Annotated in this window: 42 protein-coding genes (1 of these 42 running past the window's edge); 10 read left to right on the forward strand and 32 right to left on the reverse strand. The window is 73.7% G+C overall.

The genetic code is table 11. The annotated features are described in order from the left end of the window. Positions 1 to 392: 392 nt before the first annotated feature. The 9 genes from SM793_RS22885 to eccD form a co-directional block, all read right to left on the reverse strand. On the reverse strand, positions 393 to 2,078 hold the full coding sequence (locus SM793_RS22885; RefSeq protein WP_320440138.1) for a ribonuclease J: 1,686 nt from the start codon (positions 2,076 to 2,078) through the stop codon (positions 393 to 395). Positions 2,079 to 2,248: 170 nt separating this feature from the next. Further along, positions 2,249 to 3,148, reverse strand: a complete 900-nt coding sequence (dapA, locus tag SM793_RS22890) for a 4-hydroxy-tetrahydrodipicolinate synthase (RefSeq protein WP_320440139.1) — start codon at positions 3,146 to 3,148, stop codon at positions 2,249 to 2,251. A 262-nt stretch (positions 3,149 to 3,410) separates the two neighbouring features. Continuing rightward, complete coding sequence (gene thyX, locus SM793_RS22895; protein WP_320440140.1) at positions 3,411 to 4,142, reverse strand: FAD-dependent thymidylate synthase; 732 nt, start codon at positions 4,140 to 4,142, stop codon at positions 3,411 to 3,413. Continuing rightward, positions 4,139 to 4,642 carry a hypothetical protein gene (locus SM793_RS22900; RefSeq protein WP_320440141.1) on the reverse strand — a complete coding sequence of 168 codons (504 nt, stop codon included), beginning with the start codon at positions 4,640 to 4,642 and terminating at the stop codon, positions 4,139 to 4,141. The genes thyX and SM793_RS22900 overlap by 4 nt, the downstream gene beginning before the upstream one ends. Before the next feature lie 7 nt (positions 4,643 to 4,649). Beyond that, positions 4,650 to 5,396 carry a 4-hydroxy-tetrahydrodipicolinate reductase gene (dapB, locus tag SM793_RS22905; RefSeq protein WP_320440142.1) on the reverse strand — a complete coding sequence of 249 codons (747 nt, stop codon included), beginning with the start codon at positions 5,394 to 5,396 and terminating at the stop codon, positions 4,650 to 4,652. Between the two features lie 14 nt (positions 5,397 to 5,410). Continuing rightward, a complete protein-coding gene (locus SM793_RS22910; RefSeq protein WP_320440143.1) occupies positions 5,411 to 6,763 on the reverse strand; it encodes a pitrilysin family protein in 1,353 nt (450 codons plus the stop codon). Between the two features lie 105 nt (positions 6,764 to 6,868). Next, positions 6,869 to 9,076 (reverse strand): polyribonucleotide nucleotidyltransferase, encoded by a 2,208-nt coding sequence (locus tag SM793_RS22915; RefSeq protein ID WP_030397712.1) that lies wholly within the window; start codon positions 9,074 to 9,076, stop codon positions 6,869 to 6,871. A 463-nt stretch (positions 9,077 to 9,539) separates the two neighbouring features. Then, positions 9,540 to 9,830, reverse strand: a complete 291-nt coding sequence (rpsO, locus tag SM793_RS22920; RefSeq protein WP_266274437.1) for a 30S ribosomal protein S15 — start codon at positions 9,828 to 9,830, stop codon at positions 9,540 to 9,542. Between the two features lie 206 nt (positions 9,831 to 10,036). Beyond that, the gene (gene eccD / locus SM793_RS22925) at positions 10,037 to 11,500 is read right to left on the reverse strand and encodes a type VII secretion integral membrane protein EccD (protein ID WP_320440144.1); all 1,464 of its coding nucleotides are present in this window, start codon (positions 11,498 to 11,500) and stop codon (positions 10,037 to 10,039) included. Between the two features lie 436 nt (positions 11,501 to 11,936). On the opposite strand from eccD, the gene eccCa reads away from it, so the two are divergent. Then, positions 11,937 to 15,884, forward strand: coding sequence for a type VII secretion protein EccCa (eccCa, locus tag SM793_RS22930; RefSeq protein ID WP_320440145.1), 3,948 nt, complete (start codon positions 11,937 to 11,939; stop codon positions 15,882 to 15,884). A 472-nt stretch (positions 15,885 to 16,356) separates the two neighbouring features. After that, positions 16,357 to 17,769, forward strand: a complete 1,413-nt coding sequence (locus tag SM793_RS22935) for an APC family permease (protein WP_320440146.1) — start codon at positions 16,357 to 16,359, stop codon at positions 17,767 to 17,769. Positions 17,770 to 17,967: 198 nt separating this feature from the next. Here SM793_RS22935 and mycP read toward each other — a convergent pair whose 3' ends face one another. The 4 genes from mycP to SM793_RS22955 form a co-directional block, all read right to left on the reverse strand. Further along, on the reverse strand, positions 17,968 to 19,203 hold the full coding sequence (mycP, locus tag SM793_RS22940) for a type VII secretion-associated serine protease mycosin (protein WP_320440147.1): 1,236 nt from the start codon (positions 19,201 to 19,203) through the stop codon (positions 17,968 to 17,970). A gap of 89 nt (positions 19,204 to 19,292) precedes the next feature. Further along, positions 19,293 to 19,586 (reverse strand): WXG100 family type VII secretion target, encoded by a 294-nt coding sequence (locus SM793_RS22945; RefSeq protein ID WP_320440148.1) that lies wholly within the window; start codon positions 19,584 to 19,586, stop codon positions 19,293 to 19,295. Between the two features lie 77 nt (positions 19,587 to 19,663). Continuing rightward, the gene (locus SM793_RS22950) at positions 19,664 to 19,966 is read right to left on the reverse strand and encodes a WXG100 family type VII secretion target (protein ID WP_320440149.1); all 303 of its coding nucleotides are present in this window, start codon (positions 19,964 to 19,966) and stop codon (positions 19,664 to 19,666) included. Positions 19,967 to 20,225: 259 nt separating this feature from the next. Beyond that, positions 20,226 to 21,914 (reverse strand): type VII secretion protein EccB, encoded by a 1,689-nt coding sequence (locus SM793_RS22955; RefSeq protein WP_320440150.1) that lies wholly within the window; start codon positions 21,912 to 21,914, stop codon positions 20,226 to 20,228. A 169-nt stretch (positions 21,915 to 22,083) separates the two neighbouring features. Between SM793_RS22955 and eccE the strand changes: the two genes are divergently transcribed. The 3 genes from eccE to SM793_RS22970 all read left to right on the forward strand — a co-directional run bounded on the left by eccE (position 22,084) and on the right by SM793_RS22970 (position 26,778). Next, positions 22,084 to 23,481 (forward strand): type VII secretion protein EccE, encoded by a 1,398-nt coding sequence (gene eccE / locus SM793_RS22960; RefSeq protein WP_320440151.1) that lies wholly within the window; start codon positions 22,084 to 22,086, stop codon positions 23,479 to 23,481. Continuing rightward, positions 23,481 to 24,278 (forward strand): hypothetical protein, encoded by a 798-nt coding sequence (locus tag SM793_RS22965; RefSeq protein ID WP_320440152.1) that lies wholly within the window; start codon positions 23,481 to 23,483, stop codon positions 24,276 to 24,278. The genes eccE and SM793_RS22965 overlap by 1 nt, the downstream gene beginning before the upstream one ends. 184 nt (positions 24,279 to 24,462) lie before the next feature. After that, positions 24,463 to 26,778: a MinD/ParA family protein gene (locus tag SM793_RS22970; RefSeq protein WP_320440153.1), complete on the forward strand. Its 2,316-nt coding sequence runs from the start codon at positions 24,463 to 24,465 to the stop codon at positions 26,776 to 26,778. 134 nt (positions 26,779 to 26,912) lie between these two features. On the opposite strand, the gene SM793_RS22975 is transcribed toward SM793_RS22970, so the two are convergent. The 10 genes from SM793_RS22975 to rimP all read right to left on the reverse strand — a co-directional run bounded on the left by SM793_RS22975 (position 26,913) and on the right by rimP (position 40,557). Continuing rightward, positions 26,913 to 27,857, reverse strand: a complete 945-nt coding sequence (locus tag SM793_RS22975; protein WP_320440154.1) for a bifunctional riboflavin kinase/FAD synthetase — start codon at positions 27,855 to 27,857, stop codon at positions 26,913 to 26,915. A 65-nt stretch (positions 27,858 to 27,922) separates the two neighbouring features. Then, positions 27,923 to 31,759 (reverse strand): S1C family serine protease, encoded by a 3,837-nt coding sequence (locus SM793_RS22980; protein WP_320440155.1) that lies wholly within the window; start codon positions 31,757 to 31,759, stop codon positions 27,923 to 27,925. Between the two features lie 234 nt (positions 31,760 to 31,993). Next, positions 31,994 to 32,923, reverse strand: a complete 930-nt coding sequence (gene truB, locus SM793_RS22985) for a tRNA pseudouridine(55) synthase TruB (protein WP_320440156.1) — start codon at positions 32,921 to 32,923, stop codon at positions 31,994 to 31,996. Positions 32,924 to 33,053: 130 nt separating this feature from the next. Then, entirely contained in the window at positions 33,054 to 34,166 is a 1,113-nt protein-coding gene (locus SM793_RS22990) for a bifunctional oligoribonuclease/PAP phosphatase NrnA (RefSeq protein WP_320440157.1), read from the reverse strand. 2 nt (positions 34,167 to 34,168) lie between these two features. Continuing rightward, complete coding sequence (rbfA, locus tag SM793_RS22995) at positions 34,169 to 34,612, reverse strand: 30S ribosome-binding factor RbfA (RefSeq protein ID WP_320440158.1); 444 nt, start codon at positions 34,610 to 34,612, stop codon at positions 34,169 to 34,171. 153 nt (positions 34,613 to 34,765) lie between these two features. Beyond that, positions 34,766 to 35,062: a DUF503 domain-containing protein gene (locus SM793_RS23000; RefSeq protein WP_320440159.1), complete on the reverse strand. Its 297-nt coding sequence runs from the start codon at positions 35,060 to 35,062 to the stop codon at positions 34,766 to 34,768. 136 nt (positions 35,063 to 35,198) lie between these two features. Continuing rightward, complete coding sequence (infB, locus tag SM793_RS23005) at positions 35,199 to 38,384, reverse strand: translation initiation factor IF-2 (protein ID WP_320440160.1); 3,186 nt, start codon at positions 38,382 to 38,384, stop codon at positions 35,199 to 35,201. 211 nt (positions 38,385 to 38,595) lie between these two features. Then, positions 38,596 to 38,841, reverse strand: a complete 246-nt coding sequence (locus SM793_RS23010; RefSeq protein ID WP_320440161.1) for a YlxR family protein — start codon at positions 38,839 to 38,841, stop codon at positions 38,596 to 38,598. 126 nt (positions 38,842 to 38,967) lie between these two features. Further along, positions 38,968 to 39,969, reverse strand: a complete 1,002-nt coding sequence (gene nusA / locus SM793_RS23015; RefSeq protein ID WP_320440162.1) for a transcription termination factor NusA — start codon at positions 39,967 to 39,969, stop codon at positions 38,968 to 38,970. Between the two features lie 57 nt (positions 39,970 to 40,026). After that, positions 40,027 to 40,557 (reverse strand): ribosome maturation factor RimP, encoded by a 531-nt coding sequence (gene rimP / locus SM793_RS23020; RefSeq protein WP_320440163.1) that lies wholly within the window; start codon positions 40,555 to 40,557, stop codon positions 40,027 to 40,029. A 297-nt stretch (positions 40,558 to 40,854) separates the two neighbouring features. Here rimP and SM793_RS23025 point away from each other — a divergent pair, with 297 nt between their 5' ends. Next, a complete protein-coding gene (locus SM793_RS23025; RefSeq protein ID WP_320440164.1) occupies positions 40,855 to 41,925 on the forward strand; it encodes a ferritin-like domain-containing protein in 1,071 nt (356 codons plus the stop codon). 98 nt (positions 41,926 to 42,023) lie between these two features. Then, positions 42,024 to 42,941: an aminoglycoside phosphotransferase family protein gene (locus SM793_RS23030; protein ID WP_320440165.1), complete on the forward strand. Its 918-nt coding sequence runs from the start codon at positions 42,024 to 42,026 to the stop codon at positions 42,939 to 42,941. Here SM793_RS23030 and SM793_RS23035 read toward each other — a convergent pair. The 5 genes from SM793_RS23035 to dxr form a co-directional block, all read right to left on the reverse strand. Then, positions 42,914 to 43,507: an N-acetyltransferase family protein gene (locus tag SM793_RS23035; RefSeq protein WP_413816019.1), complete on the reverse strand. Its 594-nt coding sequence runs from the start codon at positions 43,505 to 43,507 to the stop codon at positions 42,914 to 42,916. The two genes, SM793_RS23030 and SM793_RS23035, sit on opposite strands and share 28 nt — an antisense overlap. Before the next feature lie 104 nt (positions 43,508 to 43,611). Beyond that, the gene (locus SM793_RS23040) at positions 43,612 to 44,487 is read right to left on the reverse strand and encodes a GNAT family N-acetyltransferase (RefSeq protein ID WP_320440184.1); all 876 of its coding nucleotides are present in this window, start codon (positions 44,485 to 44,487) and stop codon (positions 43,612 to 43,614) included. Positions 44,488 to 44,642: 155 nt separating this feature from the next. Beyond that, entirely contained in the window at positions 44,643 to 45,803 is a 1,161-nt protein-coding gene (gene ispG / locus SM793_RS23045) for a flavodoxin-dependent (E)-4-hydroxy-3-methylbut-2-enyl-diphosphate synthase (RefSeq protein WP_320440166.1), read from the reverse strand. A gap of 140 nt (positions 45,804 to 45,943) precedes the next feature. Continuing rightward, positions 45,944 to 47,248 carry a site-2 protease family protein gene (locus tag SM793_RS23050; protein ID WP_320440167.1) on the reverse strand — a complete coding sequence of 435 codons (1,305 nt, stop codon included), beginning with the start codon at positions 47,246 to 47,248 and terminating at the stop codon, positions 45,944 to 45,946. A 111-nt stretch (positions 47,249 to 47,359) separates the two neighbouring features. Next, complete coding sequence (gene dxr, locus SM793_RS23055; RefSeq protein WP_320440168.1) at positions 47,360 to 48,589, reverse strand: 1-deoxy-D-xylulose-5-phosphate reductoisomerase; 1,230 nt, start codon at positions 48,587 to 48,589, stop codon at positions 47,360 to 47,362. Between the two features lie 129 nt (positions 48,590 to 48,718). On the opposite strand from dxr, the gene SM793_RS23060 reads away from it, so the two are divergent. Further along, positions 48,719 to 49,384 carry an NAD(P)H-binding protein gene (locus SM793_RS23060; RefSeq protein WP_320440169.1) on the forward strand — a complete coding sequence of 222 codons (666 nt, stop codon included), beginning with the start codon at positions 48,719 to 48,721 and terminating at the stop codon, positions 49,382 to 49,384. Between the two features lie 97 nt (positions 49,385 to 49,481). Here the strand turns inward: SM793_RS23060 and SM793_RS23065 are convergent, their stop codons facing one another. The 3 genes from SM793_RS23065 to SM793_RS23075 all read right to left on the reverse strand — a co-directional run bounded on the left by SM793_RS23065 (position 49,482) and on the right by SM793_RS23075 (position 54,788). Beyond that, positions 49,482 to 50,924 carry an aldehyde dehydrogenase family protein gene (locus SM793_RS23065; RefSeq protein WP_320440170.1) on the reverse strand — a complete coding sequence of 481 codons (1,443 nt, stop codon included), beginning with the start codon at positions 50,922 to 50,924 and terminating at the stop codon, positions 49,482 to 49,484. Positions 50,925 to 51,077: 153 nt separating this feature from the next. Beyond that, positions 51,078 to 52,643: a PucR family transcriptional regulator gene (locus SM793_RS23070; RefSeq protein WP_320440171.1), complete on the reverse strand. Its 1,566-nt coding sequence runs from the start codon at positions 52,641 to 52,643 to the stop codon at positions 51,078 to 51,080. A 150-nt stretch (positions 52,644 to 52,793) separates the two neighbouring features. Then, a complete protein-coding gene (locus SM793_RS23075) occupies positions 52,794 to 54,788 on the reverse strand; it encodes an ATP-binding protein (RefSeq protein ID WP_320440172.1) in 1,995 nt (664 codons plus the stop codon). 328 nt (positions 54,789 to 55,116) lie between these two features. Here SM793_RS23075 and gabT point away from each other — a divergent pair, with 328 nt between their 5' ends. Both gabT and SM793_RS23085 read left to right on the forward strand, forming a co-directional pair. Next, positions 55,117 to 56,472 carry a 4-aminobutyrate--2-oxoglutarate transaminase gene (gene gabT / locus SM793_RS23080; protein WP_320440173.1) on the forward strand — a complete coding sequence of 452 codons (1,356 nt, stop codon included), beginning with the start codon at positions 55,117 to 55,119 and terminating at the stop codon, positions 56,470 to 56,472. Between the two features lie 462 nt (positions 56,473 to 56,934). After that, the gene (locus tag SM793_RS23085; protein ID WP_320440185.1) at positions 56,935 to 57,564 is read left to right on the forward strand and encodes a phosphatase PAP2 family protein; all 630 of its coding nucleotides are present in this window, start codon (positions 56,935 to 56,937) and stop codon (positions 57,562 to 57,564) included. A gap of 70 nt (positions 57,565 to 57,634) precedes the next feature. On the opposite strand, the gene SM793_RS23090 is transcribed toward SM793_RS23085, so the two are convergent. After that, on the reverse strand, positions 57,635 to 57,671 hold the final stretch of the coding sequence (locus SM793_RS23090; protein WP_320440174.1) for a DUF2218 domain-containing protein. Its footprint extends 302 nt past the window's final position; only the last 37 of its 339 coding nucleotides appear in the window; its start codon lies off the right edge, out of view; the stop codon is at positions 57,635 to 57,637.

A 57,671-nucleotide genomic window follows, 5' to 3' on the forward strand; every position in this document is an offset into this window, starting at 1 on the left:
CCCGCGCACTGCGTCCTCGCTAGTGTTTTACTTCATAAAGGAATCTCCAACCCCGATCAGAGACCGAGGCCGGGGATGTCAACATATCTGGCGTTGACTTTTGGCACGCTGTTGAGTTCTCAAGGAACGGACACTTCCTTCAGGCGGCTTTCACACCGGCCCTCCGGGCGCTTCGTTCTTTCGTGTTTCAAGCTTATCAGACGTTTTCCGCTCCGTTTTCCGGAGTTTCATTCATCGGATTTGCTTGGGCCTTTCGGCGCTCCCGAACTCTACCAGAGTTTCTCGGGCCGTTTTCCCGCTCCGTTCTCGAATTTCATTTCGAGGACTTCGACTGGGGGCCGTCCCGTGGGGCAACCCGGAGAACATTACGCACCGGGTTGCCCCACGTCAAATCACACCTCGACGACGACCGGCAGGATCATCGGGCGGCGGCGGTAGTTGTCCGCCACCCACTTGCCGAGGATCCGGCGCACCAGCTGCTGGACCTGACGGACCTCCAGAACGCCGTCGCCCGCCGAGCGGTCGAGCGCCTCCTGGAGCTTGGCCGTCACCGGGACGAACGCGGCGTCGTCGATGCCGGAACCCCGGGCCTGGATGCTCGGGCCACCGACGATCTTGCCGTTGGTGGAGTCCACCACGACGAAGCAGGAGATGAAGCCCTCCTCGCCGAGGATCCTGCGGTCCTTGAGCGAGGCCTCGGTGATGTCGCCGACCGAGGAGCCGTCCACGTAGACGTAGCCGGCCTGCACCTTGCCGACGATGCGTGCGACGCCCTTCTCCAGGTCGACGCAGACGCCGTCCTCGGCGATGACGACGCGGTTGCGCGGGACGCCGGTGGCGATGCCGAGATCGGCCGCCGCCCGCAGGTGGCGCCACTCGCCGTGCACCGGCATGAGGTTGCGCGGCCTGCAGATGTTGAAGAAGTACAGCAGCTCGCCGGCCGAGGCGTGGCCCGAGACGTGCACCTTGGCGTTGCCCTTGTGGACGACCTTGGCGCCCCAGCGGGTCAGGCCGTTGATCACCCGGTAGACGGCGTTCTCGTTGCCGGGGATCAGCGAGGAGGCGAGGACGACGGTGTCGCCCTCGACGATGCGGATCTGGTGGTCACGGTTGGCCATCCGGGACAGCGCGGCCATCGGCTCGCCCTGCGAACCGGTACAGATCAGCACGACGTCCTTGTCCGGCAGGTCGTCGAGCTGCTTGACGTCGACGACCATGTTGCCGGGCACCTTGAGGTAGCCGAGGTCGCGCGCGATGCCCATGTTGCGGACCATCGAGCGGCCGACGAAGGCGACCTTGCGCTTGTACTCGTGCGCGGCGTCCAGCACCTGCTGGATGCGGTGCACGTGGCTGGCGAAGGAGGCCACGATGATGCGCTTGTCCGCGTTGGCGAAGACGTTGCGCAGCGCCGCGGAGATGTCCCGCTCGGGCGGGATGAAGCCGGGGACCTCGGCGTTGGTGGAGTCCACCAGCAGCAGGTCCATGCCCTCCTCCGCCAGCTTGGCGAAGGCCGGCAGGTCGGTCAGCCGGCCGTCGAGCGGCAGCTGGTCCATCTTGAAGTCACCGGTGGCAACGACCATGCCGGCGGGCGTGCGCACGGCGACGGCCAGCGCGTCCGGGATGGAGTGGTTGACCGCGATGAACTGGCAGTCGAAGGGGCCGATCCGCTCGCGGTCGCCCTCGGCGACCTCCAGCACGTACGGGCGGATGCGGTGCTCGGCGAGCTTGGCCTCGATGAGCGCCAGGGTGAGCTTCGACCCGATCAGCGGGATGTCCGGGTTCTCCCGGAGCAGGAACGGGACGGCGCCGATGTGGTCCTCGTGGCCGTGCGTGAGGACGATGCCGTCGATCTTGTCCAGACGGTCCCGGATGTAGGTGAAGTCCGGGAGGATCAGGTCGACGCCGGGCTGCTCGTCCTCGGGGAAGAGGACGCCGCAGTCGACGATGAGAATGCGGTCCCCGTATTCGAAGACCGTCATGTTGCGGCCGATCTCGCCGAGACCGCCGAGCGGGGTGATGCGCAGGGCGCCCGCCTTGAGGGCCGGCGGCGTGCCGAGTTCGGGATGCGGGTGGCTCAAAAGACTCTCCTCACGACGCACGCCATATGTCCGGGGTCCTCCCCGTGCGACATATGGCGTGCGTTCTCCGTGTCGGTTTTCCTACCAGGTCTGTGCTCTCGCGCCTTCGGTCCGGTCCAGCGGCGGGCCCGTGAGGGTCCGGCGAGCCGGGGCGCGCACGTACGTGTCTGTTACAGGTCTACCCCGCCGTCGGCGAGATCCTTCTTCAGTTGCGCGATCTCCTCCGGAGTCGCGCCGATCAGGGGCAGTCGCAGCGGGCCGGCCGGCAGACCCTGGAGGTCCAGCGCGGCCTTGGTGAGAATGACGCCCTGGGTGCGGAAGATACCGGTGAAGACCGGCAGCAGGCGCTGGTGGACGGCCGTGGCCTTGGCCACATCGCCGGCCAGGTGCGCCTCGACCATGGCCCTCAGCTCGCCGGCGACCACATGCCCGACCACGCTCACCACACCCACGGCCCCGACCGACAGCAGCGGCAGGTTGAGGATGTCGTCGCCGGAGTACCAGGCGAGGCCGGAACGGGTGATCGCCCAGGACGCGGCGCCGAGGTCGCCCTTGGCGTCCTTGTTGGCGACGATCCGCGGGTGCTCGCCCAGCCGGACCAGCGTCTCGTGGCTCAGCGCGACGCCGCTGCGGCCCGGGATGTCGTACAGCATGACAGGAAGTCCGGTGGCGTCGGCGATCCGCACCGTGTGCCGGTACAGGCCCTCCTGCGGGGGCTTGCTGTAGTACGGCGTGACCGACAGCAGGCCGTGCGCGCCGGCGGCCTCGGCCTGCCGGGCCAGCTCGACGCTGTGGTGCGTGTCGTTGGTGCCGACGCCGGCCACCACGTGGGCCCGGTCGCCGACCGCCTCCACCACGGCGCGGACGAGCTGGGCCTTCTCGGCGTCACTGGTGGTCGGGGACTCGCCGGTGGTGCCGTTCACGACGAGGCCGTCGTTGCCGGAGTCGACGAGGTGCGCGGCGAGGCGCTGGGCGCCGTCGAGGTCGAGGCCGCCGTCGGCGGTGAACGGTGTCACCATCGCGGTCAGGACCCGGCCGAAGGGCGTCTGGGGGGTGGAGGTCGGAGCCATGTGTCCAAAACTACTCGTAGGCGGTGGGGCGGTACCCAGGCCGGTCCGGGGTTCGGACGGCCGTGCGCCTCCGGAACGGTCCGGGATCGTCCCGGTACGGCCCCCGCAGAACCGGTTCCAGCAGCGGAAACATGGGATTCCGGTGCTGCGTGCTCGGGGGTTCAAGCAGCACCGGAATCCGTGTTCATGAGCGTAGGGAGAGGTCAGAAATGCCGCAATCCAGACATGCCCGGCACTGCGCCCGGATGCTCGTCGTCGCAGGTCAGGGCGCGACCCGGCCGTGTTTCTCGAAGGCCGCATGGGTGAGCGGCATGAGTTCCGCCCACTGCTCCTCCATCCGCTCGGCGACCATCTCGATCTCGCGCTGCGGGAACGACGGCACCGTCGCGTACTCCCGCTTGGTCCGCAGGGACAGGAAGTGCATCAGCGAGCGGGCGTTGCAGGTCGCGTACATCGAGGAGAACAGCCCGACCGGCAGCACCGCGCGGGCGACCTCGCGGGCCACTCCCGCCGCCAGCATCTCCCGGTAGCGCTCGTAGGCCTCGCGGTAGGCGGCCTCCATCGCGGAGCCGACGGTGCGGTGCTGCTCCGGGGTGCCGTCGACGAACTCGTAGCGGCCGGGGCGGCCCTGCTGGACCAGCTTGCGGTCCTCGGCGGGTACGTAGAAGACCGGCTGCAGCTCGCGGTAGCGGCCGGACTCCTCGTTGTACGACCATCCGCTGCGGTGGCGTTGGAATTCGCGGAAGACGAAGATCGGCGCGCTGATGAAGAAGGTCATCGAGTTGTGCTCGAACGGCGTGCCGTGCCGGTCGCGCATCAGGAAGTTGATGAGGCCGGCGGACTTGTCCGGGTCCTGCTGGAGAGCCTCCAGGGACTGCTCCCCCGCCGTGGAGACCCGTGCCGCCCAGATGACGTCCGAGTCGGCGGCGGCGCCGCGGACCAGGTCCGCGGTGATGTCGCCGCGGAACCGGGGGGCGGTCGTGTCCTCGCTCACGCGCTGCTCCTCGCGGGCTTGCCGACGGTGCCCGCGACGCCGCTCGTGGCGGCGTCGGCACCGGTGGTGCGGTGCAGCCGGATCGCGTGCTGCATGGTCCTGCGGGCGCGCGGCACGTCGCCGGCGTCGGCGTAGGCGACCGCGAGCCGGAAGAAGACCCGCCAGTCGCCCGGGGCGGCCTCCGCCTCGGCCTTGCGGCGGGCGAACACCGCGTCGGCCGAGGCCCGGTCGATCCGGCCGCCGCCGGTGCGCTCCAGCTCGTCGACCGGCAGCCCGCCCTCGGCCTCCAGCTCGCGGGCGAGCCGCTCGCTGTCCCGTCCGAAGCGGACCGTCTGGCGCAGGAACCAGAGGCCGACGACCGGGATGACGAAGGCGCACAGGCCCAGGCCGATGCCCAGCGGCTTGCCGGTGGCGATCAGTTGGACGCCCTCGCCGACGCAGATCAGCGCGACCAGGGCCAGGACTCCGGAGAGGAGGAAGAAGCCGGTACGGGAGGTCATGCCGGGCTCACAGGTCCAGGAAGTGTTCGAGGCCCAGGGTGAGCCCGGGCGTCTCCACGACCTTGCGCACACCGAGCAGGATGCCCGGCATGAAGCTGCTGTGGTGCAGCGAGTCGTGCCGGATGGTGAGGGTCTCGCCGTCGTCGCCGAACATCACCTGCTGGTGGGCGAGCAGACCGCGCAGCCGCACCGAGTGCACCGGAACCCCGTCGACGTCGGCGCCGCGGGCGCCGGGCAGGCCGTGGGTGGTCGGGTCCTGCTGCGGCGCGCGGCCGGCCTCCGCGCGGGCGGCGGCGATCAGCTGGGCGGTGCGGGCCGCGGTGCCGCTGGGGGCGTCCGCCTTGTGGTCGTGGTGCAGCTCGACGACCTCGACCGACTCGAAGTACCTGGCCGCGGCCTGGGCGAACTTCATGCCGAGCACGGCACCGACGGAGAAGTTCGGCGCGATCAGCACACCCAGCTCCGGCGCGGCGGCGAGCAGCCCCCGGACGGTGGCGAGCCGCTCCTCCGTCCAGCCGGTGGTACCGGTGACCACGTGGATGCCGTGCGACAGGCAGTAGTCGAGGTTGCCCATCACCGAGTCGGGGTGGGTCAGTTCGACCGCGGCCTGCACCCCGGCGGCGGTCAGCTCGGAGAGCTCCGAGCCCCGCCCGAGGGTGGCGACCAGCTCCAGGTCCGGGGCGGCACCGACGGCCTTGACGGCCTCCGAGCCGATCCGGCCCCGGGCGCCGATCACAGCGACTCGCAGCGTCATGGTGAGTAGTCCCTTCAGGCCAGCAGGTCGGCCAGCTTGGCGGCCCGCTTGTCGGTGATCGGGCCGATCAGCGCGAGCGAGGGCCGGTACGCCCCCAGCACATCACGGGCGACCTCGTGCACGTCGTCCAGGGTCACCGCGGCGATCCGCTCCAGCATGTCGTCCACCGACAGGTGGTGGCCGTAGCTCAGTTCGGCCTTGCCGATCCGGTTCATCAGCGAACCGGTGTCCTCCATGCCGAGCACGGTGGAGCCGGAGATCTGGCCGATCGCCCGCCGCAGCTCCTCCTCGGTGATGCCCTCGGCGACCACCTTGGCGAGCTCGTCGCTGCAGATCCGCAGCACCTCCTCGACCCGCTTGGGCTGGCAGCCGGCGTAGATGCCGAACACGCCGCTGTCCGCGTACGAGGAGGAGTACGAGTACACCGAGTACGCCAGGCCGCGCTTCTCCCGCACCTCCTGGAAGAGCCGCGAGCTCATCCCGCCGCCGAGGGCCGCGTTCAGCACGCCCATCGCCCAGCGGCGCTCGTCGTGCCGGGGCACCCCGGGCACGCCCAGCACCAGGTGGGCCTGCTCGGTAGAGCGGTTGAGCACCTCGACCCGGCCGGCGGTGCGCAGCGCCTTGGCGCCGCGGCGGGCCTCGGCGGGGACGGCCTCGGACTTGGCGAGCAGCGGTGCGAAGGCCCGCTCGACCTGCCGGACGACCTTGCGGTGGTCCAGGTTGCCGGCCGCGGCGACGACGAGGTGCTCGGGCCGGTAGCGGCGGTGGAAGAAGTTCGCGATCTGGTCGCGGGTGAGCGACCTGACGGTCTCCTGGGTGCCAAGGATCGGGCGGCCGAGCGGGCCGTTGCCGAAGATCACCTTGGCGAAGAGGTCGTGGACGACGTCGCCCGGGTCGTCCTCGGCCATCGCCATCTCCTCGAGGATGACGCCGCGTTCGGCCTCGACGTCCTCCGGGCGGATCAGCGAGCCGGTGAGCATGTCGCAGACCACGTCGATGGCCAGCGGCAGGTCGGTGTCGAGCACCCGCGCGTAGTAGCAGGTGTTCTCCTTGGCGGTGAAGGCGTTCATCTCGCCGCCGACCGCGTCCAGGGCGGCCGAGATGTCCAGCGCGCTGCGCCGCTCGGTGCCCTTGAAGAGCAGGTGCTCGAGATAGTGCGTGGCGCCGTTGAGCTGGGGCGTCTCGTCGCGAGAGCCGACCCCGACCCAGATGCCGAAGGTCGCGGAGCGCACCGTCGGCAGGGTCTCGGTGACGACGCGCAGGCCGCCGGGAAGGACGGTGCGGCGCACGATTCCGGCGCCGTCCGCGCCCTTCAGCAGGGTTCGGGTCGTGCCGGGGCGCTGCGTCGCCGCCGAGGCCAGAGCCACGGGGGTACCTCCGTAGAAAGCAATCCGTCGAAGTATGGGGGGACAACAGGGTGCGGCCCGCACGCCGCTGGGGGCGTGCGGGCCGCGGGTTCAGCTAGCGGCGCTTCACTCGGAAGCGGCCTCGCCGTTCTCCTCGCCCTCGACGACCGGGATCAGCGAGAGCTTGCCGCGCGGGTCGATCTCGGCGATCTCGACCTGCACCTTGGCGCCGACGCCGAGGATGTCCTCGACGTTCTCCACGCGCTTGCCGCCGGCCAGCTTGCGGATCTGCGAGATGTGCAGCAGACCGTCCTTGCCCGGCATGAGCGAGACGAAGGCACCGAAGGTCGTGGTCTTGACCACGGTGCCCAGGTAGCGCTCGCCGACCTCCGGCATGGTCGGGTTGGCGATCTGGTTGATCGTGGTGCGGGCGGCCTCGGCGGCCGGACCGTCGGCGGCACCGATGTAGATGGTGCCGTCGTCCTCGATCGTGATCTCGGCGCCGGTGTCCTCCTGGATCTGGTTGATCATCTTGCCCTTGGGGCCGATGACCTCACCGATCTTGTCCACCGGGATCTTGATGGTGATGATGCGCGGCGCGTTCGGGGACATCTCGTCCGGGGAGTCGATGGCCTCGTTCATCACGTCGAGGATGTGCAGACGGGCGTCGCGGGCCTGCTTCAGCGCGGCGGCGAGCACCGACGCCGGGATGCCGTTGAGCTTGGTGTCCAGCTGCAGCGCGGTGATGAAGTTGCGGGTACCGGCGACCTTGAAGTCCATGTCGCCGTACGCGTCCTCGGCACCGAGGATGTCGGTGAGGGTCACGTAGTGGGTCTCACCGTCGATCTCCTGCGAGATCAGGCCCATGGCGATACCGGCGACGGCGGCCTTGAGCGGCACACCGGCGTTCAGCAGCGACATGGTGGAGGCGCAGACCGAGCCCATCGAGGTGGAGCCGTTGGAGCTCAGCGCCTCGGAGACCTGGCGGATGGCGTACGGGAAGTCCTCGCGGGACGGCAGCACCGGCAGGATGGCCCGCTCGGCGAGCGCGCCGTGGCCGATCTCGCGGCGCTTCGGCGAACCGACGCGGCCGGTCTCGCCGACCGAGTACGGCGGGAAGTTGTAGTTGTGCATGTAGCGGCGACGGGTCTCCGGGGAGAGCGTGTCCAGCTGCTGCTCCATGCGGAGCATGTTCAGCGTGGTGACACCCAGGATCTGGGTCTCGCCGCGCTCGAAGAGGGCCGAGCCGTGCACCCGCGGGATGGCCTCGACCTCGGCGGCCAGGGTGCGGATGTCGGTGACACCGCGGCCGTCGATGCGGACCTTGTCCTTGATGACGCGCTCGCGGACGGTCTTCTTGGTCAGCGCGTTGTAGGCGGCGCTGATCTCCTTCTCGCGGCCCTCGAACTCGGGCAGCAGCTTCTCGGCGGCCAGCGCCTTGACGCGGTCCAGCTCGTTGTTGCGCTCCTGCTTGCCCGCGATGGTGAGGGCCTGGGCCAGCTCGTCCTTGACGGCGGCGGTCAGCGCGGCGAGCACGTCGTCCTGGTAGTCCAGGAAGACCGGGAACTCGCCGGTCGGCTTCGCGGCCTGGGCGGCCAGCTGGGCCTGGGCGGCGCAGAGGACCTTGATGAACGGCTTGGCGGCGTCCAGACCGGCGGCGACGATCTCCTCGGTCGGCGCCTCGGCGCCGCCCTCGACCAGCTTGATGGTCTTGTCGGTGGCCTCGGCCTCGACCATCATGATCGCGACGTCGCCGTCCGGCAGGGTGCGGCCGGCCACGACCATGTCGAAGACGGCCGACTCCAGCTCGCTGTGGGTCGGGAAGGCCACCCACTGGCCGTTGATCAGCGCGACGCGGACGCCGCCGATCGGGCCGGAGAACGGCAGGCCCGCCAGCTGGGTGGAGGCGGAGGCGGCGTTGATGGCCACCACGTCGTACAGGTGGTCCGGGTTGAGCGCCATCACGGTGACGACGACCTGGATCTCGTTGCGCAGGCCCTTGACGAAGGACGGGCGCAGCGGGCGGTCGATCAGGCGGCAGGTGAGGATCGCGTCCTCGGAGGGCCGGCCCTCGCGACGGAAGAACGAGCCGGGGATACGGCCCGCGGCGTACATCCGCTCCTCGACGTCCACGGTCAGCGGGAAGAAGTCGAAGTGCTCCTTCGGCTGCTTGGACGCGCTGGTGGCCGACAGCACCATGGTGTCGTCGTCGAGGTAGGCCACGGCGGAGCCGGCGGCCTGACGGGCCAGACGGCCGGTCTCGAAGCGGATGGTACGGGTGCCGAAGGAACCGTTGTCGATCACGGCTTCGGCGTAGAACACGTTCTCTTCCACCTGGAAGATCTCCTCTTTCGTACGTCTCCGGGAGAGCGTCCCCGCGTAATCGCCTGCGTGCTGACCCTGGACGGTCCGGGCCGGTCTTCGATCGAAGCCTCCGGAGGTCCCCGCTTCGGTCTGCGGGGGCTCCGACGGCCACTACCGAGGACCGGCGCCTCTCGGCCGGCCGGGTCCGGACGGGCGGTCCGCGTCTGGACGCTCTCTCGGATGCGGGCGGCTTCCGTTTGAAGCCTTCGTCCCGCGGGGGTTCGGGTCCTGCTGCCCGGTGGCGCGCTTTCGGCGCCATCACCCGGCATGCCCACAACCCTACGGTGCAATCCTCGGCCACCTGGGGAGGTGCGCGCGAGTTGTTATCCCCGGCCGGTGGGCGCGGGCGCCGTGGTGGGCGCCCCGGTCACCGGTCGCGGCATACGCGCGAGGGGCGGCTCCCCGGTGTGGGGAGCCGCCCCGAGCGGCGTTCTCAGCGGGCGCCGCCGGCGGCACCGCGACGGATGCCCAGGCGGTCGACGAGCGTACGGAAGCGCTCGATGTCCTTCTTGGCCAGGTACTGCAGCAGGCGGCGACGCTGGCCGACCAGGATCAGCAGGCCACGACGCGAGTGGTGGTCGTGCTTGTGGGTCTTGAGGTGCTCGGTCAGGTCCGAGATACGGCGGGAGAGCATGGCGACCTGGACCTCGGGGGAGCCGGTGTCGCCCTCCTTCTGGCCGAACTCGGCGAAAATCTGCTTCTTGATGTCAGAGGCGAGAGCCACTGCAACTCCTTCGAGGTGATACTGAGCGTTCCTGGTCTACGGCACAGGACTCTGCGAGAACTCGGTGTCGTGTTACGGGCGCGGCCGACGGGCATCGTCCCACCCGGGGACGGACACACGGCTGCGCTCGGAGGCCAAGCGTACCAGTGCCGCCGATGCCGACGGTCGGCGGCCCCGGCGCGCGGATCGGCCGGTGGCGCCCCGGATCAGCCGGTGGCGCCGCGGACCAGCCGGTAGACGTCGAGGACGGCCAGCACCAGCGGGACCAGCGACATCAGGGTGAGGCTGTCGACCAGGTCCAGGATGCGCCCCCAGAAGGGGGAGACGCCGAGCCGCGGCACCACCAGGGCGATCGCGGTGAGCACGGCGGCGCCGAAGGCGATCGAGGCGGTCAGCCAGACGGTGCGCAGATCGGCGTCGGTGGAGCCGAGGCCGACCCGCAGCACGAACTGCGGGGTGTGCAGGGAGAGTCCGACGATCAGCAGCGACAGGCCGAGCAGGCCGGCGACGGTGAGCGCGAGGACCTGGGCGCTGTAGCGGAACAGCCGGGCCCTGAGCATGGCGGCCAGCCCGAGGACGAGGGCCAGCAGTTCGGGGAAGGCCCGGTCGGTGAAGCCGAGCACCGCGCAGGCGCCGACGACCACTGCGGCGCAGCCGCCGACCAGGCCGACCAGCACCTCGTGGCCGCGGCGGGCCTGCTGGGCGATCCGTTCGTACTGGACCAGCTCGGCGCGGGCGGCCTCCTCGTCGTGGTCGCGGCCCCGGGCGCGGGTCTGGCCGGGGGCGCTGTAGCCGACCGGCAGCCGGGCGAAGCGGGCGGACAGGCCGGGCAGGAAGCCGATCACGGCGACGGCGGCGACGCCGGTGACGGCCGCGATGTGGTGGACCGGGGTGCCGGGCAGCAGGACGGCGGCGAAGGTGGCGAGCGCGCCGGCCGCGGCCAGGAAGGCGGCGGCCACGAAGAGGGAGTCCATCGTGGGCAGCAGGCCGACCAGCAGGACGGCGACCACCAGGACGGCGACGCAGCCGGTCAGGAACTGGAGCCGGCCGGGGCCGTCCAGCGGGCCGCCGGTCGGGGCGAGGATGCCGCTGCCGGCGATCAGGGCGTGCGGCAGGGCGCCGAGGCCGAGCGCGAGGCCGGCCCAGGCGTCCCGGTAGACCCGGGCGCGGACGCCGGCGAGGGCGGTGAGCACCACCGCGACGACGCCGGAGAGCACGCCGGGCAGGCCGTGCATGTCGTGGCGCAGGTCGGCGAACCAGAGCGCGAAGCCGAGCAGGGTGAGCAGTACGCCGGCGCCGACCAGGCCGAAGGCGCGCATCAGCTCGGGGCTCCAGAACCGGCGGTCGGTCTCGCCGGCGGTGGCGATCGCGTCGGCGACGTCGTCGTAGACCGCGGGCGGCAGCGACTCGGCGAACGGGCGCAGGTTGAGCAGGTCGCCGTCGCGCACCTGCTGGGCGGCGAGCGAGCGGCCGCCGTCGAGCACGGTGCCGTCGCGGCGGACCAGGTGGAAGCCGGTGGGGACGCCTTCGGGCTGGGTCTGGCCGGACAGCCGCAGCACCTCGGGGTACACGTCCGCGAGCGGGACGTCCTCGGGCAGGGCGACGTCGATCCGGCTGTCCGGCGCGACGACGGTGACCCGGCAGAAGCCGGTGGTCGCGGGCGTCGTCATGCCCGCACCTCGTTCGCTCGACGCACTGGGCGCTCCCCCTTGATGACGGTGTTCGGTGACGGGTGCTCGGCGCCGGCGCGCGGTGCCGCCGCCCGGACGGTGCCGGCGCGGCACCGGCGGCCGGCCGGTCCGGCCCCCGCGTGGGCGCCGGCCGGGCGGAACCGGCCGGGCGCGGCCACGAGTTGGCGCGGCGTTACCCTACCCGCTCGGTTCGTGCCCGGCCCCGCGGAGGGCGGCCGGGGCGGCGGGCGCGGGCCCCAGTAGGATCGGCCCCTGCGCAGGGCGGCGGGGGCGGTGCGTTCCTCCCCGGACGCCTGCGGTCGGCGGAGCGGGGGCGGCGTCACACGGGGCGTCCTCACCCGTACGGATCCTGTTGCGTGAGGGCTGATGCCGTAGTGATCTTGCGAAGCGTTCGTGGTCGGGGGGTGGGACGCGTATGGGCGTGATCATGGTCAAGCGGCCACCCCGGGCCTACCCGCCCGCGGTGCCGGACGAGCCGGTGGAGCTGGTGACCCCGCCCGAACTGCCCCGCTCGGGCGGCGAGGACTGGGTGATGAGCATCCTGCCGATGCTCGGCATGGGCGGTTCGGCGGTGTTCTTCTTCGCCCCCGGCGCCCAGGCCCCGATGAAGATCATGGGCGGTCTGATGATCGTCTCGACGGTCGGCATGGCGCTCGCCCAGGTCGTCCGGGCTCGCAAGGGCGGCTCCACCGCCACCGCGGACGAGCGGCGCGACTACCTCAAGTACCTGCAGCAGATGCGCCGCCAGGTGCGCCGGACCGCCGAGCGCCAGCGCGGCGCGCAGCTGTTCCTGAACCCCGAGCCGGACCAGCTCTGGTCGATCGTGGCCGACGGCCGGCGGCTGTGGGAGCGGCGGGCCGGCGACGCCGACTTCGCGCAGATCAGGGTCGGGCGCGGACCGGTCCAGCTGTCCACCCCGCTGGTCGCGCCGCAGACCGCGCCGATGGACGAGCTGGAGCCGCTCTCGGCGGCCGCGATGCAGACCTTCCTGAACGCCCACGGCACCTTGCAGGACCTGCCGTTGGCGATCTCGCTGCGCGCCTTCTACCACATCACGGTCTGCGGCGACCCGGACACCGTGTACGGCAACGTCCGGGCGATGATCGCCCAGCTCACCACCCTGCACTCGCCGGACGACCTGCTGATCACGGTCGCGGCGGCGCCCGGCGCGGTGGACGAGTGGGAGTGGACCAAGTGGCTCCCGCACAACCAGCACCGCAAGGAGAACGACGGCGCCGGCTCCCGCCGGCTGATCGCCACCGGGCTCGGCGACCTGGAGCTGCTGCTCCAGGACGAGCTGGCCGGCCGGCAGCGGTTCGTCCGGGACGCCGCGCCGACCGCCGACCAGCCGCACATCGTGGTCGTCATGGACGGCGCCTCGGTGCCGCACGACTCGCTGCTGGCCGGTGCCGAGGGCGTGCACGGGGTGACCATCGTCGAGGTGGTCCCGGGCGACCTGGACGAGCCGAGCGGGCACCTGATCGTCACCGTCTCGCCGGACGCCCTGGTGCTGCGCTCCGCCTCGGGCGCCACCTACACCGGCAAGCCGGACACCCTCGGCGCCTGGCAGTCCGAGGCGCTGGCCCGGCAGCTGGCGCCGTACCGGGCCTCGGCCGGCGGCGACGACGAGCCGCTGCTGTCCAACCTGGACTTCACCGACCTGATGAACTCCGGCGACCCGGGCTCGTTCGACGTGACCCGCAGCTGGCGGCAGCGGGCGCAGCACGAGCGGCTGCGGGTGCCGATCGGCGTCGGGGCCGGCGGCGAGCACGTGTACCTGGACCTCAAGGAGGCCGCGCTGGAGGGCATGGGCCCGCACGGCCTGTGCGTCGGCGCGACCGGCTCCGGCAAGTCCGAGCTGCTGCGCACCCTGGTGCTGGCGCTGGCGATGACGCACTCCTCGGAGACGCTGAACTTCGTGCTCGCCGACTTCAAGGGCGGCGCGACCTTCGCGGGTATGGCGGACATGCCGCACACCTCGGCCGTGATCACCAACCTGGAGGGCCAGCTCACCCTGGTCGACCGGATGCGGGACGCCATCGAGGGCGAACTCAACCGGCGCCAGGAGCTGCTGCACCGGGCGGGCAACTACGCGAACATCCACGAGTACGAGCGGGCCCGGGCGGCCGGCGCGGCACTGGACCCGCTGCCCTCCCTGGTGCTGATCATCGACGAGTTCTCCGAGCTCCTCACCGCCAAGCCCGACTTCATCGACATGTTCATCCAGATCGGCCGGATCGGCCGGTCCCTCGGGGTGCATCTGCTGCTGGCCTCGCAGCGCCTGGAGGAGGGCAAGCTGCGCGGCCTGGACACCTACCTCTCCTACCGGATCGGTCTGCGCACCTTCTCGGCGGCCGAGTCGCGGGCGGCGATCGGTGTTCCGGACGCCTACCACCTGCCGCCGGTGCCGGGTGTCGGCTACCTGAAGTTCGGCACCGATGTGATGGAACGCTTCAAGGCCGCCTACGTCTCCGGGGCCTACCGGGCGCCGGGGCAGCAGCGGTCGACCGGCGGCCGGCTGGTGTCCGCACGTCCGGTGCGGTTCACCGCGGCCGAGGTGCCGGTGACCGAGCCGCTGGTGCAGGAGGTCGAGCCGCTGGTCGAGGAGCAGGACGACGCCCTGGCGGACACCGTGCTGGACGTGTTCGTGCAGCGGATGGCGGGCCAGGGCCCGGCCGCGCACCAGGTGTGGCTGCCGCCGCTGGACGCGCCGCCGAGCGTGGACCAGCTGCTGCCGCCACTGCAGGCGACCGCCGAGCGCGGACTGACCGCGCCGCAGTCCGGTGCGCTGGGCCGGCTGCGGGTGCCGGTCGGCATCGTCGACAAGCCGCGCGACCAGAAGCGCGACATCCTCGAGCAGGACTACGCGGGCGCGGCCGGCCACGGACTGGTGGTCGGCGGCCCGCGCTCCGGCAAGTCGACCATGATCCGCACCACGGTGGCCTCGTTCGCGCTCACCCACACGCCGCTGGAGACGCAGTTCTACCTGCTGGACTTCGGCGGCGGCGGCTTCCAGTCGCTCCAGGACCTGCCGCACGTCGGCGGGGTGGCCGGGCGGCTGGACGCGGAGAAGGTGCGCCGGATGGTCTCCGAGGTGCACGGGGTGCTCAACCGGCGCGAGGAGCTCTTCCGCAGCACCGGGATCGACTCCATCGGCACCTACCGGGCCCGCCGGGCCGCCGGCACGCTGCCGGACGAGCGGTTCGGCGACGTCTTCCTGGTGGTCGACGGCTGGAACACCTTCAAGCAGGAGTTCGAGGCGCTGGAACCGGTCATCGGCGACATCGCCCAGCGCGGCCTCGGCTACGGCGTCCACCTGATCGTCACCGCGACCCGGTACGCCGAGGTCCGCCCGGCGCTCAAGGACCTGCTGCAGAACCGGACCGAGCTGAAGCTCGGCGACGCGATGGAGTCCGAGGTGGACCGCCGGGTGGCGCAGGCCGTGCCGGCCGTACCGGGCCGGGGCGTCACCGTGGACCGGCTGCACTTCCTCACCGGCCTGCCCCGGCTGGACGGCTCCGACTCGGTCGAGGACCTGCGCAACGGTGTGGCCGGGCTGGTCCAGGCGGTCACCGGGGCCTGGACCGGTCCGCGCGCGCCGCAGGTGCGGATGCTGCCGACGGTGCTGGACGGACAGTCGCTGCCGAAGGGCTTCGAGCACCCGGAGCGGGGTGTCGCCTTCGGCGTGGACGAGGCGGAGCTGGCACCGGCCTTCGTCAACTTCGAGACCGACCCGCTGTTCATCGTGTTCGGCGACACCGAGTCCGGGAAGTCCGCGCTGCTGCGGATGCTGGTCAAGCAGATCACCGAGCGGTACACCCCGGACCAGGCGGGGATCGTGGTCGGCGACTACCGGCGCGCGCTGCTCGGCGTGGTCCCGCCGGAGTACCTGGTCGAGTACGCCGCCGCGCAGCCGGCCATGAACTCCGTGGTCGAGATGCTGCGCGGGGCCTGCTCGCGCCGGCTGCCCGGTCCTGACGTGACCGCGGAGCAGCTGCGCAACCGCAGCTGGTACAGCGGCAAGGACATGTTCGTGGTGGTGGACGACTACGAGCTGGTGGCGACCTCCTCGGGCAACCCGCTGGCCGCGCTGGCGGAGTTCCTGCCGTTCGCGCGCGACATCGGGCTGCGGGTGATCGTCGCGCGCAGCGCCGGCGGCGCCGGGCGCTCGCTGTACGAGCCGTTCATGCAGCGGATGCGGGAGCTGGGCGGGCAGGGCGTGCTCCTGTCCGGCAACCGGGACGAGGGCCCGCTGCTGGGCAACGTCAAGCCGCAGGCGCTGCCGCCGGGCCGGGGCGTTTTCGTCTCGCGCCGGGTGACCAGCGGGCAGATGGTGCAGACGGGCTGGCTGCCGGCGCCGTAGCGGCGGAGGGCCGTTCGTCACGGAGCGTGCCGGAAGGGGTCGGATCCTCGGGGTCCGACCCCTTCGGCGTCCCGAGTGCCGAAACGTTACCTAGATCTTTCCGCCGGAGGGCTGCGGTTCCCGTACCCGGCCGGGGGCGGGCCCCACGACCCGGGGGCTTCCGGACGACCTGCCTCCGCTTTCGGCTGCGGCCTTGGATTGATTCGCGCAATGCTGCGTTCACCTTGGATTCAAGCGCGATGTGGCGAAAGTAACAAGTCGGACATGCATAGTGATGACGATAAGTGATCATCAGATCGCATGTCTGTACGCACAGCGACAACGGATTCCGAAGCAATTCGGCCATTGACGCGATCGATACGGCCAAGGTTCCATGGCGGCCCGGGAGCGACAGGACCAGAACCGAGCAGACAGCCAGCGGAGGCGATACCGCTCCCTCTCCAGGACCGCACAGAGCCGATCGGATGCCCCAATGACCGACACGCTTCGCCCACCGACCGCCGTGGCCCCCACCCCGGCCGTCGCGGGCGCCGCCGCCACCCCGCAGACGCTCAAGCGTTCGATCGGCGTCGTGGGCGGCACGCTGCTCACGCTGTCCTGCGTCACCCCGGCCTCCACGCTCTTCGTGATCGTCCCGGAGCTGTTCTCCAGCATCGGCAGCGCCACCGCGCTGGCCATCGCGATCGGCTCGGTGCTCTGTATCGCGGTCGCCTTCTGCTACTCCGAGCTCGGCACCCTGATCCCCAGCGCCGGCGGCGAGTACGCCATGGTCGGCACCCTGGCCGGACGGCTGGCCGGCTGGCTGGTGTTCGTGCTCTCGCTGATCGTGGTGATGATCGTCCCCTCGGTCATCGCCCTCGGCACCGCCGACTACCTGGCCCCCGTCCTGCACGTGGACAAGCCGCTGGCCGGCGCCGCGGTGATGCTCGCCGCCACCCTGGCCGGCCTGCTGGACCTGCGCGCCAACGCCTGGATCACCGGCGTCTTCCTGGTGCTGGAGGTCGTCGCGGCCGGCGTCGTGTCGGTGCTCGGCTTCGCCCACGCCAACAGCGGCGCGCCCAGCATGCTGCACGGGGTGGTCACCGGCGAGGACGGCGTCACCACCACGGTGAGCATCGGCGCGGTCATCGGCGCCCTCGGCATCGCGCTCTTCATCACCCAGGGCTTCTCCACCGCCGTCTACCTCTCCGAGGAACTGGAGAACCCGCGCCGCAACGTGTCCCGCACCGTGCTGTGGACGCTGGCGATCTCCGCCGCCGTCATCCTGGTCCCGGTCGTCGCCATCACCATGGGCGCCCCCGACCTCGCCACCCTGAGCTCCGGCGACATCTCCGGCCTGGTCACCGCCTGGAGCAACTCGGCCGTCGGCACCTTCATCAGCCTCTGCGTCGCGCTGGCCATCATCAACGCCGGCATCGTCATGGTCATCCAGAACTCCCGGGTGCTGTTCGCCTCGGCCCGCGACAAGGCGTGGCCCGGCCCGGTCAACAAGGCCTTCGGCACCCTGGGCCGGTTCGGCTCCCCGTGGGTCGCCACCCTGGCCGTCGGCCTCCCCGGTGCCGCGCTCTGCTTCGTCAAGGGCGAGCTGCTGAGCGAGATCACCGGCGTCGCCGTCACCGGGATGTACCTGCTGGTCGCGATCGCCGCGCTGCTCTCCCGCCGCAACCACCACAAGCACGCCGCCGCCTGGCGGATGCCGCTGTGGCCGGCCGTCCCGGTGGTGCTGATCGCGGTGCTGGTCTACGTGATCACCCAGCTGGACACCGTGCCGCTGCTGTGGACCGGCGGCATCACCGCCGTCGCCACCCTCTACTGGCTGTTCTACCTGCGCCCCCGGCAGGACACCCGCTGGGTGATCACCCTCCCCGAGGACCAGCAGGCCTGACCCGCCTGTCCCCCTCACCCCCAGACCCCCACCCCTCCCCCACACGGCAGTGCCCCGGGCTCCCCCTGGCCCGGGGCACTGCCGCGTCCGCGCGCCGCTTCCCGGGCTTCCGGTACGGGGCGAGCGCGACCGTCCGCGACCGCTCGGTCGTGGGCGCCGGGGCGCCGGCGTGTCCGCAACCTCACCGCGGCGGCGGGCTCAGGGGCGGCGGCGGTGGTCGCGGAGGACGATGCCGCCGCCGATCAGCAGGGCGACCAGCAGCGCCCCCACACCCAGGACGTAGGTCGCGGTCCGGCCGTCGCGGTCGGCCTGGGTCTCGCCGAGGCCGAGCGGGCGGGGCACGATCGGGGCGGAGGCCAGCTGCACCGGCGGGTCCTCGGCCGGCTTGTCCGGCGGCGACGCGGGCGCGGTGGTGACGGCCTTCACCGGGTCGACCACGCCCCAGCCGATGTACTCGTTCGCCTTGTGGTCGGTGCGCTGCGCGGTCTGCTCGATCCAGGCCCGCACCTGGCTCGGCTTCCAGTCCTTGTGCGCGCCCACCAGCAGCGCCGCCAGCCCGGCCACGTACGGCGCGGCGAAGCTGGTGCCGTTGTCCACGCACTGCCCGCCGCGCGGAACGGTGGAGAGCATGTCGACGCCGGGAGCCGCGACGTCCACGAAATCGCCGTACTGGGAGAAGTAGGTGCGCTCGTTGTTGCGGTCGGAGGCACCGACGGCGAGCACGGTGCGGAAGGCCGCCGGGAAGGTGTCACCCTTCTTGCCGTCGTTGCCGGAGGAGGCGACCACCACCACGCCCCGGCTCTCCGCGTTGTCGACCGCGGCCTTCAGCTCCTCGTAGCCGACGAAGCGGGTGTCGGCCGCGCCGCGCACGTCCTGCGAGATGTTGATGACCTTGGCGCCCTGGGCGACGGCCGAGTTGACGGCCTCCACCAGCGAGTGCACATCACCGTTGCCCTCGGCGTCGTTCTGCCGGATCGACAGCACGACGGCGCCGGGGGCGATGCCGACGAAGCCGGTCCGCTCGCTGCGGGAGGCCGCGATGATGCCGGCCACCTTGGTGCCGTGGCCGACCAGGTCGTCCTTGCCGCCGCCCTCGACCCGCTTGCCCTCCTTGTCCTTGAGCAGCGAACCGCCGTCGAGGACCTTGTCGGCCAGCTGCGGGTTCTGGTCGTCCACCCCGGTGTCGATGACCGCGACCAGGACGCCGGCGCCGATGGTCGCGCCGCCCTGCCAGAGCTCGTCCAGCACCATCCGCTGGAGCGACCACGGCACGGCCTGCACGTTCTGCGCGTTCTTGCCGCACTCCCCGGACGCCGAGACGCCCGGCCCCTCCGCCGCCGCCGGCACCGTCAGCGGGCCGCCGAGCACCGTGAGCGCGGCCACCGCCGCGGCCGCCGTCCGGTACCTGACCACCGGCACCCTGCCACCCCTCATGTCGTCCACCTGGTCGCGCGGTCGCGCCAAAGGCGGGTGCCCGCGCGGGACACCCGCCCTTCGGCGCGTGGTACTGGGGCCGTGAACCGTCAGCCCGTCCAGAGGGTGGCGTTGCGGTTCTCGGTGTTCTGGTAGCTCTGGGCCGCGCTGTCCAGGGACTTGGCGATCTTCTCCAGGACCTCCTGGAGGTGCTGGGCGCGCTGGTCCCACTTGGCCTGGTGGGCCTGGTAGCCCTGCTGGGCGGCGCCCTCCCAGCTACCGGAGATCTTGGTGACGCCGGCCTTCAGCTCCTCGAGCTGGGCCTTGATCGTCCCCGCGGTCCGGCGGACCTCCGAGCTGGCGTTCTTGATGGTCTCGAAGTTGACCAGAATGTGTTCGGCCACGATGTCTCCTAGTCGAGGCTGCGAGGCACCCCATCACCCGAGGGGTGCGTCGCCGGGTGAACGGACAGAGCTGAGGATCAGGACGCGGCGGCGGAACCGAAGGCCGCCTGCTGGTCGGCGTCCGCCTGCGAGTACTTCTGGGTCGTGAGCTCGATCGCGTCCTTGATGGCGCGCAGCGACTTGTTCAGCTCCTGGGCGTCGGTGTTGAACTGGCCCTGGAGGTTCGTGTACGCCTGCGCGGCCTGACCCTGCCAACCACTGGTGATCGAACCCACCAGATTGTTGAGACCGTTGATCTCGGTGTTGATCTGGTTGATGACCTCGTCCATGTGCTTGGCGAAAGCCAGCATCTCCTGAGCGGTCGTCTTGAACTGACCCATGCTCTACCGTCCCCCATGAGACAGACCTTGAGTCCGGAGGGATCGTTTCCGGCCCCCCGGGCACCACCGGTGTGATGTCCTGCAGCACTGTAGTCGGCACACGCAGCTCACCCAACACCGGGCGACGGTCGGTTACCAAGCCATGACATCATGACCAATTCCTTTGCGAGCAGCGGGCGGAGGCCCTCCGCCACGGCTACCGGACGTTCCACCGCCAGGCGTTCCACCGCTGGGCGTTCCGGCGCTGAACGTCCTGCCGCTAGACGTTCTGCTGCTGGGCCGCGCTCCTGGCGTTGAGCGCCGGCCCGACCGGCACCAGGTTCGACCACTGCTGCGGCACCGGCGCCGGCTGCAGCCCCTGGTAGCCCAGCCGGGCCTGGTTGCCTCCCAGCTCCTCGGGCTGCGGCGGGCCGGACGGGGTCGCCGGCTGCCCGGCCGGCCCCTTCGACGCGCCGGGCTGGGCGGGCGCCGGTCCGGACGGCTGACCGGGCTGGGCGGGCGGCGCGCTCTGGCCGCCCTTGCCGCCCGAGCTGCTGGCCGGCACCGCGTACCGCAGACCGGTCTCGGTGATGAGGAAGTCCGTGCCGGAGCCGTCCGCCGCGTTGTCCAGCGCGCGGTAGAAGAGGCCGTGACCCGGCGTCACGTGCGCGGTCGACGTGCCGTTGCCGTACCGGACCGGGTAGTCGGTCCCGGCCCAGACGCTGCGCCGCGGCGTCCGGCCGTCCTCCGCGACCCCGTCGAAGGTGCTGCAGACCACCGCACGGGCGTCCTTCGGCGCCTGCCAGGAGTTGGCCGGCGCGCCCGTCCTGGTGGGCCAGTCCGCGGCGCCCTCGGCCATCAGCGGCACACTGCTGTTGACGGTGGCGTGCTCGGCCGGGGTCAGGTCGTCGATCCGCGGGCTCTTGTTGGCGTCCTGGTTGTACAGCGGCTGCAGCAGCGGGTTCTGCCGGACGAGTTCCGCCTGGAACTGGCTGACCAGCAGCAGCTGGCTCTTCCCCACCACGTAGTGCTTCTCGCCGAACCGCACCAGCCGGCCGACCTTGCGGTCCTCCGGGTTCTGCAACGGCACCGAGGAGTTGGCCGTCCTGGTGTCCGGGACCAGCCCGTCGATCCGCGGGAAGACGATGTCACTGCCCGGCGCCAGGGTGTCCAGCCAGTCCTTCTTCACCTTCTGCGGGACGGCCGTCGACCCGAAGACCGCCCACATCAGCTGCGAGCGGGTGGTGTCGGAGTCCTCCGGGCCCCCGATCGCGTGCCGGCGGCCCTTGCTGTCCACCAGGAACAACCGCTGCTTCCCCTGGCTCGCGGCCGGACCTGAGGCGGTCACCTGCGGGTCGTCCGCCTGCTGCACCAGCAGCGCCTGGCCGACGTCCAGCATCCGGTCCGCCGCCCCGAGCACCTCCGCGTCGGCGCCGCCCGCCACGAACACCGCCTGGTCGACCGTGCTCCCCTGCTCGTCGCCCGGCCGGTCGCAGACCGACCACTTCATCGGCCGGCTCGCGTTCTCCTTGCTGGGCAGCTTGTCCGGCGCGTACGGGATGCCGATCGTCGGGCCGTGGTTGGGATAGCGGTCGAGCACGCCGTCGTCGACCACCACCACCTTGCTGTCCACCGGCAGCACCAGCCGCGCCGAGGCCATGTTCAGCACCTGGTGCAGCCGCTTGGTCTTCCCGTCCGGGTCGACCAGCACCACGTAGCGGGTGGTGCTCTGCTTGCCCTGGACGATGTACTTGCCCTCGTCCCAGCCCACCGGCGCGCTCGGCTTGAACACCCCCCACAGGCCGAAGCCGCCGATCACCAGCGCCCCCACCACCACGCTCGGCAGGATCGCCTTCACCGGGCGCGGCGCGTCCTCGTCGCTCCCCCCGCCGCCGGGCAGCAGGAAGGCTCCGACCGTGCGCTTGCGGGCGAAGGTGTAGGCGTTCAGCTCGTCCCGGCGCGATGCCATGCTCGTCGTCTCCCCTGTCGGACCCTGCTCCCCGTGGCCTGCCACCCCCCGGGCGAGAACGGGCTCGAACCCTCTACGATGCGGCAGCAGACGGTGAGTACGGTACGGGTACGGTTCACGCACCGGCCAGCCGGGCCGCGACAACCGACCAGAGAGGGGCACTCGGGGGATGCCGAACCAGACCGCTCCAGGGCGCCGGAGCACGTCACGGGGCAGTGGTCCGCGCCGCTCCGCGCGGCGCGACGGGACCGACACCGCGGGCTCCCCCGCCCCGGGCCGCGGCGACGGGCCCCGGGGGCCCGTCACGGTCCGCGTCCACCCCCGGCCCGGGCTGCTCGGCAGCCGGCTGAGGCTCCAGCAACTCGTGCTGGTCGAGGTCGCGGTGGCCCTGGTCGCGGTCGGCTGGACCATCAGCAAACCGGTCGCCGCCGGCTTCGGCGCCGTCTCCCTCGCCCTGGTCGCGCTGGCGCTGGTGCCGCTGCGCGGCCGCACCCTCCCCGAGGCCCTGCGGGTGCGCGCCGCGCTCAGGGCCCGCCGCAAGCGGGCCCGCGCCCACCTCCCGCCGCCCGGCACCGACCCGGCGCTCGCGCCCGCCCTGGAACTCGAACCCGCGCTGCGCACCTGCACCCACGCGACCGAGGCCGACCTCGGCGGCCGCCCGGTGCGCCGGGAGACCGGCATGGTCGGCGACGGCACCTTCCTCAGCGCCGTCCTGCTCGTCCAGGCCAAGGACCTCCCGCTGCGGCCGGACCGTACCGCCCGGCCGCTGCCGCTGGACGTGGTCTGCTCGGCGCTGCGGGTCGACGACATCACCCTGGAGTCGGTCCAGCTCGTCCAGCACACCCAGCCGGCGCCCGCGCCGCACCTGCCCGAGCAGTCGCTGGCCGCCCGCGCCTACCGGGAGCTCCCCGACGGCACCGCCACCCCCGCGCTGCGGCTCACCTGGGTCGCGCTCAAACTCGACCCGGAGCAGGCCGCCACCGCGGTGCGTGCCCGGGGCGGCGGCGAGGCGGGCGCCCGCAAGGCGCTCCAGCGGGTCACCGACCAGCTGGCCGGACGGCTGAACGGCGCCGGGTTCGACGTCACAGTGCTCGACGAGCGCGAGCTGATCGCCGCCCTCGCCATCTCCACCTGCGTCAACCCGCTGGCCACGACGGTCCGGCAGGGCACCGGCAGCGGCGGCGGCAGCGGACGGCGCACCCAGGAGACCAACCGGTTCTGGCGGGTCGACGACCGCTGGCACAGCACCTACTGGATCTCCCGCTGGCCGCAGCTGGGCCGCCCCGGCGGCGCCCCCGGGCGGATCGCCGTCCCCGACCTGGTGAACCTCGTCACCGGCGCGCCCGCGCTGGCCAGCACCTTCAGCCTGACCGCCGGTCACGGCACCGGCGGTTCGGTCACCCTCAGCGGCCATGTCCGGGTCACCGGGCGCAGCGAGAGCGAGGCCGTCGAACTCGGCCGGCAGCTGGAGGCCCGGGCCCAGAGCGCCGGGCTCGGCCTGGTCCGGCTCGATCTGGAGCAGGCGCCCGGCGTACTCGCCACCCTGCCGCTGGGAGGTGCCTCCTGATGGCGCAGCAGTCGTACCCCGCTCCCTCCCCGCAGTCCTACCCCGCCCCCTCGCCGCGGGCCGGCGCGGAGCCGCCGCCCCGGACCGGGCGGCGGCTGCTGCCCGGCTTCGGGCTGCGCGGCCCGCGCCGGGAGAAGCACGTGCTCGGCCTCGCCGAACTCGACGCGCTGTCCTTCCCGGTCGGCGACGACGGCGTGCTGATCGGCGAGGACGTGCACCGCTCCCGGCCCGCCGTGCTCGGCCTGTTCCGGCCCGGCTCCTACGACCTGGTGCTGGTCGGCGGCCTCTGGACGGCCCAGGTCATCGCGCTGCGGGCGGCCGCCACCGGCGCGCGGATCGCCGTCGAGACGGCCCGCGGCCACCTCTGGGGGCCGATGGCGCAGGCCGCGGGTGGCGGACAGCCGTGCGTGACGGTGCACCAGCCCGGCCGGCTCGGCCCGCAGGGCGCCTCGGTCACCTCGCCGGTGCTCGTGGTGCGCGACCTCGGCGCCCGCCCGCCGCGCAGCCGGCTCTCCGCCACGCCCTGGCAGACGATCCTGACGGTGGTGCCGCACCTGGGGCCGAACGCCTCCCGGGTGCTCAACGCGGCCGACCTGGTCGGGGTGCAGCGGGTGATGCCGGAGGAGGCCGAGCTGATCGGCCGGGTGCTCTCGCTCGGACCGGCGGAGACCGCGGCCCTGCCCTCGCTCCCGGACGACCTGACGCTGTGGGCGACCAGGATGAACCGTCAGTACGTCCGGGTGGTCACCGGACAGGCGGAGCGGCAGGTCCTGGGCGGTCCGCGCCGCCTCGACTGACCCGCGGGGGCCGGGCCGAGGCCCGGTCGCGGCCTGTGCGTGGCCCGTGCGCGGGCCATGTGCGGCCCGTGTGCGGGCCGGTCGGAGTTGAGACACCGCCTTCAACCGGGGGTGACTCACGGCCTAGGCTGTGGGACGGCAACGGCACCGCGAACTTGCGGCGGCGAACACGAGGGAGCCCTAGGTGAGCAGCGATCGGGACGGCGTCTACGTCGGCGACAACGCGGCGGAGGACGACGACGACTGGTCCGACGCGCCCGATTACACTCCCCCGTCCTGGTACGTGCAGACGGACGCGGCGGGTGCTCCGGCGTCCGCGCCGGGCGTCGGGGTGACGCCGGCTCCGGGCGGTGCCGCCGCACCGGCGGCCGTGCCCGCACCTGCGCCTGCTCCCGCACCCGTCCTCCCGCCCGCACCCGCGCCGGACGCCGTGGCGCCGCCGGTCGCGGCCCAGCCGCCCGCGCAGCCCCTCGCGCCGTCGCAGGCCCAGCCGCCGGTGCAGGCCCAGCCGCCGGTACAGGCTCCGGTGCAGCCCGCGATGTACCCGCAGCCGCAGCCGGGCGAGGCCGCCGTCCCGCTGGCGGCTCCGGTACCGGCACCGGTTGCCCCCGCCGAGCCCTTCGCGGTGCCGCCGGCCGCCCCCTCGGCGCCCGCACCGGCGCCGACGCCCGCTCCGGCGCCCGTGCCCGGTTGGCCGCGGGCCGACCCGTCCGCCGGCGCGCAGCCCGGTCCCGCCCAGCCGCCGGCCGCCGCCCCGGCGCCCCAGCCGTACCAGGCCGCACCGCAGCAGCCCTTCGCCGCCGCGCCCGGCCAGCCCCTGCCGTTCGCGCCGGAGCCGCAGCCCTTCGCGCAGGACCCGCAGGCCGCCGCCTGGGCAGCCGCACAGCAGGCCCAGGCCCAGCCCGGCCAGCCGCAGCAGGCCGTACCGCAGCAGCCCGGACCGGAGCAGGCCGGACCGCAGCAGGTCCAGCCCCACCCCGGCCAGCAGCAGCCGCAGTCCGGACCGGCCGCGCCGCCCGCCGCCGCCGACCCGCGCGCCGGCGGCTGGCCGCAGCCCGCCGCCTACCAGCAGCCCCCGCAGGCCCAGCAGGCCCAGCAGGCCCAGCCGAACGCCCCGCAGTGGGGCCAGCCGCCGGCCGCGCCCGCCGCGTTCCAGCAGGCCGCTGCCCCGCAGCAGACCGCGCACGGCGCGCCGCTCGGCTACACCGCCGCCGTCGAGCTGTCCTCGGACCGGCTGCTGCGCAGCCAGCCGAAGCAGCAGCGGCAGCAGCCGCGGTTCCAGTTCGGTGGCAAGGCCGCGGCCGCCGAGCGGGCCCGCCGGCTGGAGATCATCCGCACCCCGGTGCTCAGCTGCTACCGGATCGCGGTGATCAGCCTCAAGGGCGGCGTCGGCAAGACCACGACCACCACCGCCCTGGGCGCCACCCTGGCCAGCGAGCGCCAGGACAAGGTGATCGCCATCGACGCCAACCCGGACGCCGGCACGCTCGGCCGCCGGGTCAAGCGGCAGACCGGCGCGACCATCCGCGACCTGGTGACGGCCATCCCGCACCTGCGCAGCTACATGGACATCCGTCAGTTCACCTCCCAGGACCTCCACTCCGGTCTGGAGATCCTGGCGAACGACGTCGACCCGGCCGTGTCGACCACCTTCAACGACTCGGACTACCGGCAGGTCATCGACGTGCTGGGCCGCCAGTACCCGATCATCCTGACCGACTCCGGGACCGGCCTGCTGTACAGCGCGATGCGCGGGGTACTGGACCTCGCCGATCAGCTGATCATCGTCTCCACGCCCAGCGTGGACGGCGCCTCGTCCGCCTCCACCACCCTGGACTGGCTCTCCGCGCACGGTTACGCCGACCTGGTGCAGCGCTCGATCACGGTGGTCTCGGGGGTCCGCGAGACCGCAAAGATGATCAAGGTCGAGGACATCGTCGCGCACTTCCAGACCCGCTGCCGCGGCGTGGTCGTGGTGCCGTTCGACGAGAGCCTCGCGGCCGGCGCCGAGGTCAACCTCGACATGATGCGGCCCAAGGTCCGCGAGTCCTACTTCGAGCTGGCCACCCTGGTCGGCGAGGACATCGTCCGGGCCCAGCAGGCCGCCCAGCAGACCGGCTGGCAGCAGCAGGTCCAGCCGCAGCCCGCCCAGCCGCAGCCCCCGGCACCGGGCTACCCGCAGCCCCAGCCCGGACCGCAGGGCCAGCCCCCGTACGGCCAGCCGTACCCGTACGCCCAGCCGCCGCAGCCCGGACAGCACGCCCCCCAGCCCGCGCCCGGCACGCCGTGGGCGCCGCAGCCCGGGCAGGTCCCGCCGCCCCCGCCCGGCTACGGCTACCCGCCGCAGCAGAGCGCCCCTCCGCAGCAGCCGGCGCCCGAGTGGCAGCAGCAGCCCGCCCCGCCGGCCGGCGGCGGCTACGGCCACCCCCGGCCCGAGGAGGGCCACCAGCCGCCCCCCGGCTACGGCTACCCGCCGCCGCCCGCGCCGCCGCAGCAGTAACGACGGACGCCGAGGGCCCGCCGACCTCCATGGTCGGCGGGCCCTCGCGCGTGGTCCGGCACAGCGGTCGGCGCGGCGGTCGGCCGGCCGCCGTCGGCCGAGTCGGTCAGTCGGCGTCGACCAACCGGCGTCGATCAGCCGGCGTCGATCAGCTCCCGGGCCCGCTTCACGTCGTCGGCCATCCGGTCCAGCAGCGCCTCGATGGAGTCGAACTTCTCCATCCCGCGCAGGTACACCAGGAACTCCACCGCCACGTGCAGCCCGTAGAGGTCCAGGCCGACCCGGTCGATGGCGTACGCCTCGACGGTGCGCGCGGTGCCGTCGAAGGTCGGGTTGGTGCCCACCGAGATCGCGGCCGGCATCCTCTCGCCGTCCGCCGTCAACCAGCCCGCGTACACCCCGTCGGCCGGGACGGCGCTGTGCGGCACGGTGTCCACGTTGGCGGTCGGGTAGCCCAGCTCGCGACCGCGCTGCGCGCCCCGCACCACCTCGCCCTCCACCCGGTGGGGGCGGCCCAGCACCTCCGCCGCCCCGGCCACGTCACCGGACGCCACCAGTCGGCGGGTCAGGGTCGACGAGAACGGCTCGCCGTCCCCGACGGTGCCGCGCACCTGGAGGTCGACCACCTCCACGCCGCAGTCCGCCGCCCGGCCCAGCTCGGCCAGCAGGGCGACGTCCCCGGCCGCGCGGTGGCCGAAGCGGAAGTTCGGCCCCTCGACCACCAGGCAGGCGTGCAGCGCGTCCACCAGCACCTGCCGGAAGAACTCCTCCGGCGACTCCTTGGAGAACTCGGTGGTGAACGGCAGCACCAGCACGGCGTCGACGCCCAGCTCCTCGATCAGCTCCGCCCGGCGCGGCTGCGGGGCGAGCAGCGGCGGGTGGGTCCCCGGACGGACCACCTCGCTGGGGTGCGGGTCGAAGGTGACCACCACCGAGCGCACCCCCCGCTCGCGGGCGCGCTCGACCACCCGGTTGATGATCAGCTGGTGTCCGCGGTGCACCCCGTCGAACGAGCCGATGGTGACGACGCTGCGTCCCCAGTCGGCGGGGATCTCCTCCAGGCCACGCCAGCGCTGCACCTGACCGCTCCTTGTTCCCTACGGCGCGTACCTTCTGTACGCTCAAACGCTCAAAACCCGAACCCCTATAGCGTGCCATGCGCGTGTCCGGAGTTCGGCACCGGAAGGCAGGTTGGCCGAACCGCCGGGTTCCGGGCTCCCCCGCCCGGCGGCCGGGCGGCCCCGGCGCCACCGGCCCGCTCGGCCTCCGCCGCCGCGTCCCGCGGGTCCCGGCCAGCCGCGACCAGGGCGCGCAGCCGGTCCAGCCGCGGCCCCACCGGACGCGCCGGCAGCCCGTCCTCCGGCCAGCGCGCCAGCAGCGCGGCGAACGCCGCCGAGCGGTCGGCGCAGCGCACCAACAGCCCGTCCGCGCCCGGCAGCGCCGCCGCCACCCTGACCACCACCGCCCGGACCCGGGCCGGCCGCTCGGCCGCGCAGTGCTCGGCCAGCCCCGCGAGGGCGGCGGCCAGCACCTCCGGGTCCCGCTCGGTGGCCAGCAGGGTGTCCAGCAGCTCGCAGCGCAGCGCGTCCGCCACCGGGTCGGGCACCGGGCGGGACAGCACCTCGGCGAACGGCCGACGGACCGCCGCCGCCCGGGCCGCCAGGGCACCGCTCAGCAGCACCCGCAGCTCCAGCCGGGCGACGGCGCCCTCGACCCCGCCGCGCGCCAGCCGGCGGCCCAGGTAGTCGACGGCGACCGGACCGGCGAGTTCCGGCCGCTCGCGCAGCAGCCGGGCGGCGAACTCGGCGCCCCGCCGGGCGGCCAGCGGCGCCCGGGCGTCCGCCAGCACCCGCAGCGTCCCGGCCACCGGCGCTCCCGGCCGCGCCGCCGCCCCGGCCCCGCCCAGGCGGTCGGCCAGCGCGGCCAGCACCGGCTCCGGGTCGCTCTCCAGCGCCGGGGCCAGCGCCCGCGCGGTCAGGAAGCGGTCCTCGCCGCCCCGGTACACCGCCAGCGCCGCCGGCAGATGGACGGCCCGGCTCCCCGGCTCCCGAAGCAGCAGGGCGAGCGCGGCGCCGTGCAGGGCCGGCTCGTCCTCCCTGGCCAGCAGGGCCAGCGCGGTGAACCGCAGCAGCTCCGGTCCGGCGCCGCGGGCGTACGGGGCGGCGTGCAGCGCGTGCACCGCGGCGGCCACATGGCGTTCGGGCCGGGGGTCGTGGCTCCAGCGGTCGACCGCCCGGCAGAGCGCCGAGGGCTCCTCGACCGCCAGTACGGCGAGCAGCGCGTCCGCCCCCGGGTGCGCGGCTCCGACCAGCACCTCGGTCAACTCGTCCAGGAACAAGGACCGGTGGGCGAACAGCAGGTCGTGCGCGAGGTCGGCGACGGTACTCCCGGGGCGGGCCGGCAGGCCGCGCGGATCGTCGAACCACCCGCACAGCGGCGGCAGCACCCCCGGCGGATCGGCGCGCAGCCGGGCGGCCACCGCGGCGAGGAACGGCCGCTCCGGCCCGTCGGCGGCCACCAGCCGCCGGAACAGAGCGAGTTCGGCCTCCGGCGGCAGCCCGAGACCGCCCCAGAAGGACGGTCCGAACCGGCCCAGGCCCTCCGCCGGAAGCCGCTCGAACCCGCCTGCGACGGCGGCCCGTTCCACGATCCGCTCGGCCAACTGCTCCAGCAGCGCCCGGTGTTCGGCGAGCTCGGGGCCGGCGGCCAGACCGGCTACCAGCAACCGCCCGGCCCACCAGGCGGGTTCGCTGCCCGCCGGGCGCAGATCCACGGCCCGCCAGATCCGGTGCAGCCACGGATCCAGCGCCGGGGCACCCCAGGCGGTGCCGACCCGTCGCAGCGCCGCGACCACCGGGCCGATCCGGTGCCGCGGCACGGTCCGGATCGCCCCGGCCGGACCCGCGCCGGGGGCGGGGGGAGTGTCCTCGGCCTCGCCGAGCAGCAGCCGCAGCGCCGAGTCCAGGTCCAGGTGCAGGCCCTGCAACCAGTCGGCGAACTCCCCGTGCGCGAAGCGGTAGCCCGAGCCGGCCGGTACGAACAGCCCCTCCGCCAGCACCGCCGTCGCCCAGCCGCCCGCCACCGGGAACAGCTCCTCGAACGCGGCCCGCGCCAGAGCGCCCTGCTCGGCGCCCAGCATCCGCCGCGCGGCCTCGTGCACCCATCCGGCCACCGCCGCCGCCGTCCGGCGCACCCGCCCGGCGGACGCCCTGGCGGGCCGGACGGCGCCCCGGCGGTGGGCTCCCGGCCGCCGGGGGCGGCCGTCCTCGGCGAGCCGCTGGGCCACCCGCAGGCAGCGCAGGTCGAGGTGGGCGGCGAACAGCCCCGTGCGGCCCACCGGCTCCCCGCGCAGCCCCTCCGCCCACAGCTCCCCGGCCAGCCGGAGCGCCAGCGGGTGCCGGGCGTCCTGCGCCGCAGGCCAGCCGGGCGGCACCCCGTACCGCCGCCGCACCCGCTCCGCCGTCTCGACGGGCAGCGGCCCCAGGCGCCGCACCACCACCCGGACGGCGCCCGCACCGTGGGCCGGCCCGCCGGCCGGCGTTCCGGCCGCTGCTCCCACCACTGCTCCCACCGCCGTCGACCGGACCGGCGCTCCGAACGGCGCTCCGACCGGCGCTCCGACCGGCACCAGGAACTCGCCCTCGGCCCCGCCCGGCGCCAGCCGCTCCCAGACCTCCTCCCCGCAGGCGGTCAGCAGCCTGGCCCCGGCCGCCGCCAGCCAGTACGCCGAGGCCCGCAGCCAGTCGGCGTCCAGCGGCACCGGCGACTCCTCCGGACCGTCCAGCACCACCAGCAGCGGCCGCCCGGCCGCCGCACAGAGCGCGGCCGCCGCCCCGGGGCCGGCCGGCGCCGGCACCCCCAGCTCCGCCGAGGCCGACCGCAGGGCCCGCTCCACCGCGTCGGCGAGCGAGGCGTCCCCCGGCCCGAGGTCCGCGCCGCGCAGCCACACCGTGGGCCGGGGGCTCTCGCCGCCCCCGCGCCGTACGGCGACGGCCGCCGCCTCGGTGCTGCGGCCCGTACCGGCCGCCCCCACCAGTGCCACCACCCCGACCTCCGCCGCTCGCCCCTGCTCGGGCCGGCCGTCACCGGACCGGCTGCCGCCGGACCAGCCGTTGTCGAAGGGATCGCCGTCCACCAGCAGGTCGGCCCACTCCGCGAGCCCGTCCGGCCGGTCCACCCGGTCGGCCGCCAGGGCGGCGACCCGGTCCGGTCCGGCTCCGGCCGCGGCCAGCTGGGCGGCGGCCAGCCGCAGCACCCCCGCCAGGTTGAGCGCGCTCCCGTACGCGGGCACCCCGGCCGCGTTGCGTGCCAGCGCCTCGGCGAGTTCCGGCACGTCCGCCCCGACGGCGGTCACCGGGACCGCGGTGGGCCGCCCCGGCCGGCCGGGGATCCGCAGGCCGGGCGCGACCACGGCCACCACCGTGCCACTCGCGGCGTCCAGCACCGGTGCCCCGGCCGGAACCACCGCCGCGTCGGCCGCCGAGGGCACGTCGAGCAGCAGCACACCGTCGATCAGGTGGAAGCGGCCGGCCTGCGGGTACACCGCGCCGGTGGTCGCCGCGAGGCCGCAGCGCAGCAGCACCGTCCGTCCGTCCGCCCGGCCCTCGCCCCGGACCGGGACGGGCACCAGCAGCACACCGCCGTCCCCGGCCGCCGGCGGCGGGGCGACGGGCAGCGGCGGCACCGGCAGTCCGCCGACGGCGTCGGTGCGCAGCAGGGCCAGCCCGTGCCCGGGCAGCAGCCGGACGTGGTCCGGGCCCAGGACCCTGGTCCGGCCCCCGAAGAGGTGCAGGACGATCCCGTCGAGACCGGCGACCGTCTCGTGCGCGGTGAGGACGGTACCCAGCGGATCGAGCACGAAGCCCAGCCCCCGCGGCCGTCCGTCCCGGTCGTGGATCCGCAGCAGCCGACGGCCGGGGTCGCCCGCCGCAATGCCGTCGTCCTCCCCCGGCAAGCCCCCGAAGCCCAGCAGTCCCGGCATGCCCGCAGCCCTCCCCGCAGGGCCGGCCGGCCCTGGAGTGGACGCGTCGCGGCGACCTGCGCGCCGCGGGGGAGCCTGCCCGGTGTGGGCGCGGACCGACCGCGCCCACGCCGTTCACGACCGCTGTTCACCTCGTGCGCTCCCCCGCACGGGTGAACACGCCCCCACTGCCGCCCCACTGCCGACCCGGTACTGCCTCGGTATTGCCCGGTACCGCGCCGGTAGTGCGCCGTCTCAGCCGACGAAGACGGCGACCGGCCGGGCCTGGCCGGCCTTCTCCTCCACCAGCGCCAGGAAGGTGCCGTCCGGACCGAACACCGCGATCGGCCCGTCCACGCCCATCCCCGGGGCCTTCAACCGGGCGCCGTGGGACAACTGCTTCGCCTGGTCGGCGTCGAGGTCCCAGCGCGGGAAGGCGGCCGCCGCCGCGGCGGCGATCGGCAGCACCTCCAGCCCGGTGGCCTCGTCGCCGGTCACCGAGGCCTCCAACTGCTCCAGGGTGTGCGCCGACTCCACCCCGTACGGCCCGACCCTGGTGCGCCGCAGCGCGGTGAGGTGCCCGCCGACGCCGAGCCCGGCGCCGAGGTCCCGGGCCAGCGCCCGGATGTAGGTGCCGGAGGAGCACTCCACGGTGACGTCCAGGTCGACCACCGGGGTGCCGTCCTCCGCGACCGCGGCGCGCCGCTCGTGCACGGTGAAGGAGTGGACGGTGGTCGGCCGGGCGGCCAGCTCGAAGTCCTCGCCCTCGCGCACCCGGGCGTAGGAGCGCTTGCCGTCGATCTTGATCGCACTGACCTTGGACGGCACCTGCATGATCTGGCCGGTGAGCGCGGCCACGCCGGCGTCGATGGCCTCCCCGGTCACCCCGTCGGCCGGGGTCGAGGCGGTGACCTCGCCCTCCCGGTCGTCGGTGACGGTGGTCTGGCCGAGCCGGACGGTCGCCTCGTAGGTCTTGGCGGTGAGCATCAGATGGCCGAGCAGCCTGGTGGCCCGCTCGATCCCGATCACCAGTACGCCGGTGGCCATCGGGTCGAGGGTGCCGGCATGGCCGACCTTCCGCGTCCCGGCCAGCCACCGCAGCTTCGCGACCACCCCGTGCGAGGTGATGCCCTCCGGCTTGTCGACGATGACCAGGCCGTCCGGACCGGTGCCTTTGCGCTTCATCAAGTTCTTTCTGTCAAAGCCCTGCACAAAACGATCAACCACAGGCTGCCAACCTACCGACCGCACGGCCCCGCCCACCACACAGCACGACCGGCAGCCGGCGGCGGCGGTCGCCGGGGGCGCGGGCGGATCAGTCCCGGCGGGCCCGCAGCGCGGCGCGGAACCGCCGCACCACCACGTCGACGTCCTCCCGGGCGGAGAACCCGGCCGCGTAGACGTGGCCGCCGCCGCCGAGCTGCGCGCAGGCGGCCGCGACGTCCACCGCGCCCTTGGAACGGGAGGAGCCGCGCAGGGTGCCGTCCGGATCCTGCTTGAGCACCAGCGCCACCTCGGCCTCGGCCGGGCGGCGCAGGATGTCGATCAGGCCCTCGATCTCCTCGACGGTCACGCTGAACAGCACGAGTTCCTGGTACGGCACCCAGGTCCACACCAGGCCGAGGCCCTCCGCCGCGTCCGGCTCGTAGACGGCCCGGTCGAGCGCGCCGGCCAGCACCTTGAGGTAGCCGAAGGAGGAGGTGTCCCACAGCTGTCGCGAGATGAGGTCGTGCCGGATGCCGGTGGCCAGCAGCCGCCCGGCCAGCTCGTGGGTGGCGGGCGTGGTCGCCCGGTACCGGAACGAGCCGGTGTCGGTCGCGACGCCGGTGTACAGGCAGGTGGCCAGCGACTGGTCCAGTTCGACGCCCAGCCGGCGCAGCAGCTCGTCCACCAGTACGGCGGTCGCCGGGGCGTCCGGGTCGATCAACTGGTGGGTGCCGAAGCCGGGGTTGGAGGCATGGTGGTCGAGGACGACCAGCACCGGGGCCGCGAAGGCCTTGTCGTGCAGCAGGCCCAGCCGGCTCTCCGCGGCGACGTCGAAGCAGAGCACCAGCTCGGGGCTCTCGGGCACCGCCGAGGCCGGCACGATCAGCTCCTGGCCGGGCAGGAAGGCCAGCGACTCGGGGACGATCTGCGGGTCGTCGCCGAACGAGACCCGGACCTCCTTGCCGAGACCCCTCAGGGCCAGCCCGGCCGCCAGCGCGGAGCCGAGCGCGTCGCCGTCCGGGCAGATGTGGCAGATCAGGTCGATCGAGCGGGCCCGGCCGATCTCGGCCACCACCTGCTGCCACAGCAGCTCGAATCCGCTCTCCTCGGCGCGCGGCCCCGGAAGCACCGCGAGGGCACCCTCCACCATGTCGGTGGAGGACGCCCCCGTGGTCGAACCGGTACCGGCTGCCGAACCGGCCGCCGCCGGCTCACCCGCCATGACTACTCGTCCTCGTCGTCACGCTCGGACGCCGGAACCTTGTACGGGTCCGCGTCACCGGCGTAGACCGCGCCCGCGGCGCTGGTGCGCACCGCGGCGTCGATGGCCCTGGCCCGGTCGAGCAGGTCGTCGATGTTCTTCGCGTTCTCCGGGAGGGCGTCCGCGACGAAGGCCAGCGTCGGGGTGAAGCGCACCCCGGTCTGCTTGCCGACCTCGGAGCGGAGCACGCCCTTGGCGCTCTCCAGCGCGGCGGCCGTGGCCTCACGCTCGGTGTCGTCGCCGAAGACCGTGTAGAAGACGGTGGCCTCGCGCAGGTCCCCGGTCACCCGGGCGTCCGTGATGGTCACGAACCCGAGTCGCGGGTCCTTGATCCGGCGCTCCAGGGTCTGGGCGACGATCACCTGGATACGGTCGGCGAGCTTGCGCGCCCTTGCGGTGTCGGTCACGTTGCCTCCTCGTGCAGTGGGCCGGGTACTCGGGCATGCTGCGCACCCATCGGGGCCCATGCCCCAAAGTACCGGCCCGCGCCCAGCCTTGTGGGCGCTCTCGGTCCTGATCTGTGTGAGAACGGCGACTCGCGCCGTCCGCGTCCACAGTTCTCATTCGTCGTCGTCGTTGTGGTAGCGCCTCCTGGCGGAGAGCAGCTGAACCTCGGGGCGGCCGACGACCAACCGCTCACAGCTGTCCAGGATCTCGGTGACGTACCCGGCTTCGCCGGACACCACCGCGAGGCCGATCTCGGCCCGGCGGTGCAGATCCTGGTTCCCGGTCTCGGCAGCGCACACGCTGTACTTGCGCTGCAGTTCGGCCACGATGGGCCGCACGATCGACCGCTTCTCCTTGAGCGAGTGGACGTCGCCCAGCAGCAGGTCGAAGGTGAGTGTTCCCACGAACATGTGTGACAGGTCAGAGCCGACCTGGAAGGCCTCGGGGAGCGGTTCCCGAACGGGACCGCTCCCCGGACCATACACAGCAGGACCGGGGCCAGTCGACGGTAATACCACCCGTCGACCGGCCCCGGCAGCCACTCGCTTACGCGCGCGGCTTCTCGCGCATCTCGTAGGTCTCGATGATGTCGTCGACCTTGATGTCGTTGAACGAACCCAGGGTCACACCGGCCTCGAAGCCCTCGCGGACCTCGGTCGCGTCGTCCTTGAAGCGACGCAGACCCTCGATGGTGAGGCTCTCCGCCACGACCTTGCCGTCGCGCAGCAGGCGGGCCTTGGTGTTGCGGCGGATGATGCCGTCGCGGACCAGGACACCGGCGATGTTGCCGAACTTGGAGGAGCGGAAGACCTCGCGGATCTCCGCGGCGCCGAGGCGCACCTCCTCGTACTCCGGCTTGAGCTTGCCCTTGAGGGCGTTCTCGATCTCCTCGATCGCCTGGTAGATGACCGAGTAGTACCGGACATCCACGCCTTCCTTGTCGGCCGCGGTGCGCGCACGGCCTTCGGCGCGCACGTTGAAGCCGATGATGATGGCGTCCGAGCCCATCGCCAGGTCCACGTCGGACTCGGTGATGGCACCCACACCGCGGTGCAGGACCCGGAGCTCGACCTCCTCGCCCACGTCCAGCTTGACGAGGGCGTCCTCGAGGGCTTCCACCGAACCGGAGACGTCACCCTTGATGATGAGGTTGAGCTGCTCGATGGAGCCGGCGGCGATGGCCTTGTCCAGGTCCTCCAGGGACACCCGGACCCGACGCTGCGCGAAGGCGGCGTTGCGGTCGCGGGCCGAGCGCTTCTCGGCGATCTGGCGGGCGGTGCGGTCCTCGTCGACGACGATGAAGCTGTCGCCGGCGCGGGGCACCGAGGTCAGACCGAGCAGCAGCACCGGACGGGACGGACCGGCCTCGGCGAGGCTGTTGCCGTTCTCGTCCAGCATCGCGCGGACGCGGCCGTAGGCGTCGCCGACCACGATCGAGTCGCCGACGCGGAGGGTACCGCGCTGCACGAGGACGGTCGCCATGGCACCGCGGCCCTTGTCGAGGTGGGCCTCGATGGCGATACCCTGCGCGTCCTGCTCGGGGTTGGCCCGGAGGTCGAGCGAGGCGTCCGCGGTCAGGACCACGGCCTCCAGCAGCTGCTCGATGTTGAGGCCCTGGCGCGCGGAGATGTCGACGAACATGGTGTCGCCGCCGTACTCCTCGGCCACCAGACCGAACTCGGTCAGCTGACCGCGGACCTTGGTCGGGTCGGCGCCGTCGACGTCGATCTTGTTGACGGCGACCACGATCGGCACACCCGCGGCCTTGGCGTGGTTGAGCGCCTCGACCGTCTGCGGCATGACACCGTCGTTGGCCGCGACCACCAGGATCGCGATGTCGGTGGACTTGGCACCACGGGCACGCATGGCGGAGAACGCCTCGTGACCCGGGGTGTCCAGGAAGGTGATCGGGCGCTCTTCGCCGTTCACGACCGTGGCCACCTGGTAGGCACCGATGTGCTGGGTGATGCCACCTGCCTCGCCGGCCACCACGTTCGACTTGCGAATGGCGTCCAGCAGGCGGGTCTTACCGTGGTCGACGTGACCCATGACGGTGACGACCGGCGGGCGCGGGGCCAGCTGGTCCTCGTCGCCCTCGTTGGCACCGAAGTCGATGTCGAACGACTCCAGCAGCTCGCGGTCCTCGTCGTCCCGGCTGACGATCTCGAGCTGGAAGCCCATCTCGTCGGCCAGCAGCTGCAGCGTCGCGTCGGAGACCGACTGCGTCGCGGTGACCATCTCACCGAGGTTGAACATGACGGAGACGAGCGCGGCCGGGTTGGCGTTGATCTTCTCCGCGAAGTCCATCAGCGAGGCGCCGCTCGACAGGCGAACGGTCTGGCCATTGCCGCGAGGCAGCATCACACCGCCGACGGACGGGGCCTGCATGGCCTCGTACTCCTGGCGCTTCGCCCGCTTCGACTTGCGCCCACGGGCCGGACGGCCACCGGGGCCACGGCCGAAGGCACCCTGCGTGCCACCACGGGCACCCGGGCCACCGGGACGGCCGCCGAAGCCACCCGGACGCGGACCGAAGCCACCGCCGCCACCGGGGGCACCGCCACCGGGACGGGGGCCGCCGAAGCCGCCACCGGCCGGACGCGAGCCCGGACCGGCCGGACGACCCTGGAAGCCCGGACGGGCACCACCCGGACCGGCCGGACGGCCACCGGGGCCACCAGGACCGCGGCCGCCACCGGGGCCGGGACGCGGGCCCGGACCGGCCGGACGCTGCGGCATCATGCCCGGGTTCGGACGCGGCATGCCCGACGGGCTCGGACGCGGGCCGGCCGGACGGGGCATGCCGTCGGAACGCGGAGCACCGGCACCGGGACCACCGGCGCCGGGGGCACCCTGGCCGCCGGGACGGGGACGGTCGCCACCCGGACGGGCGGCACCGGCGCCGGGGGCACCCTGGCCACCCGGACGCGGACGGTCACCACCGGGACGGGGACGGTCGCCACCCGGACGGGCGGCACCGGCGCCGGGGGCACCCTGGCCACCCGGACGCGGACGGTCACCACCCGGACGGGGACGGTCGCCACCCTGGCCGGCCGGAGCACCCGGACGCGCGCCCGGCGCGCCGGGACGACGGTCGCCGGGGCGGGCCATGCCGGTGGCACTGCCCGAGGTGAACGGGTTGTTGCCCGGACGCGGACCGGCCGGACGCGGGCCCGGACGGGCACCGCTGCCGGCGGCGGGGCCACCTGCGGCGGGGCCACCGGCCGAGCGCGGGGCCTGGGTGGCCGGGCGCGGAGCCTCGGTCTCACCGGACACGGGGGCCGGCGAGGAGAACTCGGCCGCCGGAGCGGCCGGGGCCGCAGCCGCGGGACGCGGCGCCGGGCGCGGGCCCGGTGCCGGAGCACCGGCCGGCTTGGACGCGGCGGCGGCGGGCGCGGCCGGAGCCGCGGGGGCGGCGGCCGCAGGGGTCGGACGGGGACCAGGGGCCGCGCTGGGGCGCGGACCCGGGGTCGGAGCACCCGGCTTGGGTGCACCCGCGGCCGAACCGGCCGAGGGCTGGGGCGCCGCGGGCTTCCGCGGGCCCGGCTTGGCAGCAGAGCCACCACCGGTGGGGGCGACGCCAAGCGCGTCAGTCAACTTGCGCACGACCGGCGCCTCGATGGTCGAGGACGCCGAACGGACGAACTCGCCCAGCTCGGTGAGCTTGGCCATCACGGCCTTGCTCTCCAAACCAAGCTCCTTGGCGAGCTCGTAAACCCGGACCTTAGCCACTTCACTCCTGTCTTGAGTCCGGGGGTCTCGTCCGCCGGACTGTCGCTACTTCATGGGCGTACCCATCGCGTACTCATCGCGTACTCATCGAGAGCTCATCGCAATCTCGACCTACTTCCACATCGCGAGGTACCTGACTGGTGGCACGACGTACGGCTGCCCGTGCGCCGTGCTTGTTGCGGTGGTTCTCCGCCGCGCGAGCGGCGTGCTGTCACGGGGAGCTGTCGCTCACCCGCTCCTCGATGAACTCGCGGAGCCGCCCGGTGTCGAGCGTGCCCTGGAGCCGGAAGGCCCGGGGGAACGCCCGTCGGCGGACCGCGAGGTCGAGACAGGCCGGTTCGGGATGCAGATGCGCTCCCCGGCCCGGCAGTGCGCCACGTGGATCAGGGACGCAGACGCCCTCGACCGCCGTGACACGCAACAGCTGGTGCTTGGCCGCACGCTTGCGGCAGCCCACGCAGGTGCGTTCCGGGCGTGCTCGGACGTGCGTCCGGCCAGACGAAGGCAAGTCTACCCCTCCGGAGGGACATGGCGCCGCCCCGCCGATTCCGGGGGCATCGGCAGGGGGCTCCGAGGACAACGACTACTCGGCCCGGGCCTCGGGCTCGGCGCCCTCGGTGTCCGGTCGGATGTCGATCCGCCAGCCCGTCAGACGGGCGGCCAGGCGGGCGTTCTGCCCCTCCTTGCCGATCGCCAGCGACAGCTGGTAGTCCGGCACGATCACCCGTGCGGAGCGCTGCGCCAGGTCGACGATCTCCACACTCGTCACCCGCGCGGGGGACAGCGCCGAGGCGACCATGTCGCGCGGGTCCTCCGACCAGTCGACGATGTCGATCTTCTCGCCGTGCAGTTCGCCCATCACCGCGCGCACCCGGGCACCCATCGGGCCGATGCAGGCACCCTTGGCGTTCAGCCCCTGGCGGCGCGACCAGACCGCGATCTTCGTCCGGTGGCCGGCCTCGCGGGCGATCGCGGCGATCTCCACGCTGCCGTCCGCGATCTCCGGCACCTCCAGCGCGAACAGCTTGCGGACCAGGTTGGGGTGGGTGCGCGACAGCGTCACCGACGCCCCGCGGACACCCCGGCGCACGGCCACGACGTAGCACTTCAGCCGGGTGCCGTGCCGGTAGTCCTCGCCCGGGACCTGCTCCTGCGGCGGCAGGATGGCCTCCAGCTTGCCGATGTCGACCAGCACGTTCTTCGGGTCGTTGCCCTGCTGGACGACACCGGTGACGATGTCGCCCTCCTTGCCCGCGTACTCGCCGAAGGTCTGGTCGTCAGCGGCGTCGCGCAGCCGCTGCATCATGACCTGCATGCCGATGCTGGAGGCGATCCGGCCGAAGCCGCTCGGGGTGTCGTCGAACTCCTTCGGCTCGACACCCTCGTCCAGCTCCGACGCGTCCTCGGTGGCCCAGACCGTCACATGGCCGGACTGGCGGTCCAGCTCGACCCGGGCGCGGCGGCGCGAGCCCTCAGTGCGGTGGTACGCGGTGAGGAGGGCCGACTCGATCGACTCGACCACGAGGCCGAAGGGGATGTTCTTCTCGCTGACCAGCGTGCGCAGGGCACTCATGTCGATGTCCACGGCTACGCCTCCTCGTCTTTCGTCACGTTCTTCATGGTGCGGTCGGTGCGCAGGTCGTCACTCCGCACCGTCGTCGCCCTCTTCGAGCAGCTCGTCGAGCTCCTCGTCGTCCTTGCGGTTGAACTCCACCTGGACGCGAGCACGGGCGACCTCGGCGTACTCCAGACGGCGCTCCTTGGCCCGGCCGCGGCCCTTGACCGGCTGCACCTCGACCAGTGCGCCGTCCTCGTCGGCCGTCAGCACCCGGGCGACGATCTCCCCGCCGTCGACCAGGTGGATCTTGGCCAGCCGGCCCTCGGCCCGGATCCAGTGCCGGGGCAGGTCCAGCGGACGCTCCGCACCCGGCGAACCGACCTCCAGCACGTACGCGCCGGAACCCATCGCGTCCGACTCGTCCAGGGCCTCGCCGACCAGCCGGCTGAACTCGGCGACGGTGTCCAGGTCCACGCCGCCGTCGGCGTCCACGTCGATCTGCACCTGGCGGCGGCTGCCTGCCTGGGTGACCTTGACGTCCTCCAGGTCCAGGCCCGACTGCGCGGCCAGCGGCTCCAGCAACGCACGCAGCCGGTCGATGTGGGTGGTGCTCATCCGGGTGGACTCCTCGGCCGCGTCTGCTGTTGTCAGAAGGTCGCACCGCACCCACCGGCGCCGTTCCGGCGCGCGGCCGGGTCGCGGCAGCTCGGCCCAAAGCCTAGCCGGTGAACCGCCCAACCACCGATTCCGCCCCCGGCGCCGCCGCCCCCGCCCGGCCCGGTGCGAGCAAGCTCACACGGGCCGTCCGCCCCCGCCGGGAGGGCGATCCGCGCCCACACAGGTGAGGATTCTGTAATCATTCACGCCAGCGAGGGCAGGCCGTCCTCCCGTACCCGCCCCGGAGTGACACCCATGCAGCCGCCCAGCCGACGGACCTTCCTGGCCCTCGGGCTGCTCCTCACCGGCGGAGCGCTGACCGCCTGCACCGGGACGCAGCACCAGGACCCGGGCAGCCCGGCCGGCGACCACAGCCGCCCCGACCCCGACGAGCCGGTCCGCCGGCGGGCCCTCGACGCCACCGACACCCTGCTGGCCGCCTACGACGCCCTGCTCCCGCAGGCGCCCCAGCTCCAGCCGCTGCGCGAGGAGGTCGCCCGCCACCGCGCGGCCCTGGACACCGCCACCCCTGCACCGGCGCCCGCTACCGGCGCCGGCTCCGGCACCCCGGGCGCCACCAGGTCCGCCGCCACCACGTCCGCCACCGCCGGCGCCACCACGTCCGCCACCGCCGCCGCGCCCACCACCGCCGCGCTGGCCTCCCTCGAACGCCAGACCGCCCAGACCCGGCTGGCCGACCTGGGCGCCGCCTCCCCGGCGCTGGCCCGCCTGCTGGCCTCGGTCTCCGCGGCCGGCGTCCTGCACGCGGTGGCCCTCGGCGACGCCGCCCCGGCCGCTGCCGCCGCCCCGGCACCGTCCGCCCCCGTCTCCGCCTCCACGTCCGCCCCCGCCTCGACCTCCGGGTCCGGGCCCGCCGTCGCCGGTGGCCCGGCCGCCCCCTTCCAGGACGCCCTCGGCGCCGAGCACGCCGCCGTCTACGGCTACGGCGTGGTCGGTGCCCGCCTCGCCGACGACGGGCAGCGCACCGCGGCCCGTACCGCCCTGGCCGCCCACCAGGCCCGCCGCGACGCCTGGCAGCGCCTCCTCGCCGGCACCGGCGCCACCCCCGACCCGGCGGCCGCCGGCTACCAGCTCCCCTTCCCGGTCACCGACGCGGCCTCCGCGGGCCGCCTCGCCGCCCACCTGGAGACCCGGCTGACCGCCGTCTACGCCGACCTGGTCGCCGCCGTCCCCGCCCCCCAGCGGCCGCCGGCCGCCGACGCGCTGCGCGAATCCGCCCTCCGCGCCCACCAGTGGGGCGCCGTCCCCGCCGCCTTCCCCGGCATCGGCGACACCCCCACCGGGACCAGTACCCCCGCCCCGTAGCCGGGTACGGCCCGCGCTCCGCTCCAGCGGCCCCCCGCCGTCGGATCACCGACAATGGACCCGTACCACCACGGGGGACCCGCTACCGAAAGGCCGGCATGTCGGCAGCAGCACCAGGGCAGATCACCGTCCCCGACCGGCTCGCGCGGAACGTCACCGCCGTCCGCCCCGAGGAGGCGGACCGCTGGCTGGCCGCCCTCCCCGCCCTCGTCACCGCCGAGCTCGCCCGTCTGCGGCTGACCCTGGACCGGGTCCTGGATCCCGGCGGCTCGCTCGCCCTGGTCGCCTACGTCCACCGCGACGACGACCTCGCCCCCGCCGTCCTCAAGGTCTCCCTCCGCACCCCCGGCACCGCCCACGAGGCCGAGGCCCTCACCGCCTGGGCCGGCCGCGGCGCCGTCCTGCTCCTCGACTCGGCGACCCCCGACCCCGGTACGACCGTCCTCCTGCTGGAGCGCCTGCACGGCGAGATCCCGCTGCGTTCCCTCGCCGAGCCCAAGGCCATGCTGGAGGCCACCAGCCTGCTCCACCGGCTCTGGACCCCCGTCACCCCGGAGCACGCCTTCCCGGGCCTGCCGGCCCCGTCGCCCTCCGCCACCGCCCCGGACCTCCCGGCCGAGGCCGGGCCCCTCCTGGCCGAGGCACGGGAGACGGCCGCCGCCCTCGCCGCCTCCGCCACCGAGGAGTTCCTGCTGCACGGCGACTTCCACCACGGCAACGTGCTCGCCGCGGACCGGGCGCCCTGGCTCGCGATCGACCCCCGGCCGCTGGTCGGCGAACGCGCCTACGACCTGGCCCGCCTCGCCCTGGACCGCGCCGACACCCTGGTCGGCTCCCCCGGCCTCCCGGCCGCCGTCCGCCGCCGGCTGCACCAGCTCGCCGAGGCCCTGGAGGTGGACCGCGACCGCCTCCGCGGCTGGACCCTGGTGCGCGCCGTCGAACTCGCCGGCGCCGCCCTCGCCGCGGGCCGCCGCCCCGACGCCGAGCTCTACCTGGAGTTCGCCGGCGCGCTCTGAACCACGTCCGCGCCGCCCGCCCCGCGCAACGGCAGCGGAGCCCCCATCACCGCGTAGCGCCGCTCCGTGTTCGGGAAGTGCACGGCCCGCGCGAGGTCCCGGTAGCCCAGCGCCCGGTAGAGCCGCCGGGCCGGCGTCTCGGCGTCGATCGCGGAGAGGATGCTGCGGTCCGCCCCCGAACGCGAGGTCAGCGTCCGGATCAGCGCCGAGCCGACGCCCCGCCCCTGGAACTCCGGCAGCACGTGCAGTTCGGTGACGGCGAAGACGTCGTCCAGCCAGGCCCCGTGCCCCCGGGCGACCAGATAGGGCTCGATCACCGTGCTCCACCAGTGGTCGCGCCGGTTCGGCATCCCGTACCCGAAGCCGACCAGCCGACCGCCGCTGACCGCCCCGAGGGCGATCACCCCCGGCTGCTGGGCGTGCCGTCCGACGATGTGGAGCCGGACCATGACCTCCTCGGGCGTGAGCCCGAAGGCCACCGCCTGGACGTCGAGCGCCTGCGGAGCCCAGGCCGCGAGGTCGATGGCCTCGATCCGCACTCCGGCCGGCCCAGTCACCCCGGTCACCCCGCCATCACCCCAGTCACCCGTTCCATGCCCCGGACGTTACCCCCCGCCCACCCGCCACGCGGCCCGCACCGGCAACCCGGCGACCGGGGGCCGGTCCGCCGTCAGAACAGCACGCTCATGAACGCCCCGACCTCCCGGAACCCCACCCGCCGGTAGGAGGCCCGCGCCCGCAGGTTGTAGTCGTTGACGTACAGCGACGCCACCGGCGCGACCTCGCGCAGCGCGACCTCCAGCACCGCGGCCATCCCGGTCTCGGAGAGCCCCTGCCCCCGGTGCCCGGGCGCGACCCAGACCCCCTGGATCTGGCAGGCGCCCTCGGTGACCGCCCCGATCTCGGCCTTGAACACGACCTCGCCGTCCTCGCCGAAGCGGGCGAACGACCGTCCGGTGGTGACGAGTTCGGCGACCCGGGCCTGGTACAGCAGCCCGCCGTCACCGGCCAGCGGCGAGATCCCGACCTCCTCGGTGAACATCGCCACGCAGGCCGGCATCAGGATGTCGACCTCGTCCCGCCGCACCCGCCGCACCAGCGGGTCCGGGGCGATCTCGACGGACGGCACCGCGGTGGCGAGCAGCGGCTGGTGCGCCCTGACCTCACGGGCGGGCCCCCAACTGCGCTCCAGCAGCGCCCACAGGGCCGAGGTGGGCCCGGCCGGGCCGACGATGGAGGAGCAGCGGCGCCCCTGTCTGCGGGCGCGTTCGGCGAAGGCCCGGACGGCCTGCGGGCCGGCGTCCACCAGGACGAGGTTGGCCCCGGCGTAGCAGAGCGCGTCGAGTTCGCCGTGCTCGTCGTACCAGCCCCACATCTCGCCGCCGAGCCGCCAGGGGTCGAGGCCGACGGCCTCCACCCGGGTGGCCACGAAGGCGTTGGCGACGGGGTCGCGGTGGAGGACGGCGAGGGCGTCGGCGAGGTCCGGCGGTTCCAGCACGCGGGTGGTCGCCAGGGCGCGGGCGGCCTGGAACGAGCTGGGGAGCATCACACCTCGATCGAGCATCGAGACAGCACCTTACTGAGACGACTGTGGCCGCACCCTACTCCCTGCCCCCACCCGGACACGGCCGCGGGGCCGTCCGCGCACGGACGGCCCCGCTTCCGGGAGTACAGCGCGGACCTACCCGAGACCGGGCCGGGTCACTCGCCGGCGCTGACGGTCGGCGCGCCGGACTCGACGCCCTCCGACTCCATCTGCTCGGCGATCTTGAACGCCTCCTCGATCAGGGTCTCCACGATCTTGGACTCGGGGACGGTCTTGATGACCTCGCCCTTGACGAAGATCTGGCCCTTGCCGTTGCCGGAGGCGACGCCGAGGTCGGCCTCGCGGGCCTCGCCCGGGCCGTTCACGACGCAGCCCATGACCGCGACGCGCAGCGGCACGTTCATGCCCTCCAGGCCGGCCGTGACCTCCTCGGCGAGCTTGTAGACGTCCACCTGGGCGCGGCCGCAGGACGGGCAGGAGACGATCTCCAGACCGCGCTGGCGCAGGCCGAGCGACTCCAGGATCTGGTTGCCGACCTTGATCTCCTCGGCCGGCGGGGCGCTCAGCGAGACCCGGATGGTGTCGCCGATGCCCTCGGCGAGCAGCGCGCCGAAGGCGACCGCGGACTTGATGGTGCCCTGGAAGGCGGGGCCGGCCTCGGTGACGCCGAGGTGCAGCGGGTAGTCGCAGGCGGCGGCGAGCTGGCGGTAGGCGTTGATCATCACGACCGGGTCGTTGTGCTTGACCGAGATCTTGATGTCGCGGAAGTCGTGCTCCTCGAACAGCGAGCACTCCCAGAGCGCGGACTCGACCAGGGCCTCGGGGGTCGCGCGGCCGTACTTCTCCAGCAGGCGCTTGTCGAGCGAACCGGCGTTGACGCCGATCCGGATCGGCACCCCGGCGCCCTTGGCGGCCTTGGCGATCTCGCCGACCTTGTCGTCGAAGGCCTTGATGTTGCCCGGGTTGACCCGGACCGCGGCGCAGCCGGCGTCGATCGCGGCGAAGACGTACTTCGGCTGGAAGTGGATGTCGGCGATCACCGGGATCTGCGACTTCCTGGCGATGATCGGCAGCGCGTCCGCGTCGTCCTGGGACGGGACGGCGACCCGCACGATCTGGCAGCCGGAGGCGGTGAGCTCCGCGATCTGCTGCAGCGTGGCGTTGATGTCCGAGGTCAGCGTGGTGGTCATGGACTGCACCGAGACGGGGGCGTCGCCGCCGACCGGCACGTTGCCGACCATGATCTGACGGGAGACCCGGCGCTTGGCGAGCGGCTTGAGCGGCAGAGACGGAATACCGAGCGAGATCGCGGTCATGTGCGCAGGGTTCCCCGAGGTCGATGGGTGGTCGGCCCGGCCGCTGGGACGACCGAACCCGGGCGCGCCGACGATCGCGCGCCCGGGCTCCAACGGTACGGCACGGGGACGGGCGCCCGCGCACCCACCGGCCGGCCGCGCTAACTGATCTTGACCGGGTTCACCAGGTCGGCGACCAGTACCAGCAGGGTGAAGCCGATGAACACGCTGGCCACCACGTACGCGAGCGGCATCAGCCGGGCCACGTCGAACGGACCGGGGTCGGGACGGCGGAACAGTCGTGCGAATCGGCGGCGCGCCGACTCCCAGACCGCGCCCGCGATGTGGCCGCCGTCCAGCGGCAGCAGCGGCAGCATGTTGAAGAGGAACAGCGAGAGGTTGATCCCGGCGAGCAGGTTGACGAAGTAGGCGACCCGCTGGCTGCCCGGGATGTCCAGCGAGAACACCTCGCCACTGACCCGGGCCGCGCCGACCATGCCGATCGGGGAGTCCGTCTCGCGCGGGGCGCCGTCGACCACCGAGTGCCACAGCCCGGGGATCTTGCCGGGCAGCGCGGCCAGCGACTCCACGCCGTTCTCCGCCATGTCGTACATCCGGTCGACGGACTGCCCGAGGCCGAGCCGGACCACGCCCGTGGTCGGGGTGAAGCCGAGGAAGCCGGCCCGCACCGTCTCGCCCTTGACCGGCAGGCCCTCGGCGTCGTACTTCTGCACGTCGTTGACGGCGATCGTCGGCTCGAGGGTCAGCCGCTGCCCGTCGCGCTCCACCACCAGGTCGACCCGCTTGCCGGCCGACTTCCGGATGTCGGCCTGGAGCTGCTCGTAGCTGCCGATCCGGTCGCCGTCGAAGGACACCACCCGGTCGCCGGGCCTGAGCCCGGCCTGGAAGGCGGGCGCCGCCGGGGCGTCCGCCGGGCAGGTGTCGGTGGCCTGGCCCGCCTTGACCACGCACTCCGAGACGGTGCCGATGGTCGGCACCGCCATCGAGACGCCGAAGCCCATCATCACGGTCAGGAAGAGCCCGAACGAGAGCAGCAGGTTCATGAACGGCCCGGCGAACATGACGATCACGCGCTTCCACGGCTCGCGCGTGTAGAACAGCCGGGACTCGTCGCCCTCCTTGACCTCCTCGTAGGAGGCCTCCCGGGCGTCCTCGATCATGGACCGCCAGGGCGAGGTCGAGCGCTGGGTGATCCGCCCGTCCGCACCGGGCGGGAACATCCCGATCATCCGGATGTACCCACCCATGGGGACCGCCTTGAGGCCGTACTCGGTCTCGCCCTTCTTCCGCGACCAGACCGTCGGCCCGAAGCCGACCATGTACTGCGGCACCCGAATGCCGAACAGCTTGGCCGTGGAGAGGTGGCCGAGCTCGTGCCAGGCGATCGAGAAGAGCAGTCCCAGTACGAAGACCAGGATGCCGACCACCGTCATCACCGTTGCCACCGCTGCGCCTCCGTCATTCCGCTCCGATCGTCCTGTCGTCGTACCGGTCCTCCGGGCGGGACCGTCCGGACGGCCCCGCCCCGGTGGTGTGCCGCCCGTCCGGGCGGACCGTCAGCCCGCCGCCAGCTCGCGGGCCCGGGCTCGCGCCCAGTCCTCCGCGTGCAGGACGTCCTCCACCGTCAGCGAAGTTCCCCCGGCCGGGGCACCGTGCTCGGCCACGACCTTCGCAACAGTGTCCACGATGCCGGTGAAGGCGAGGCGGCCCTTCAGGAAGGCCTCCACACACTCCTCGTTCGCGGCGTTGAACACGGCCGGGCAGGTACCGCCCAGGGTGCCGACCTCGCGGGCCAGCTCGACCGCCGGGAAGGCGTCGTCGTCCAGCGGGAAGAACTCCCAGGTCGCGGCCTTCGTCCAGTCGCAGCCCGGGGCCGCGTCCGGAACCCGGTCCGGCCAGCCCAGGCCGAGCGCGATCGGCATCCGCATGTCCGGCGGACTGGCCTGCGCCAGCGTGGAACCGTCCGTGAACTCCACCATCGAGTGCACGACCGACTGCGGATGGACCACGACCTCGATCCGGTCGAACGGCACGTCGTAGAGCAGGTGCGCCTCGATCACCTCCAGGCCCTTGTTCACCAGGGTGGCCGAGTTGATCGTGACGACCGGGCCCATCGCCCAGGTCGGGTGCGCCAGCGCGTCGGCGGGGGTCACCCCGGCCAGCTCCGCGCGGCCGCGGCCGCGGAACGGGCCGCCGCTCGCGGTCACCACCAGCTTGCGGACCTCGGGCCGGGTACCGCCGGCCAGCGCCTGGAACAGTGCGGCGTGCTCGGAGTCCACCGGGACGATCTGCCCCGGCCGCGCCACCGCCTTCACCAGCGGGCCGCCGACGATCAGCGACTCCTTGTTGGCCAGCACCAGCACCCGGCCGGCCCGCAGCGCCGCCAGCGTCGGGCCCAGACCGATCGAACCGGTGATGCCGTTCAGCACCGAGTGGCACTCCGTCGCCGCCAGCTCGGTGGCCGCGTCCGGACCGGCCAGCACGGTCGGCAGCGGCCCGCCCGCGGCCTTCGCCGCCAGCGCCTCGCGCAGCGCCGGCTCCGCCGCCGGATCGGCCACCGCGACGGTGCGCACGCCCAGCCGGACCGCCTGCTCGGCGAGCAGCCCGACCCGGCCGCCGGCCGCCGACAGGGCCACCACGCGGAACCGGTCGGGATTGCGGAGCACCACGTCGATGGCCTGGGTGCCGATCGAACCGGTGGAGCCGAGGATCACCAACTCCCGGGGGCCGGAGGGGTCGGTCACCTCGGGGGTGAACCGCAGCTGCGGGTGGGCGAGCGAAGTCATGCGCCCATTGTGGCCTGCCCGACACCCTCCCCCGCACCACGGGCTCCCCCGATCCACCGCACCGGTTCCCCAGATCCACCGCACCGGTTCCCCAGGACGGCGCCCCCGTCCCCGGCTACCGTCGGAGCCATGCGCATCGTCATCGCCGGGGGCCACGGACAGATCGCCCTCCGACTGGAACGGCTGCTCGCCGACCGGGGCGACCGGCCCGCCGGAATCGTCCGCCGCCCCGAACACGCCGAGGACCTCGCCGCCGCCGGCGCCGAACCGCTGCTGCTCGACCTGGAGGCCGCGACCGCGCCGGAGCTCGCCCGGCTGCTCGACGGCGCCGACGCCGTGGTGTTCGCCGCCGGCGCCGGACCGGGCAGCGGCGCCGCCCGCAAGCTCACCGTCGACCGGGACGCCGCCGTCCTGCTCGCCGACGCCGCCGAACTCGCCGGCGTCCGCCGCTACCTCCTCGTCTCCTCGATGGGCGCCGACGCCGAGGCCGAGTACCCCGCCGACGAGGTCTTCCAGACCTATCTGCGGGCCAAGGGCGCCGCCGACGACGCCGTCCGGGCCCGCCCCGGCCTGGACTGGACGGTGCTGCGCCCCGGCCGCCTCGCCGACGGGCCCGGCACCGGACTGGTCCGGCTCGCCCCCGGCCTCCCGCGCGGCGCCGTCGACCGGCAGGACGTCGCCGCCGTACTCGCCGCCCTGCTGCACGAACCCGGCACCGCCGGGCTGACCCTGGACCTGGTGGCCGGCGACGCCACCGTCGCCGAGGCCGTCGCGGCCGTCGCCGGCCACGGCTGAGCCCGTTCCGCTCCCCCGGCTCTCCCGCTCCCCCGGGTCCGCCGGCACGCCGAAGGGCCCGACCGCGGCGCGGTCGGGCCCTTCGTCAGCACTTGTCTCAGAGGTCCAGGCCGGTGAGGACCATGACCTTCTCGACGGTGTAGTCGTCCATCGCGTACTTGACGCCCTCACGGCCGACGCCGGAGTCCTTGACGCCGCCGTACGGCATCTGGTCTGCGCGGTAGGACGGCGCGTCGCCGACGATCACACCGCCGACCTCGAGCTCCCGGTGGGCGCGGAAGGCGGTCTGCAGGTCGTGCGTGAACACGCCCGCCTGCAAACCGAACGGCGAGTTGTTGACGGCGGCGAAGGCCTCGTCCACACCGTCCACCCGGTGCAGCGACAGCACCGGGCCGAACACCTCGCAGGTCGCCAGGATCGCGTCCGCCGGCAGTTCGGCCAGCACGGTCGGGGCGTAGGTCGCGCCCTCGCGGGTGCCGCCGGCGAGCAGCTTCGCGCCCTTGGCCACCGCGTCGTCCACCCAGGACTCGACCCGCTTCGCCGCGTTCTCGTCGACCAGCGGGCCGACGTCCGTGGCGTCGTCGTTCGGGTCGCCGGTGACCTGGTCGCCCACCTTGGCGACGACCTTCTCCACCAGCGCGTCGTAGACCGAGGCGTCGGCGATCACACGCTGCACCGAGATGCAGGACTGGCCGCCCTGGTAGTTGGCGAACATCGCGATCCGGGTGGCCGCCCAGTCCAGGTCCGCCTCGGAGGACCAGTCGGCGAGCACCACGGCCGCGGCGTTGCCGCCCAGCTCCAGGGTGGTGTGCTTGCGCGGCACCGAGTCCATGATCTGGTAGCCGACCTTGTCCGAACCGGTGAACGAGATCACCGGCAGCCGCGGGTCCTGCACCAGGGCCGGCATCCGGTCGTTCGGGACCGGCAGGACGCTCCAGGAACCGGCCGGCAGGTCGGTCTCGGCCAGGATCTCGCCCAGCACCATGGCCGACAGCGGGGTCGCCGGGGCCGGCTTGAGGATGATCGGCGCGCCGACCGCGATCGCCGGGGCGACCTTGTGGGCGACCAGGTTCAGCGGGAAGTTGAACGGGGCGATGCCCAGCACCACACCGCGCGGGAAGCGGCGCACCAGCGCGAAACGGCCCACGCCGCCCGGGTCGGTGTCCAGCCGCATGGTCTCGCCGTTGGTCCGGCGGGCCTCCTCGGCGGCCCAGCGGAACACCGAGACGGCACGGCCGACCTCACCGCGGGCCCACTTGATCGGCTTGCCGTTCTCCGCGGTGATCAGCTGAGCGATCTCCTCGGTGCGCTCGGCCAGCCGCCGGGCCACGTGGTCCAGCGCGGCGGAGCGCACGTGCGCCGGGGTCGCGGCGAACACCGGCAGCGCGGCGACGGCGGCCTCCAGGGCCTCCTCGACCTGCGCCTCGGTGGGAATGCCCACCTTGCCGACCAGACGGCCGTCCCAGCTGTTGTGCACCTCGAAGTCGGCATCGCCGCTCGCCCGGCGGCCGGCCAGCCAGAAATCGTACGTGGTGGTCACCGTGGTACCGGCCTCTCCTCGTCGTCCTCACGACCCCACCGGACGTGGAGCCGCAATCGAGGGTAGGGCGGCCGACGGGCCGACCGGATTGGACACGGAGTAGCGTTCACCCGCGCGGCCACTCCACCGCGTCCAGCCGGATCGGCCGGGTGGCTACTCCTCGCCCGAGCGCAGGGCCAGCCAGAGCTCCATCCGGACGTCCGTGTCGTCCAGCGACCGCCCCAGCAGCTCCTCGACCCGCCGCATCCGGTACCGCAGGGTGTGCCGGTGCACCCCGAGATCGGCCGCCGCCGCGTCCCACTGCCCGTGCCGCGACAGCCACGCCCGCAGCGAGGCCACCAGATCGCCGCGCGCCGTCCGGTCGTGCTCCCGCAACGGCCGCAGCAGCCCCTCGGCGAAGGCCGTCACGGCGTCCTCCCCGAGCAGCGGCAGCAGCGAACCGGCGCCGACCTCCTCGTGGTCCACCGAGCGACGCCCCCCGCGCAGCGCCACCGCCAGCGCCCGTTCGGCCTGCGCGTGCGCCGTCCCGGCGTCCTCCAGCGCGGCCGGCGCCGACACACCCAGCGACAGGCCCTCGTGCTCCTCCACCACACCCAGGCACGCCCGGTGCACCGCGCCGTTGTCCAGCGCCAGCACCACCAGCCGCGGCCCGTGCGCGCCCTCCTCCCGCGCCACCAGCAGCTTCTCGCCGACCCGCGAACCCGCCTGCTCCGCCCGGTCGCCCAGCTCGCCCAGCGACTCCCCGGCGTCCACCCCCTGGCCCGCCCCGGCCACCAGCACCCGGACCGTCCCCTCCGGCAACCCGCCGAACAGCCCCGCCGCCACCTGCCGCGCCGTCGCCACCTCCCCGGCCAGCACCATCCGCAGCAGCGCCGCGCCCATCCGCTCCTCGGCCTGCCGCAGCTCCCGCGACCGCTCCAGGGTCAGCGTCAGCAGCGCCACCGCCGCGTTCAGCACATAGCGCTCGGTCGGCGTGATCCGGTCCTCGGTACCCACCGCCAGGAACCCGCGCGCCCGCCGGTCCGCCCCCAGCGACTGGACCACCACGTAGTCCTCGTCCGCCGTGTCTATCCCCGGCGCCCGGCCCTGCAGCGCGGCACTCGACGGCGCCGGACGCCGCCGAAGCCGGTCCACCTCCGCCGCCAGCCGCCCGGCCCGCCGCGCCGCCCAGTCCGGCGCCACCACCGACAGCGCGCCCGAGCCGTCGTACAGCGCCGCCCAGCCACCCAGCCGGGCCGCCAGCCGGCGCACCACCGCCGTCGTGCCGTCCTTGCCCAGCGCGGCCCGGGTCAGCTCCTCCTGCGCCTCGAAGCTGGTCGTCACCGCCTCGTACTGCTCGGCCGCCAGCGCCGCCGACACCACCTTGCTGATCGCGATGAACGGCGTCGGCTCCGGCACCCGCAGCAGCGGCAGCCCGCGCTGCGCCGCCGCGTCCACCAGCGGCTGCGGCACCTCCGTGTGCGACAGCCCCACCCCGAGCCCCAGCCCGACCACCCCCGCGTCGGCCAGCCGGTGCACGTACGCCTGCAGCCGGGCGGCCGTGCGGCCCAGCTTGATACCGGTGGTGAGCAGCAGCTCACCACCTTCGAGGAAGGGCGTCGGGTCGTCCAGCTCACTGGTGTGCACCCAGCGGACCGGCCGCTCCAAATGGTCCGCACCGGCGAGGACCGTCAGATGGAGCGAGGTATTGCGGACGACGGAGGCAAGTGTGGGGGGCATGGCACCTTCGGGGGAGCGACGCGACCGCGCCATTGCGGCCGGGCGGGGAGAGGGCTGGGAGTCCAGGGGGAATCCCCACTTCTCATTATGGACGCTCCGGACAACCGGCACTGCCGAATCCACCTCGAAGGCGAGCTTCGACGGCCTGCCTCAGCCCCGGAGGTCCACCAGCAGCGGCGGCACCTGCTCCCCCGACACCGCCGTCAGCGACACCACCGCGTGCCCCGCCGGCAGGGCGTGCGCCAGGTCCGACGGCGACCAGCGCAGCCGCTCCACCTCCCGGGTGGTCACCGACTCCGTCTGCGCCGTCGTCCCCGACAGCGCCTTGCGCCCCAGCCGTCCGGCCCGCCGCACGATCCCGCCCGAGGTGTCCGGGGCCAGCGTCACCGCCGTCTCGCGGACCAGATGGGTGCCCCAGGCCTCCGAGAACAGCCGCCCGTCCCACGGCGCGATGCCCGGGAACGCCGCCCGGCAGCCCACCGCCCCGAACAGCGGAGCCCGCAGCGCCTCCGGCAGGTCCACCAGGCTGCGCAGCAGCAGCACCACCCCGGCGTTCGCCCCGCGCAACCGCTGCAGGCCGCGCACGATCCCGGCGTCCAGCGCCGCCGAGGCGTCGTCCACGACCAGGCCCGCGAACAGCGACCGGTCCCCGCGCGCCCCGGCCGCCTGTACGAACTGCGCCACCAAAAGGCGCGACAGCATCCGCGTCGCCTCCGGGTGACTGCGCTCCGGCAGCTTCACCCGCACCCGCAGCGGATGGTCCAGCACCCGCATCGCGAACGGCGGCCGGCCCGTGCCGTCGGTCGCGAACGCCCCCTCGAAGGCCGGCCGGTCCAGCAGCGCCAGCCGGTCCGCCAGCAGCGCGCCCGGATCGTCCGCCCGGCCGCGCTGGTGCTCCCGGTGCTCCAGGTCCCGCCCGAAGGAGCCCAGCCGCTCCGCCGCCCGCAGCCCCTTCACCAGGGCCTCCAGCGCCTCCGGCTCACCGGCGAGCAGCGCCCGCAGTTCGCGCACGCCCGGGTAGCGGCCGAACGCGGCGTGGAACGGGCCGACCATCTGCTGCAGGGCCGTCCGGGCACTCTCGGCGCGCGCCGTCAGCTCGTCCGGCAGCAGCGCCTCGGCCAGCCGGGCCGCCGCCTCGTCCGGATCCTGGGCCGCGCCGTAGAGGTCCAGCCCGTAGCGGGACGCGGGGTCACCGGGGGCGATCACCACGTCGTACCAGGCGTCCGGCCCCAGGTCGGCGTCGGTCGCCCCGATCACCACCGCGCACGCCGTCCCGGCCAGCGCCTGCAGGCACAGCGCCTCGGCCACCGGACGGGCCAGCCGCGCCGTCTTCCCCGTCCCGGCCGGGCCCACCGCCAGCAGCGAGGTGCCCAGCACCACCGGGTCCAGCGCGAAACCGGCCGACCGGTGGGTCACCGGGTTCTTCGGCACGTCCTGCGCCGTACCGAGCCGCACCTGGCCCAGCAGTAGATCGTGCCGCTCCGCCCGGCCCGGCAGCTCGCGCGCCTCCGAGGGGTGCGCGAACGCGGCGGCGCCGCGCAGCGACACCTGCTCGACGAAGGCCGGCAGGAAGGCCGGGTCGGCCTGGGCCGACTCCCAGGCCCGCCGGATCCGCACGTAGTCGACGTCGCCGACCGCCTCACCGTCCAGCCGTCCGGCCGCGACGGCGGCCCCGCCCTGCCGCAGCACCGTCCACGGATCCCGCTGCCGGGCCGCCTCCGACTGCTGCTCCTCGGTGGCCGGTGCCTCCTCCGTCACCGTCCGCGACAGCAACGGCAGGGCGTACCGCCGCCACACCTCCGGCCAGCGGCCCATCCGGCCGAAGACCTTGATGACGACGGCGAGGACCGCCACATTGGCGATCAGCAGGGTGAACATCGCCCCGCCCTCGGAGGGCTCCGCGAGCGGACCGATCCCGGTCTGCCGACCGAACCAGACGAGCAGGTACATCAGCAGCTGGGTGCCGTAGAGGTAGGCGAACCACCCCACCACCGCGTTCAGCCCCGCCCGCAGGAGCAGCTGCCAGGTGGGGACCTTCGCGGCCTCCGCCCGGTCCGGGTCGAGCTGCCGGTGGTCCTGGCGGAAGACGCCCGGCTCGGCCTCGGGCCGCGGGGCCGAGGCCCAGGCGGCGAGGTCGAAGGGCACGCGGGCCGGGGGACGCGGGTTCGGCATCGGAGTCCGAGGGGTGGCGGTGGTCCGTTCGTCGTGGCTCCGTGCCCCGTCCAGTCCCATCTACGGCCCCGCTCCCTCGCCCGCCGGCCCGACCGCCGTCGGTGCCGCCCATACCCATGCCACCGCCCCGGCGACACGCCCGCGCTCAATGTAGTGGAGCGCGGCCTCCCGGTATCGGCTCCGCCCGGGCTGGCCGCCCCGGACAAGTCGGACGGCTCAGTGCTACCGAGTGGCGCATGCCTGCCCGGGGAACGCCCCCGTAGCCTGCGAACTACCGAGCCGAGAAGTCTGGAGAAAACCCATGAGCGCCGCAACGCCGCTCCCGCAGGAGCGCCGCCTGGTCACCGCGATCCCCGGTCCGAAGTCGCAGGAGCTGCAGGCCCGCAAGCTGGGTGCGGTGGCGGCCGGCGTCGGCACCACCCTGCCGGTGTACGTGTCCCGCGCCAACGGCGGCGTGCTGGAGGACGTGGACGGCAACTCGCTGATCGACTTCGGCTCCGGCATCGCCGTGACCAACGTCGGCAACAGCGCCGAGGCCGTGGTGGCCAAGGCCACCGAGCAGCTGGCCGCCTTCACGCACACCTGTTTCATGGTGACCCCGTACGAGGGCTACGTCGCCGTGGCGGAGCAGCTCAACGAGCTGACCCCGGGCGACCACGACAAGCGCACCGCGCTGTTCAACTCGGGCGCCGAGGCGGTCGAGAACGCGGTGAAGATCGCCCGCGCGTACACCAAGCGGACCGCCGTCGTGGTGTTCGACCACGGCTACCACGGCCGCACCAACCTCACCATGGGCCTGACGGCGAAGAACATGCCGTACAAGCAGGGCTTCGGTCCGTTCGCCCCGGAGATCCACCGGGTGCCGGTGGCCTACCCCTACCGCTGGCTGACCGGTGCCGAGAACTGCGCCGCCGAGGCCGCCGCGCAGGCGATCGACATCATCAACAAGCAGATCGGCGCCGAGAACGTCGCCGCGATCATCATCGAGCCGATCCAGGGCGAGGGCGGCTTCATCGAGCCGGCCAAGGGCTTCCTGCCGGCCATCGTCGAGTACGCGAAGGCCAACGGCATCGTCTTCGTCGCGGACGAGATCCAGACCGGCTTCTGCCGCACCGGCCAGTGGTTCGCCTGTGACGACGAGGGCATCGTCCCGGACCTCATCACCACCGCCAAGGGCATCGCCGGCGGTCTGCCGCTGGCCGCGGTGACCGGTCGCGCCGAGATCATGGACGCCGCGCACGCCGGCGGCCTGGGCGGCACCTACGGCGGCAACCCGGTGGCCTGCGCGGCCGCGCTGGGTGCCATCGAGACCATGAAGGAGCTGGACCTCAACGGCAAGGCGCAGCGGATCGGCGAGGTCATGCTGGGCCGTCTGCGGGCGATCCAGGAGAAGTACGCCGACTCCGACCGGGTCCGCGTCGGCGAGGTCCGCGGCCGCGGCGCCATGATCGCCGTCGAGCTGGTGAAGCCGGGCGGCAAGGAGCCGAACCCGGAGGCCACCGCGGCCATCGCGAAGGCCTGCCACGCCGAGGGCCTGGTCGTGCTGACCGCCGGCACCTACGGCAACGTGCTGCGCTTCCTGCCGCCGCTGGTCATGCCGGAGCACCTGCTGAACGAGGGTCTGGACATCATCGAGGGCGCCTTCGCCACCGTCTGACCCGGCCCGCGGCCCGAGGCCGCGCCCGAGACCCGCCGGAGGGATGTCCGGACAGCGCCGACGGCCCGCGGGGACTTCACTCCCCGCGGGCCGTCGGGTTTCGAACCCGGTGTGACGCTCCCGGTGCGGACGGTGAAGATGGTGTGCGGAATCGCTGAAGCTCCTCGGCCGCGCAAGGAGCTTGACGTAGTGTCATCGCAGATGGACAGCGAGCCCCAGCCATGGGCGGCGCCGTCCGCGGCGTCGCCCCAGGGGGCGGCTCCGCGCGAGGGCCGCGAGGACAACCAGGCCGTCCCGTACAGGGCGGTGCACACCGAAAGCCGATCGACCGGCCGTCCGGCCCACACCCCCCGGGACGCACGGAACGGCGATCATCAGGGCCGCCCCGGAGCTCTCCCCCCTGCTCCGGGGCGGCTGCCTCGCGTCCTCGCCCGGCCGGCGGTGCCGGCACTCCTCGCCTTGGTGCTCCTGCTGGTGTCCTGGCAGGTCGCCGTGGACGGACCGCTGCTGGAGCTGGACCACTGGACCCGGCACGCCGTCCGGGAGACCCGGCACGCACTGCACAGCGCTCTGCTCAACCACCTCGGCCAGGCGTTCTCCGACCTGGGCGAGGGCTCGGTGGCGGTGCCGGTACTGCTGCTGAGCGGGGCGGTCGCCGCCCAGCGGGAGTTCCGGGCGGGGTTCGCTCGGTGGTGGCTGCCGGTGCCGGTGGCGGTGCTGACGGCCGGGCTGATCCCGCTGCTGGTGGTGCCGGCGAAGTCCTGGTTCGCCCGGCCGGGCCCGTTCGGGCTGCCGCTGGCGGCGGACCAGTGGGGCTGGTACCCGTCCGGCCACACCGCGACCGCCACGCTCGGGTACGGGGTGGCGGCCCTGCTGCTGGCGCGGACGGCCGCGCCGCGCGGGCGGCGGGCGCTCGCCGCCGCGGCGGCGCTGCCGGTCGCGGGCGTCGGGCTGGGACTGGTGTGGAGCGACTACCACTGGCTGCTGGACGTGGTGGCCAGCTGGTGCCTGGGCGGCCTGGTCCTGTGGACGCTGGCCCGGTGGCCGCTCACCGCCCGACCGACCGCGCGCCGACGACACCCGGAGCACTGACCCAGGAACCGGCGGGCGGCCCCCGGTCGTGAGCACTGGGCCGTGAACGCCGGGCCGCGCCGCCCGGGGATCAGCTTTCGGCCAGCTCCTCGTCGTTGCGGTGGACG

This window comes from Kitasatospora purpeofusca (genome assembly GCF_034043715.1).
GTDB classification, from domain to species: domain Bacteria; phylum Actinomycetota; class Actinomycetes; order Streptomycetales; family Streptomycetaceae; genus Kitasatospora; species Kitasatospora purpeofusca_A.

Excerpts from the sequence above, each read along its gene's own strand:
- mycP (WP_320440147.1), bottom strand. The coding sequence starts at position 19,203 with ATGAGGGGTGGCAGGGTGCCGGTGGTCAGGTACCGGACGGCGGCCGCG.
- SM793_RS23030 (WP_320440165.1), top strand. The coding sequence starts at position 42,024 with ATGTCGGCAGCAGCACCAGGGCAGATCACCGTCCCCGACCGGCTCGCG.
- ispG (WP_320440166.1), bottom strand. The coding sequence starts at position 45,803 with ATGACCGCGATCTCGCTCGGTATTCCGTCTCTGCCGCTCAAGCCGCTC.
- dapB (WP_320440142.1), bottom strand. The coding sequence starts at position 5,396 with ATGACGCTGCGAGTCGCTGTGATCGGCGCCCGGGGCCGGATCGGCTCG.
- truB (WP_320440156.1), bottom strand. The coding sequence starts at position 32,923 with ATGAAGCGCAAAGGCACCGGTCCGGACGGCCTGGTCATCGTCGACAAG.
- dapA (WP_320440139.1), bottom strand. The coding sequence starts at position 3,148 with ATGGCTCCGACCTCCACCCCCCAGACGCCCTTCGGCCGGGTCCTGACC.
- SM793_RS22955 (WP_320440150.1), bottom strand. The coding sequence starts at position 21,914 with ATGGCATCGCGCCGGGACGAGCTGAACGCCTACACCTTCGCCCGCAAG.
- dxr (WP_320440168.1), bottom strand. The coding sequence starts at position 48,589 with ATGACTTCGCTCGCCCACCCGCAGCTGCGGTTCACCCCCGAGGTGACC.
- eccCa (WP_320440145.1), top strand. The coding sequence starts at position 11,937 with ATGGGCGTGATCATGGTCAAGCGGCCACCCCGGGCCTACCCGCCCGCG.
- SM793_RS22900 (WP_320440141.1), bottom strand. The coding sequence starts at position 4,642 with ATGACCTCCCGTACCGGCTTCTTCCTCCTCTCCGGAGTCCTGGCCCTG.
- gabT (WP_320440173.1), top strand. The coding sequence starts at position 55,117 with ATGAGCGCCGCAACGCCGCTCCCGCAGGAGCGCCGCCTGGTCACCGCG.
- SM793_RS22980 (WP_320440155.1), bottom strand. The coding sequence starts at position 31,759 with ATGCCGGGACTGCTGGGCTTCGGGGGCTTGCCGGGGGAGGACGACGGC.
- SM793_RS23070 (WP_320440171.1), bottom strand. The coding sequence starts at position 52,643 with ATGCCCCCCACACTTGCCTCCGTCGTCCGCAATACCTCGCTCCATCTG.
- eccD (WP_320440144.1), bottom strand. The coding sequence starts at position 11,500 with ATGACGACGCCCGCGACCACCGGCTTCTGCCGGGTCACCGTCGTCGCG.
- SM793_RS22950 (WP_320440149.1), bottom strand. The coding sequence starts at position 19,966 with ATGGGTCAGTTCAAGACGACCGCTCAGGAGATGCTGGCTTTCGCCAAG.
- SM793_RS22990 (WP_320440157.1), bottom strand. The coding sequence starts at position 34,166 with ATGGCGGGTGAGCCGGCGGCGGCCGGTTCGGCAGCCGGTACCGGTTCG.
- SM793_RS22935 (WP_320440146.1), top strand. The coding sequence starts at position 16,357 with ATGACCGACACGCTTCGCCCACCGACCGCCGTGGCCCCCACCCCGGCC.
- SM793_RS22965 (WP_320440152.1), top strand. The coding sequence starts at position 23,481 with ATGGCGCAGCAGTCGTACCCCGCTCCCTCCCCGCAGTCCTACCCCGCC.
- SM793_RS23060 (WP_320440169.1), top strand. The coding sequence starts at position 48,719 with ATGCGCATCGTCATCGCCGGGGGCCACGGACAGATCGCCCTCCGACTG.
- SM793_RS23040 (WP_320440184.1), bottom strand. The coding sequence starts at position 44,487 with ATGCTCCCCAGCTCGTTCCAGGCCGCCCGCGCCCTGGCGACCACCCGC.
- rimP (WP_320440163.1), bottom strand. The coding sequence starts at position 40,557 with ATGAGCACCACCCACATCGACCGGCTGCGTGCGTTGCTGGAGCCGCTG.
- eccE (WP_320440151.1), top strand. The coding sequence starts at position 22,084 with ATGCCGAACCAGACCGCTCCAGGGCGCCGGAGCACGTCACGGGGCAGT.
- SM793_RS23000 (WP_320440159.1), bottom strand. The coding sequence starts at position 35,062 with ATGTTCGTGGGAACACTCACCTTCGACCTGCTGCTGGGCGACGTCCAC.
- SM793_RS23025 (WP_320440164.1), top strand. The coding sequence starts at position 40,855 with ATGCAGCCGCCCAGCCGACGGACCTTCCTGGCCCTCGGGCTGCTCCTC.